Below are 55,410 nucleotides of genomic sequence, written 5' to 3' on the forward strand. Positions count from 1 at the left end.
CATAGAGCTCGGCCAGCACCTTGGACTCCGTGAACGCCGCGGCCCCGACGACGAGCGTGCCCTTCTTGCCGCCGCCCGCGTCACCGCCCGCGCCCCCGGAGCCCTTGTCCTGCTCCAGGCTCTCGCCGCCGCATGCGGCGAGCGAGCCGACGAGGCCCACGACGCCCAGTACCGCACCTGCGATACGCGAGGTCTTGCTCATGAGGTTCACCATCCAAGGGAGTGAGTCGTTCACACTGTTTTCCGCAGGGGACGCCGGGGGCGCAGCGGGCTGCACACGCGGTCCACCAGCACCAGCACGGCCTCCACAAGGAGGGCGAGCAAAGCCACGAGCAATGCGCCCGCGACCACTTGAGGGGTGTTGTAGGTGTTGAATCCGGCCGTGATGATCCGGCCGAGGCCGCCCTGTCCGACCATCGCCGCGATCGTCGCGGTCGCGACGACCTGGACGGCGGCCGACCGCAGCCCGGTCATCAGCATCGGGTACGCGAGGGGCAGCTCGACCCGGGCGAAGAGCTGCCGGCCGGACATACCCATCCCCCTCGCGGCCTCCACGACCGCCCGGTCCACCTCGCGCATCCCCACGTAGGCGTTGGTGAGCAGCGGCGGCACGGCGAACAGCACCAGCGCGACGACCGTCGGGACATAGCCGGCGCTGCGCAGCGGCGACACCATGAAGAGCGCGAGCACCGCGAAGACGGGCACGGCCCTGCCCACGTTGGAGACATTGACCGCGAGGGCGCCGCCGCGGCCGATGTGCCCCAGATACAGCGCGACCGGCAGCGCGATCAGGCAGGCGAGCGCGAGGGCGGCCCCGCTCACGTACAGATGCTCCGCGAGGCGGCTCCAGGCCCCGTTCTCCCCGGCCCAGTTGGACTCCGTGGTCAGCCAGGACCAGGCGCCGTCCAGTACCCCCATCAGCGGGCCCCTCGCGTACGTATGCGCGTCCAGGGCGTCAGCAGGCGCTGGACGCCCAGCAGCAGAAGATCGGCGACGACCGCCAGCAGCACACAGAGCACAGAGGCCGTCAGCACCTGGGCCTTGAAGAAGCTGGGCAGCGCGTCCTCGATGAGATTGCCGAGGCCACCACGGCCGACGATGGAACCGACGGTGGTGAGCGCGACGGTCGACACCGTGGCGATCCGCAGGCCCGCCATCATCGCCGGGAGCGCCAGCGGGAGCTCGACCTCCCACAGCAGCCTGCCCGGCCCGTACCCCATGCCCCGCGCGGCCTCACGCGCTTCCGCGGGGACCGATGCGAGGCCCGCCAGGATGTTGCGGACGAGGATCGTCAGCGAATACAGCACCAGGCCCGTGACCACCAGGGCTGCGGAAAGCCCGAAGAAGGGCAGCAGCAGCGAGAACATCGCCAGCGACGGGATCGTGTACAGCACGGTCGTCAGCCCGAGGACCGGGCCGGTGAGGCGGGGGCTGCGTCGGGCCAGCAGTGCCAGCGGAAAGGCGATGGCCAGACCGATCAGCACCGAGACCACGGTGATCCAGACATGCTGGACCGTCGCGTCGGTCAACTCCTGGCTGCGGGACCGGAGATATTCACCGCAGATCCAGTCGTTCGTCACCAGGCAGTTCTGCCCGCTCATATGCCGCACCCCCCGCCGTCCGTCGTCGTCCTCGCCCGTCGATCCGGCTTGCCCGCGGGTGCGCGGGTTTTCGCCGGTTCTTCGAAAGTCCGTCCGGAAACCGACCCTAACCCCCGCCACCGACAATCACCGAAGAGCTTCGCGTTCCAGCAACACGCCCTTCACACTTGTCCGGCTCCTGCCCGTCACAATGGGAGGCATGATCCGATTCGAGCACGTCACCAAGCGCTACCCGGACGGCACCATCGCCGTCGACGACCTCTCGTTCGAGGTTGCCGAGGGCGAACTGGTCACGCTCGTCGGACCTTCCGGCTGCGGCAAGACGACCACGATGAAAATGGTCAACAGGCTCATCGAGCCCACCAGCGGCCGGATATTCCTGGACGGTCACGACATATCCGCCACCGACCCCGTCCAACTGCGCCGCCACATCGGCTACGTCATCCAGCAGGTCGGGCTGTTCCCCCACAAGACCGTGCTGGAGAACACGGCCACGGTTCCCCACCTGCTGGGCTGGAAGCGCGGCAAGGCCCAGGAGCGCGCCGCCGAACTCCTCGATCTGGTCGGCCTGGACCCGAGGAAGTACGGCGACCGCTATCCGGACCAGCTCTCCGGCGGCCAGCGCCAGCGCGTCGGGGTGGCCAGGGCGCTGGCGGCCGACCCGCCCGTCCTGCTGATGGACGAGCCGTTCGGCGCGGTCGACCCGGTCGTACGCGACCACCTCCAGAGCGAGTTCCTCAGGCTCCAGGCGGCCGTCCGCAAGACGGTCCTCTTCGTCACCCACGACATCGAGGAAGCGGTCCGTCTCGGCGACCGTATCGCCGTCTACGGGCAGGGCACGATCGAGCAGTTCGACGCCCCCGCGACCGTGCTGGGCGCGCCCGCCACCCCCTATGTCGCGGACTTCGTCGGCGCGGACCGCGGACTGAAGCGGCTGTCCGTCACCCCCATCGAGGAGGGGGATCTCGAACAGCCCCCGGTCGTCCATCTCGACGACCCGCTGCCCCGGGAGCTCGGCGCGCCCTGGGCCGTCGTCCTGGACGGCGAGGACAATCTGCACGGCTGGATCTCCGCGGACCGGGCCGCGGGCGCCGGGGGATCCGTCCGCGACCACGCCCGCCGTATGGAGGCCTGGCTGCCCGTCGGCGCCTCGCTCAAGCAGGCGTTCGCGACGATGCTGCAGCACGACGCGGGCTGGATCGCCGTCATCGACCGGGAGGAGACGGGACGTTTCCTCGGTGTGCTGACCCCGGCACGTCTGCACGAGGCGCTGCGCCGCTCCATCGACGCGGACGCGCAGGACGTCCCGCGTACCTCGGTGGAGCTGGAGACCGTGGGTGCCGTGGGTGCCGTGGGAGCCGTGGGAACCGTGGAGAAGGTCACCCCGCGCTGAGCGGTTCCGCCTCCGGGCCCGGCCGGGCTTTCGGGGCGCCTCAGGCGCCGCTGAGCCGCCCGCTCATCCACACCAGAGCAGGTGGTATCTCGCGGCGCCAGGTGTTGAAGTTGTGCCCGCCGCTGTCGAGCGTGATGGAGGAGACCCGTGCGGGCGACTTCACCTTCTTGATGAACTCGTGCGTGGCGGTCAGGTTGCCCTCGCCCTGCTTCGAGGTCGTCACGAGGAACGAGGACGCGCCCTGCGGCCGGTGGTCCAGGCTCCACAGCAGGTTCGCCCGCTTCCGCTCGTGCTTGTCGCCGTTGAAGAGATCGCCGGTCGTCGCGTCCTCGGCCGCCCTGTAGTACGCGGACAGCCCCGCGCCCGCCGCGAACTGCTCCGGGTGGTGCAGCGCGATCTTCAGCGCGCAGTAGCCGCCGGTCGAGTTGCCCATGAATCCCCAGTTGCGCGGCTTGGTGCCCACGCGATACGCCTCGGACACCGCGGCGGGCAGGTCCTTGGCGAAGAACGTCTCGGTCCGGGGCCCACCGGGGACGTCGACGCACTCGGTGTCCCGCGGCGGCGCCACCGTCGGCCGCATCATGACGAGGATCATCGGCTGCATCTTCCCGTCCGCGGCCTGCTGGTACGCCGTTCTCGGGTACTTGAGGCCCTTGAGCAGGTTCTCGGCGGTGCCCGGGTAGCCCGTCAGGACGACCGTCGCCGGAAAGGTCTTCTTCGCGAAGGCCGGCTGGAAGTACTCGGGCGGCAGATAGACGTAGGCGGGGCTGTCGATCCCCGACTTCTCCCCCTCGATCACGACCTTGTGTATCTGGCCGCCCACCGCGGGCCGGGAGCCACCCGGGACGTCCGGCTTCTGCTTGCCGACCACCTTGAGGTGCTTGCTGCTCGCGGAGTGGTCCACCACGACGCCCATGTCCTGCTCCTGACCGAGGAGGTCGGCCCAGGAGCCGTAGAACAGGAAGGACTTGTTGGCGGCGAGCCCGACCGAGGCGAACAGCACGACCTGGGTCGCGAGGAGAAGCCCCACCCGGCCGAGGACGGCGCGCCAGCTCCGGCGGGACAACCGTGGCCACAGCCATATCGTCGCGGCGAAGAGAGCCACGCCGGCCAGTACGGCCAGCGCCAGAACCTTGTTACTGGTGAGACCCATGGGGCGATCGCGATTCTTCCGTGAGTGGTGGAGGTGAGAATTTCCTGAGGACGAATGAACCCGCTCCCCGGAAGTGCCGTCCTAGAGAGCGCAAATCGTCCGCAGCCGGCTGTTCCACGGCGAGGGACTTCACGAATTCTCTCGGAGTTACGGGAAAGCGATGTCTGTCACGATAGATGGGGATAAGTCGGGGTTGGTTCCGGTTCGAGTACGCCGGATCCTCAGCGGGCCGCGCGCCGAATCGGTGCCCGCGCTGGTCGGTACGGCCTGCACCTTCATCGGCCTGATCGACATCGCCGCGGGAGTGTTCCCCCGCTTCCGGCACAGCCGGATGCATGCCTTCGCCGAGGTGCTCCCGGGCGCCCTCGGCCCGTTCGCCGCAGCGCTCTCGCTGAGCGCCGGCGTCCTGCTGCTGCTTCTCGCACACGGCCTCAAGCGGAACAAGCGGCGTGCCTGGCGCGCCGCGGTCGTCCTGCTGCCGGCCGGGGCGGTGGCGCAGTTCCTGTACCGCAACTCCGTCATCGGCGTCGTGCTGTCGCTGGCGCTGTTCTCGCTCCTGCTGCGCCACCGCGGCCAGTTCGCGGCGCTGCCCGACCCGAGCAGCCGCTGGCGAGCACTCGCCAACTTCGTCCTGATGGGCGCCGGCTCGATCGGCCTCGGGCTGGTCATCGTCAGCGCCCACCCGAACAAGGTCGTCGGCAGCCCCAGCCTCATCGACCGCCTCGAGCACGTCCTGGTGGGCCTCTTCGGCATGGAGGGCCCGGTCGGCTACAGCGGCGGCGTCGACTGGACCGTCGGCTACTCGCTCGGCGCGCTCGGCCTGCTCACCGCCGTCACCACCGTCTATCTCGCCTTCCGCCCCGAGCAGCCGGCCGCCCGGCTCACCGAGGACGACGAGGCACAGCTGCGCGAACTGCTCGCCAAGCACGGCGGCCGCGACTCCCTCGGCCACTTCGCGCTCCGTCGCGACAAGGGCGTCGTCTTCTCCCCCAGCGGCAAGGCCGCCGTCTGCTACCGCGTCGTCTCCGGGGTGATGCTCGCCAGCGGCGACCCGATCGGTGACGTCGAGGCCTGGCCCGGCGCCATCGAACGCTTCATGGACGAGGCCAAGGCCCACTCCTGGACCCCCGCCGTGATGGGCTGCTCCGAGACCGGCGGTGAGGTGTGGACCCGGGAAACAGGCCTGGACGCCCTCGAACTCGGTGACGAGGCGGTGGTGGACGTCGCGGATTTCTCGCTGAGCGGGCGCGCCATGCGGAACGTGCGCCAGATGGTGAAGCGGATCGAGCGCAACGGCTACGAGACCCGCGTACGGCGCGTCCGTGACCTCCCCGAGGGCGAACTCGAGCGGATACGCGTCGCCGCCGGGGACTGGCGCGGCACCGAGACCGAGCGCGGCTTCTCCATGGCGCTCGGACGGATCGGAGACCCCTCGGACGGCGACAGCGTGATCGCCACCGCCCACAAGGAGGACCCCGACTCTCCGTACGGGGACCTGAAGGCCGTCCTCCACTTCGTTCCCTGGGGCACGGACGGCATGTCCCTGGATCTGATGCGACGCGACCGCTCCGCCGATCCCGGCATGAACGAACTGCTGATCGTCGCCGCTCTGCAGGCGTCCCCGCAGCTGGGCGTCGAGCGCGTCTCACTGAACTTCGCGATGTTCCGCTCGGCGCTCGCGCGCGGCGAGAAGCTGGGCGCGGGTCCTGTCCTGCGCATCTGGCGCGGGCTGCTGGTGTTCCTGTCCCGCTGGTTCCAGATCGAGTCGCTGTACAAGTTCAACGCCAAGTTCCGGCCACGCTGGGAGCCGCGTTTCGTGGTCTTCCGCAACACGCGTGATCTGCCGCGGATCGGCTTCGCCGCGATGCAGGCGGAGGGCTTCGTGACCTTCGCCCTCCCGCGCCCGTTCCGCCGCCGCAAGGCCCGCCCCGCCCGCCCCTGCGCGCACATCCGCCCGGCCTCCGCGACCGCGGACCGGGAAGTCCGCGCAGCTTAGGACAGGCCTGGGACCCGTGGGACCGGCGTGGGACGCCGTCGTACGGGCCTAGTCTGGACGCATGAGTACGTTGCGCGGACGGGGCACGGCCACAGGCCTGCCGGAGTGGGACCGCTGTGCGGTCATGGGAGTCATCAATGTGACGCCGGACTCCTTCTCCGACGGAGGCCGCTGGTTCGACACCACGGCCGCGGTCAAGCGCGGTCTCGACCTGGTTGCCGAGGGCGCCGACCTGGTCGACGTCGGTGGCGAGTCCACCCGGCCCGGCGCCACCCGGGTCGACGAGGAGGAAGAGCTGCGACGCGTTCTCCCCGTCGTACGCGGCCTGGCGGCCGAGGGCGTCACCGTCTCGGTCGACACCATGCGCGCCTCGGTGGCCGCCCGTTCGGTCGCGGCGGGCGCGGTCCTGGTCAACGACGTCTCCGGCGGCCTCGCCGACCCGGAGATGGTCCCGGCCGTCGCCGCGGCGGAGGTGCCCTTCGTGGTGATGCACTGGCGCGGATTCAGCGAGGACATGAACAGCCGGGCGGTGTACGGGGACGTCGTCGCCGAGGTGGTCGCGGAACTGCGCGAACGCATGGACGCGGTGGTCGCGGGCGGTGTGGACGCCGAACGGATCGTGATCGACCCGGGTCTCGGCTTCGCCAAGCGGGCCGAACACGATCTCGCGCTCGTCGCCCACCTCGCCGAGCTGCGCGCCCTGGGCCGCCCCCTGCTGGTCGCGGCGTCCCGTAAGCGGTTCCTCGGCCATGTGCTGGCTGACGGCGCCGCCACCCCGCCGCCCGCCCGCGAGCGCGACGCGGCAACCGCCGCGGTCTCCGCGATCGCCGCACACGAGGGCACCTGGGCAGTCCGGGTCCATGAGGTGAGGGCGACGGCGGACGCGGTGAGGGTCGCCAGGGCAGTAGAAGGAGCCAGGTGACTTCCCGTACGGACGTCGAAGGCGTCGAAGAGGCCAACACCGCCTTCTACGAGGCGATGGAGCGCGGCGACTTCGAGGAGGTCTCCGCACTCTGGCTGGACGGCGAGGGCAGCGACGACATCTCCTGTGTGCACCCGGGGTGGCCGGTACTGGCCGGCCGGGGCGAGGTGCTCCGCTCCTACGCGCTGATCATGGCGAACACGGAGTACATCCAGTTCTTCCTCACCGATGTACGGGTGAGCGTGGCCGGGGACACCGCCGTCGTCACCTGTACGGAGAACATCCTCAGCGGTGGTCCGGCGGAGGAGGCCGGTGAGCTGGGACCGCTCGTCGGGCAGCTGGTGGTGGCGACGAACGTGTTCCGTCGCACACCCGGCGGATGGAGGATCTGGTCACACCACGGTTCACCCGTTCTGGCCGAATCCGACGACGAGCAGGACGACGAGTCCCCCGCCTGAGCGGGGTATCGCCCTGCTGGATGGTTGCTTTCCGGGCAGGTGGGGTAGGCGCCGCTACCGGCCGCCCCGGCCCTGCCCGCAGCACCCGTGGGCGGGCCCTGTCGGTGCCCGCAGGTAGATTCGATTCAGTGCACTGCTGCCGCCCGCACGCGGCAGCGTGCTCGCAAGACCTACGACAGCAGGAGTGATTCGCGTGGATCGTGTCGCGCTGCGCGGCCTCAAGGCCCGCGGGCACCACGGCGTCTTCCCCCGGGAGCGCGAGGAAGGCCAGACCTTCATCGTGGACCTGGTGCTCGGCCTCGACACCCGCCCCGCGGCGGCGGACGACGACCTGGCGAAGACCGTGCACTACGGTGTGGTGGCCGAGGAGGTCGTCGACGTCGTCCAGGGCGAGCCGGTGGATCTGATCGAGACACTCGCGGAGCGCATCGCCCAGCAGTGCCTCAAGCACACGGGCGTCCAGGAGGTCGAAGTGGTCGTCCACAAGCCGGACGCCCCGATCACCGTCCCGTTCGACGACGTGACCGTCACGATCACCCGGAGCCGAGCATGAGCGACCCCACCGTACAGCCGGTACCCGCCGCCGTGGTCGAGCAGGTCGACGCGGCGGACATCACTCTGTCCAACCCGAAGCGGGCCGTCATCGCCCTCGGCTCCAACCTGGGCAACCGGCTGGAGACGCTCCAGGGCGCGATCGACGCGCTCGAGGACACTCCGGGCGTACGGGTGAAGGCTGTCTCACCGGTGTACGAGACGGAGCCGTGGGGCGTCGAGCCGGGCACCCAGCCGTCGTACTTCAACGCGGTCGTCGTGGTGAAGACCACCCTGCCGCCCGGCTCGCTGCTGGAGCGCGGCCACGCGATCGAGGAGGCGTACGACCGGGTGCGCGAGGAGCGCTGGGGCCCGCGGACGATCGACGTGGACATCGTGGCGTACGCGGACGTGATGTCCGACGACCCGGCCCTCACCCTGCCGCATCCCCGCGCCCATGAGCGGGCCTTCGTACTCGCCCCGTGGCACGACGTCGATCCGGCTGCCCAACTGCCCGGGCGCGGCCCGGTCGCGGAGCTGCTGGCCGGCGTGGGCCGGGAGGGTGTCGTGGCGCGCGGGGACCTGGAACTCCGTCTGCCCGAGTAGTCGTTAGGCTCGTCAGGGTCGCCGACACGAAGGACATGCGGGTGAAGCAACTACGGCTCCGGGTACTGGCCGGGCTCTTCGTGGTGGCCGGAGTGCTGTCATGGGGCGGTGCGCGTCTTTGGGACTCCTTCGGCACGCTGCCGAGCGTGCCGCTGGCCGCCCCGATCGTCCTCGCGGCGATCGCGGCCGTCCTCACGGCGACCGCGGTATCGCTGCGCACCCGTCTGCGCGCCCAGCGCGAGCGCCGCCCCGGGGCGAAAGGCGTCGAGCCCATGATGGCGGCACGTGCGGTCGTCTTCGGCCAGGCGAGCGCACTCGTCGCCGCGCTGGTCAGCGGCATGTACGGCGGCGTGGGCGTCTTCCTCCTCGGCTCCCTGGACATCCCGGCCCGCCGCGATCAGGCCATCTACGCGGCGTTCTCCGTGCTCGCGGGCATCGCGGTGATCGCGGCGGCGCTCTTCCTGGAGCGCGTCTGCAAGCTCCCCGAGGACGAGGACGAGGGAAAGGGCCACGTCCCGACGGCGTGAGGCGAGCGGTGCCCGCCCTCACGCGCGGCGGGGCGTCTTTGGCCACACCCGGCGGCGTACCCCCGGCCGCGTGAGCAGCCCGGCGCGGTACTCCCGCTCGGTACGTGCGCCTGCGCCTGCGGCAATGTCCCGCCCCGCACCTCTGTCTTCTCCAAGATCGTCGTCAGCCGTGTCCTGACGTCGTCCGGCAGGGAGACCCGGGCCGCCGAGAGACTCTCCTCGATATGCGCGGCGGTGCGGCTGCCCGGAACGGGGAGCCGCATACGGGCGGCCCCAGCAGGGACCAGGGGACGAGGCAGACGCCCAGTTCATGGGCCGCGGTCAGCAGGCCGGGTCGACGGGGCGCCACATGGACCACTCCGTCCGGACCGCGGCGACCGGATGGACCGCGTGCGCCGCGCGCAGCTGCTGCGCCGTCACATGCGGAACGCCGAAAGTCCCTCGCTCATGACTGCGACGCCGGCACTACCCGCCCGCCCTGCCGCGATGCCGGGATGCCCCGATGCCGGGATGTACGCGCCGGTCAGCGCGCCATGATCAGGCTCATCGCCTCGTTGCGCGTGGCGAGGTCCCGCAGTTGCCCGCGCACCGCCGAGGTGATCGTCTTGGCGCCCGGCTTGCGGATCCCGCGCATCGACATGCACATGTGCTCGCACTCGATGACGACGATCACACCGCGGGGCTCCAGGATCTCCATCAGCGAGTCCGCGACCTGGGTGGTCAACCGCTCCTGCACCTGGGGCCGGCGGGCGAAGACATCGACGAGGCGGGCGAGCTTGGACAGGCCGGTGATCTTGCCGGTGCTCGAGGGGATGTAGCCCACGTGGGCGACGCCCCTGAACGGCACCAGATGATGCTCACAGGTGCTGAAGACTTCGATGTCCTTCACCAGGACCATCTCGTCGTGACCGAGGTCGAACGTCGTCGTCAGGACGTCCTCCGGCTGCTGCCACAGCCCCGCGAATATCTCCCGGTACGCCCTGGCCACGCGCCCCGGCGTCTCCCGCAGCCCCTCACGGTCCGGGTCCTCGCCGACCGCGATGAGGAGTTCACGTACGGCGTTCTCGGCGCGCTTCTCGTCGAACTCGCCGATCGTCCCCTCGCCGTCGAGCGTCACCGGGTCGGTCATGTGTGTGCCTCGTTCCTGTGCTACGCAACGGCGGGAAAAACGCCGCACCTCCCAGGCTAGAACCTGGGAGGTGCGGCGTTCATTCCGGGCTTCGGGCCGGCGGGCCCGCGTAAGCCCTGGTCAGGCGTCCGGGCGGTCCTCGGCGACCGGCTCGGCCGACGTCTTGGTGACATCCGTCACCGTGCCGGTCGAAGAACCGGCACCGTTGGCCGTGCCGTTCGTCAGTGCCAGCTCCTTGGGGGAGAGCACCGGCGGGCGGGTCGACGGAGTGCGCCGTGAGGATCCGGTCCACGCCGGGCGGGCCGGGCGCTTCACGATCGGCGCGAAGATCTCCGCGATCTCCTCCTTGCCGAGGGTCTCCTTCTCGAGCAGCGCGAGGACCAGGTTGTCGAGAACGTCGCGGTTCTCGACAAGGATCTCCCAGGCCTCGTTGTGCGCGGTCTCGATGAGCTTCTTGACCTCTTCGTCGACCAGCGCCGCGACCTCTTCCGAGTAGTCGCGCTGGTGCGCCATCTCACGGCCGAGGAACGGCTCCGTGTTGTCGCCGCCGAACTTGATCGCGCCGAGCCGCTCGGTCATGCCGTACTGCGTGACCATCGCGCGGGCCGTGGTCGTGGCCTTCTCGATGTCGTTCGCCGCGCCCGTGGTGGGGTCGTGGAAGACGAGCTCCTCGGCCGCTCGGCCACCCAGCATGTACGCCAGCTGGTCGAGCATCTCGTTGCGCGTGGTCGAGTACTTGTCCTCGTCCGGGAGGACCATGGTGTAGCCCAGGGCCCGGCCGCGGGACAGGATCGTGATCTTGTGGACCGGGTCGGAGTTCGGGGAGGCCGCCGCGACCAGGGCGTGTCCGCCCTCGTGGTACGCGGTGATCTTCTTCTCCTTGTCGGACATGATCCGGGTCCGCTTCTGCGGGCCCGCCACGACGCGGTCGATCGCCTCGTCCAGCATGTGGTTGTCGATCAGCTTCAGGTCACTGCGGGCCGTCAGGAGGGCGGCCTCGTTCAGCACGTTCGACAGATCGGCACCGGTGAAGCCGGGGGTGCGACGGGCGACGGCCGAGAGGTCGACGTCCGGGGCGACCGGCTTGCCCTTCTGGTGGACCTTGAGGATCTCCAGACGGCCCTGCATGTCCGGGCGGTCGACGGCGATCTGGCGGTCGAAGCGGCCCGGGCGCAGCAGCGCCGGGTCGAGGATGTCCGGCCGGTTCGTGGCGGCGATCAGGATGACGCCGCCCTTCACGTCGAAGCCGTCCATCTCGACGAGCAGCTGGTTCAGGGTCTGCTCGCGCTCGTCGTGGCCGCCGCCGAGGCCCGCGCCGCGGTGCCGGCCGACGGCGTCGATCTCGTCGACGAAGACGATGGCCGGGGCGTTCGCCTTGGCCTGCTCGAAGAGGTCACGGACTCGCGAGGCACCGACACCGACGAACATCTCGACGAAGTCGGAACCCGAGATCGAGTAGAACGGGACGCCCGCCTCGCCCGCGACGGCGCGCGCGAGCAGCGTCTTGCCCGTGCCGGGCGGGCCGTACAGCAGCACGCCCTTGGGGATCTTGGCGCCGACTGCCTGGAACTTCGCCGGCTCCTGCAGGAACTCCTTGATCTCGTGGAGCTCCTCGACCGCCTCGTCGGACCCGGCCACATCGGAGAAGGTCGTCTTCGGGGTGTCCTTGGTGATGAGCTTGGCCTTGGACTTCCCGAAGTTCATGACCCGGGAGCCGCCGCCCTGCATCTGGTTCATCAGGAACAGGAAGACGACGACGATGAGCACGAACGGCAGCAGCGAGAGCAGCACCGAGAGGAACGGGCTCTGCCGCTCGGGCGAGACCGTGTAGCCCTTGTCGATCTGCCCGGCGTCGTACTTCTTCTGGAGGGTGTCGGCCAGCGCGACGCCCTGGTCGCCGATGTAGCTCGCCTGGACCTTGTCGCTGCCGTCGACCTTCTGGCCGTCCTTCAGCTCGATCTTGATGATCTGCTCATCGCCGGTGGTCAGCTTGGCCTGCTCGACCTGGTTCTTGTTGATCGCCTGGACAACCTTGCCGGTGTCCACCGTCTTGTAGCCGCCCGACGAGCCGACAACCTGCATCAGCACGACCACGGCGAGGACGGCCAGCACGATCCACATGACCGGCCCACGGAAGTATCGCTTCACGTCCATCCATACGGAGCGGTGTCGCTCCGTCCCTCCTGCCCGTAGGTAAATGCTGCTATGAGACTCAACTGAAAAGACTGTTCTTCGGACGGTACCCCAGCATTGTCACCCGTGACCGCCTTCCCATGCTCCAACGGCGGGAAGGCGGTACGGGTTCCCGTGCTTCCGCCGCCGTCGTCAACCGCCGTAGACGTGGGGCGCCAGAGTGCCCACGAACGGGAGATTGCGGTACTTCTCGGCGTAGTCCAGGCCGTAGCCGACGACGAACTCGTTCGGGATGTCGAAACCGATCCACTTCACGTCGATCGCGACCTTTGCGGCGTCCGGCTTACGGAGCAGCGTGCAGACCTCGAGCGAGGCCGGCTCACGGGAGCCCAGGTTCGACAGCAGCCAGGACAGGGTGAGCCCGGAGTCGATGATGTCCTCGACGATCAGGACGTGCTTGCCCTTGATGTCGGTGTCCAGGTCCTTGAGGATGCGGACGACTCCGGAGGACTGGGTGCCCGCGCCGTACGACGACACGGCCATCCAGTCCATCGTGACGGGGGAGGACAGCGCACGCGCCAGGTCCGCCATCACCATCACGGCGCCCTTGAGGACCCCGACGATGAGCAGGTCCTTGCCCGCGTACTCCGCATCGATCTTCGCGGCCAGCTCGGCCAGCTTCGCGTCGATCTCTTCCTTGGTGATGAGGACCGATTTGAGATCGGCGCCCATGTCCTTCTCGTTCACCCGAGTCGCTTTCTGTCTCTGCCCGTGCCGTGTCGGCGTATCGGCCCGCTTGCCCGCTACCGTCTCAGCCTTGCCGGATGACCAGTCTGCCACCCTGACGGCGGGCCTCGACGCGGCCGGGCAGGTTGATGGTCCCCTGGCCACGCCAGCCGGTGATCAGTCGCTCGACCTCCTCGACATGCCGTGCGAAGAGAGAACCCGCAGGTGAACCGGCGGCTACGAGCGCGCGGCGGAGCACCCGGCGACGCACCGCGGGAGGCAGTGCGTACAACTTCACGCAATCGAGCAGTCCTGCTTCGTCGCGTACCGAGGCGTCCACGTCGGCGGCCCAGGCGTCCAGAGCGTCGGCGTCGTCACGGGAGAGCTGGGCGGTACGGGCCAGGGCCTCGACGACACCTTTGCCGAGCGCCTTCTCGAGGGCGGGCAGCCCCTCGTGGCGCAGCCGCGAGCGGGTGTAGGCGGGGTCGGCGTTCATCGGGTCGTCCCAGACGGGCAGATGCTGCACGAGGCACGCCTTGCGGGCGGTCTGCCGGTCGAGCTGGAGGAACGGGCGGCGGTAGCGGCCGGAGGGCGACACGGCGGCCATGCCGGAGAGCGAGCGGATGCCGGAGCCGCGGGCGAGGCCGAGCAGGACCGTCTCCGCCTGGTCGTCGCGGGTGTGGCCGAGCAGCACGGCGGCGGCGCCGAGCCGCTCGGCGGCCTCGTCCAGTGCCGCGTAGCGCGCGTCGCGGGCGGCGGCCTCGGGCCCGCCGTGGCGGCCCACGGTGACGGCCACCGCCTCGACGGGGTCGAGGTTCATCGCGGTGAGGCGGGCGGCGACCTCGGCGGCACGGAGGCCGGAACCGGGCTGCAGGCCGTGGTCGACGGTGATCCCACCGGCGCGCACGGACAGTTTCGGGGCCTCGAAGGCGAGGGCGGAGGCGAGCGCCATCGAGTCGGCCCCGCCGGAGCAGGCGACGAGGACGAGGGGCCGCTCGGCCGTCGCGAGCTGACCGGGCCTGGACCGGTCGGCGGCGGCGCGCGGGAGTTCGCTCAGTTCGTTGAGTACGTCGTGGAGTACGCGGCGGACCGCCAGGCGTATCGCCGCGACCGCAGGATGGGGACCCATGTCCGGTGCCCTTCGTGAAGTTGGGGGGTGCCTCGATCGGAGAGTCGGAACGGGAGGTTCGGTCACTCAGAGTGCGTCGATGGTGACAGAACCGGGCCGTTCCCCGAGCATTGCACGCCTACCCATTGCCTACGGTCCCTCGGACGGGTGATTGAGGGGGCGTCCTTCTGCCGTCGGCCGCATGCCGCCCCTCAGTCTGTCCTACGGTGCACCCTCGCGACCCAGTCCGCCGGTTTGGCGATCTCCGCCTTGGTGGGCAGGGTGTTCGGCGAGGTCCAGACCCGGTTGAAGCCGTCCATGCCGACCTCCTCGACCACGGCCTGTACGAACCGTTCCCCGTCACGGTACTGGCGCAGCTTCGCGTCGAGTCCGAGCAGCTTGCGCAGCGCCACGTCGAGCCGTGAGGCGCCGCGGGCACGGCGCTGCTGGAACTTCTCCCGGATCTCGCCGACGGAAGGCACGACCTGCGGTCCCACTCCGTCCATCACGAAGTCGGCGTGCCCTTCGAGGAGGGACATCACCGCGGTCAGGCGGCCGAGGATCTCGCGCTGCGCCGGGGTCTGGACGATCTCCACGAGGGAACGGCCCTCGTCGTCCTCGCCCTCGGGGCGGCCGCCGGCGAGCGACTGGGCGGCCTCACGCAGCCGTTCCAGTACGGTCATCGGGTCGACATCGGTCTCGGCGAGGAACGACTGGATCTCGCCCTCCAGGTGGTCGCGCAGCCAGGGCACGGCGGTGAACTGAGTGCGGTGGGTTTCTTCGTGGAGGCAGACCCACAGCCGGAAGTCGTGCGGGGCGACGTCCAGTTCGCGCTCGACATGCACGATGTTCGGCGCGACCAGGAGAAGCCGCCCGCCGCTGCCCGGGGCGCCGGGCAGCTCGCGGGTGGCCGGGGCGAAGGTCTCGTACTGGCCGAGGACGCGGGATGCGAGGAACGACAGCAGCATCCCCAGCTCGACGCCGGTCACCTTGCCGCCGACGGCGCCGAGGACGGCTCCGCCAGGAGTCCCCGCGCGACGCTCCTGCATCTTGTCCAGCAGGGGCTTGAGCAGTTCCCGGAAGCCCGCGACGTTCGCCTTCACCCAGCCTGCCCGGTCGACCACGAGGACCGGGGTGTCCTCCGGCTCATGCCCGTCGGGGATCATCCGCGTGAAGTCCCTGACGTGCTCCTCGGAGGCCTTGGCGTGCCGTCGCAGCTCGGCGACCACGGCACGTGCCTCGTCCCGGCTGACGTCGGGGCCAGGCCGCACGAGTCGGGTCGCGGTCGCGACCGCGAGGTTCCAGTCGACCATCTCGGCACCACCGATGCTCGTCATGCGTCAACCGTACGTGGTCGTCGCCACTCTGCCATCGGGTTGCGCGCCACGGCCTCGGGCCCCACGGTCCGGGGACGACCCTGTGAGCTGAACGGCACCGATGCCGCTGTGCCGACGGGGGGCACGCCTCCGCCTCCGGCAGGGAGCCCAGGAGCAGCCCCCCGTGAGCTGCACGGGGCCGTTGCCGACGGCACCGGCACCGCTGCCGCCCGGCTCCCGTGCCGCCTCCGTGGGCCGGGTGAGCCGGCCGCCCCCGGCGCCGCCGAAGTCGGTTGTCGCGTCAGTGGCGTTGCAGGCCCGGACACGGTTCGGTGGTGTCCGGTCGACGGTGACGGGGCAGGGCGGTCCGGGGTACGGAACGTGCCGCTACGGCACGAGGGCCGCCGCCATCCGGTCCAGCGCCGGGCGGCCGGCTCCGTAGGCGGGGGTGTCCCCCGCCATGAACGCGAACGCAAGCATCCGCCCGTCGGGCGAGACGGCCGTGCCCGCGAGCGTGTCCACCCCGGTCAGACTGCCGGTCTTGGCGCGTACGAGACCTGCGGTCCTGGCCTCGGAGCGCTCGCTGAGGGTGCCGGTGAAGCCGGCGACGGGAAGCCCGGTGAGGACGGGACGCAGCTCGGGGTGTGCGGGGTCGGCGGCCTTGGAGAGCAGGGCCGTGAGGAGCCCGGCGGAGACCTTGTCCGCGCGGTTCAGCCCGCTGCCGTCCACGAACCGGGCCTTGCCCAGGGGGAGCTTCAGCCGTTTGAGCCGCTCGGTGACGGCGGTCCGGGCGCCGGCGAAGCTCGCCGGGCGGCCGCCCGCGAGCGCGGTGTGCCGGGCCAGGGACTCGGCGAGGTCGTTGTCGCTGTTGGTCAGCATCCGCTCGACGAGCGCGGACATGGGCGCCGAGAAGGTCCTGGCGAGGGCGACGGCCTTGGCGGGGGCCCTGCCGCGGTCCGGACCCGCCTCGGTGTTGATGCCGCGTTCGCCGAGGAGCCCGACGAAGGCGGCGGCGGTGTCGTGCGCCGGGTCCGTGCCGCGTGGCGCCGGACCGCTGGTGGAGTCGTCGAGACGGCCCTCGTTGAGCATGAGGGGAGTGACGGGGGCGATGTTGTCGTTGCGGCCGATGGGGTGCCGGGCGGGGCCCTTGTAGAGCGAGATGTCGTACGCCAGCCGGATCGTGCTGACGCCCCGTTCGCGCAGGGCGCGGGCGGTGCCGTCGGCCAGCGCGCGCAGCCGGGCCGTGTCGAGGGTCGGGTCACCACCGCCGACCAGAGTGATCCGCTTGAAGTCGGGGGCCGCGACGACCGTGGTGGGGATGCGGTGTGTGGGCCCCGTTGCCGAGAGGACCGCGACGGCCGTGGCGATCTTGACGGTGGACGCCGGGGTCATGGGGGCGCCGGCGTCCTTCCCGTACAGCTCCTTGCCGGTGGCGACATCGACGACCGAAGCGGTGAGGACCGGGCCGAGCCCGGGGTCGTGGAGGAAGGGCGCGAGCGCCTGGGCGACCGGAGCGGGCGGGGCGGCCGGGGCGCTGGGCGCGGACAGCACCCCGGGGGCGCTGGGCGCGGGCACGGGCCCGGGCGGTGCCGTCCTCGCCGGAGGCCGGTGATGTGCGCCACCTGTGCGGCTCAGCGCAGCGGCCCTGTCCCGCTCGGCCTTACGCTGACCGGAGTCCCAGGGACCGGCCGCGGTCACCGCCACGGCCGCGACGGCGAGGCCGACCACGGCCGCGCCTGCCGTGAGCTGCCAGGTCTGCAGGGCCGCACCTGCTGTGAGCTGCCATGTTCTGCGGTCGGGCACCCCTGACCAGCCCCTTTCGCGATCACCCACCTGCGTAGGGGACACTTAATCACTGCGTCTTGCCGCGAGCATGGCACCCCGTCCAGCACCTGGCCCGTCCGGCCGGAGCCCGGGGCGGTCCGCTTCCGGGGAGACGCAATCATCACCGACATATGTGTTGATCATGGAGGAGTGCCACCCGTGGAGTTCGACGTCACCATCGAGATCCCGAAGGGGTCCCGGAACAAGTACGAGGTGGACCACGAGACCGGCCGGATCCGCCTGGACCGTCGTCTCTTCACCTCGACCAGCTACCCCGCCGACTACGGCTTCGTCGAGAACACCCTCGGCGAGGACGGCGACCCGCTGGACGCCCTGGTCATCCTGGACGAGCCGACCTTCCCCGGCTGCCTGATCAAGTGCCGCGCCATCGGCATGTTCCGTATGACCGACGAGGCCGGCGGCGACGACAAGCTGCTCTGCGTCCCGGCCTCCGACCCGCGTGTGGAGCACCTGCGGGACATCCACCACGTCTCCGAGTTCGACCGCCTGGAGATCCAGCACTTCTTCGAGGTCTACAAGGACCTGGAGCCGGGCAAGAGCGTCGAAGGCGCGAACTGGGTCGGTCGCACCGAGGCGGAGGCCGAGATCGAGGCCTCCTACAAGCGCCTCGAGGCGCAGGGCGGCGCGCACTGACGCGCTCCCCGCTGCCGGACCGGGCGGTGCACCCCCACGCGGGGTGCACCGCCCGTCGCATACTGGCCGGACACGGGCCCGCACGAGCGGCCGCCGGCCGGGGGCGCAGCGACCCCTGAGGGTCCCTGTCGGGGCCCCTGGAGAGAGCCGGAGCCTGGGAAACGGGAGGAGTCGGGAGAGCGGTGGTGGCGGAGCCGGAAGGTCCTGCGGAGGACCGGAAGCCGCAGTCGGACGAGGCGCACAGCGCCTTCACCCCGCCGGAGGGTGTGGAGCAGCCCGGCCCCCCCGAGGAGGACCATCCGTCCTCCGAGTTCGCCGTTCCGGCGGGTCTGTCACCGGAACCGCCGCAGGAACCGGAGGGCTCCGCCTTCGCCCTGCCCTCGACCTACCGCTCGAAGGAGTCGCCGCCGGTCTTCACCCCGGCCTACGGCATCCCGGTGATCCAGCTGCCCAAGGACGCGCCGTGGCAGGACCGGATGCGCACGATGCTGCGGATTCCGGTGAGCGAGCGGCCGGTGCCGGAGCCGGTGCAGCGGCACGACGAGACCGGGCCCGCGGTGCCTCGTGTGCTCGACCTGACGCTGCGTATCGGCGAACTGCTGCTCGCGGGCGGTGAGGGCGCCGAGGATGTCGAAGCGGCGATGTTCGCCATCACGACCTCGTACGGCCTCGACCGCTGCGAGCCCACGGTCACCTTCACCCTGCTGTCGATCACGTACCAGCCGTCGCTGGTCGACGACCCGGTGACGGCGAACCGGACGGTACGCCGCCGGGTCCCCGACTACACCCGGCTGACCGCCGTCTACCAGCTCGTCGCCGACATCAGCGCAGAGGACCACGAAGTCAAGCTGGACGAGGCGTACCGGCGGCTGGCGGAGATCCGCCGCAACCGGCACCCGTACCCCGGCTGGGTGCTCACGGTCGCGGCCGGTGTGCTGGCCGGGGCGGCGTCCGTGCTGGTGGGCGGCGGTGTGCTGGTGTTCCTGGCGGCCGCGTTCGGCGCGATGCTCGGCGACCGGCTGGCGTGGCTGTGCGCGGGACGCGGGCTGCCGGAGTTCTACCAGTTCGTGGTGGCGGCGATGCCGCCCGCCGCGATCGGCGTGGCGCTCACGGCCCTCCACGCCGGCATCCGTCCGTCCGCCGTCATCACCGGTGGCCTGTTCGCGCTGATCCCGGGACGGGCGCTGGTGGCGGCGGTGCAGGACGGACTGACCGGTTTCTACATCACGGCCTCGGCCAGGCTGCTGGAGGTCGCCTACTTCTTCGTGGCGATCGTCATCGGTGTGCTCACGGTGCTGTACGTGGGCGTGCAGTTCGAGGCGAACCTCAGCCCGGAAGGGGGGCTGAGCACCCTCGAACGGCCCGTGCTGCAGATTCTGGCGTCGATGGTGCTGTGCCTGACCTTCGCCGTACTGCTCCAGCAGGACCGCTCCACCGTGCTGATCGCGGCGCTCAACGGCGGCGTGGCCTGGGTGATCTACGGGGCGATCGCCGTGACGGCGGACGGCTCTGCGGTGATGGCGACGGCCGTCGCGGCCGGTGTGGTGGGTCTGTTCGGGCAGCTGCTGGCCCGCTATCAGCACACGTCGTCGCTCCCGTACGTGACGGCGGCGATCGGGCCGCTGCTGCCCGGTAGCGCCACCTACTTCGGAGTGCTGCACATCGCCCAGGCCAACATGGACCTGGGCTTCGCCTCGCTGGCGCGGGCGGCGGCGCTCGCGCTCGCCATCGCGATCGGGGTGAACCTGGGTGGTGAGATCGCCCGGCTGTTCCTGCGCAGCCCGGCGGCGGCGGGCAGGCGCCGCGCGGCCAAGCGGACGCGCGGCTTCTGACGTCTTCGGGCTACGGAGGCGGGGTGCGATTCGCCTTGCGGGTGGGGGTGCGGGGGCGACGCCGACGGTTGCCCTGCGGGTGGGAGTGCGACGCCGGCGGTTGCCCTGCGGGTAGGGGCGCGACACCGGCACGCGGGTACGAGGCGAGGTCAGCGCGCATCGTCGCGGCACGCGGCCAGGTCAGCGCGCATCGTCGCGGCACGCGGCAAGGTCAGCGCGCATCGTCGCGGCACGCGGCCAGGTCAGCGCTTCGCGTGGCGGCCACGCGGGCCGGGCTGGCCCGGCTGCTGGCCCGGCAGGCCCGACTGCTGGGCGCTTTCCGCGCTCGCCAGGCCGTCGGCCGCGGCTGCCTTCTTGTTCTTGGAGCGGGCCCGCAGGAACTCGATCGCGATCGGGACGACCGAGATGAGAACGATGGCGATGAGGATCGCCTCGATGTTCTTGTGGACGAACTCGACCTTGCCGAGCGCGGCGCCGAGCAGCGTGACGCCCGCACCCCAGAGCACGCCACCGATGACGTTGAAGGTGATGAACGAGCGGTAGTTCATCCGGCTCACACCGGCGATGATCGGCGTGAACGTACGGACGATGGGCACGAAGCGGGCCAGGACCAGGGACTTCGGGCCGTACTTCTCGAAGAAGTCGTGCGCCTTCTCCACGTTCTCCTGCTTGAAGAGCCTGGAATCCGGGCGCTTGAACAGGGACGGACCCACCTTGCGGCCGAAGAGATAACCGACCTGGTCGCCGATGATCGCGGCCAGCACGACGAGGGTGCACACGAGCCACAGCGGCATGTCGATCTTGCCGGCGGTGACCAGCAGCCCCGTCGTGAACAGAAGCGAGTCGCCCGGCAGGAAGAAGCCGATCAGCAGTCCGGACTCCGCGAATACGATCACGAGCACGCCGATCAGACCGAACGTGGTGATCAGATAATCCGGGTCCAGCCAGCTCGGTCCGAGCGCAAGGGTGTTCACGAGGTCCGGGCTCCTGAGGTGTCGAAGGTCGGTCGGCGTTCGTGCGGCGTGTCGGCCGGCGTGTCGGTTGCCCAAAGTATCAACGCATCCGGAGGGCCACGGGTTCCACCGGCCCTCTCCGGATGCGAGGTGAACGCACGGCAACCAAGCTGTGCCCCATGGGCATCGATGAGTACGGCGGCGGGCAGGGTCCGCACGCCGATGTGCTGGTCGTCACAACGAACGACGTACCCGGTCATGAGGTACAGCAAGTGATCGGCGAGGTCTTCGGCCTGACGGTGCGCTCGCGGCATCTGGGCAGCCAGATCGGGGCGGGGCTCAAGTCGATGATCGGCGGTGAGCTCAAGGGCCTCACGAAGACGCTGGTGCAGACCCGCAATCAGGCGATGGAACGCCTGATCGAGCAGGCGCGGGCGCGGGGTGCGAACGGGGTGCTGATGTTCCGCTTCGACGTCACGGAAGCGGCGGACGTGGGCACGGAGGTGTGCGCGTACGGAACGGCGGTGATCTTGGCTCCACGACCGTGACGGCCGCGTGGCGCGGTGCCGGTGTGGTTGTCGTGGTGGGCGGTGCCGTGACTGCGGCCGGGGTGTCCGTCCTCAATCGCCGGACGGGCTCAGGTGTACGGGGTCGGCCGGTACCGGGTCGTGGGCGTTGGGGGCCGTTCCGGGGCTCGCATCCGGGACGGCGTGATTTACGGCGCGCTGACCAGCACCTCAATGGCGACGCCTGCGCCGCGCCACAAATCACGCTTTAGTGTCCCGGACACGACCCCTCCACGGCCCCCCTCGGGCCCAGGGGTGGTGGGCCGATCGCCGTGTGTCGGGTGAACCATCCACCGGGCGGCAGTCGGCAACGCTGCCGGGGCGGGGCCGTGCAGGGTCGGCCCCGCAGGGGACGGCGGGACTACTGGTTGCCTGCGAGGTGGGCGGTACGCCGCCGTCCCCGAGGAGTCGAGCCCGGAGGGGCCCCGCCCCACCACCCACCCACAGCCCCCGCCCAAGCCCGTCCGGCGATTGAGGACGGACACACCGGCCAACCGTCACGGCACAGGCCAACCCCGACACCACACCCGGCACCGCGCAGCGACCCGCACAGGCCAACCCCGACAACCACACCGGCACCGCGCAGCGACCGGCGCCGGGAAGCGGACCCCCCGAGCCGCCGGAGGCAGCGTCACCCCGTCGCGCGGGACGCGTTCGCGTGGATCGCCGTGCGGAGGTGGTCCGCGAAACCCGGACGCATGGAGTCGTAGAACTCCTTGAAGCGGGCGTCCGACACGTACATGTCGGCCAGACACCGGTGGATCTCGTACGTGCACTCGTAGAACCACGTGGTGATGTGCTGCCGGTGCTCCTCCGCGAGGTCCATCGCGCGTTCGCCCGTCGCCGGCTCGCCGTCCGACATGAGCGCAACGTAACGCGCGCCCCAGTCCGCGGCCTCGGACTGCATCCGCTGCCAGTCCGCCTTGGTGTAGCGGGCGGCGCGCCGCTGGGACTCGGCGTATGTCGCGGTGCCGCCCCAGCGCTGCTCGGCCTCCTCCGCGTACCGCTCCGGGTCCTTGTCGCCGAACACCTCGAACTTCTCCTCGGGCGTGAGGTTGATGCCCATCTTCCGTGCCTCCATTGCCTGTTCGACGGCCTCGGCCATCTTCTGGAGCTCGGCGATCCGGTCGGTCAGCAGTGCGTGCTGGCGCCGCAGGTGATCCCGCGGGTCGACATCCGGGTCGTCGAGCAGGATCGCGACCTGGTCGAGCGGAAAGCCGAGCTCCCGGTAGAACAGGATCCGCTGCAGCCGGTCGAGGTCGGCGTCGTCGTAACGCCGGTGACCTGCATGGCTGCGGCCGCTCGGTGAGAGCAGCCCGATCTCGTCGTAGTGGTGCAGCGTGCGCACCGTCACTCCGGCGAAGCCGGACACCTGTCCCACCGAATAGCTCATGGCTCCCTGCTCCGTCCTGGTCCGCACCTCAGCCTGGGTCCTCACGCCACGTGAGGTGCAAGCCCTTTGATCTAAGGCTTTATGCACTATTTGTGCCGTTATCGTGAGGCCCGTGACGACGACCGACCACGCCCCGCCGGCCACCCCGGTGCGCGCGCTGCTGCCGCTGATCGTTCCCGCGCTCGTCGTCGGCGTCGGCTCGAGCCTCCTCCTGCTGGCCGTGACCGCGATCTCGACCCGGTTCAAGAACGTCCTGTGGGAGGTCCTGCCCGACGCGCTCGGCATCGGCCGGTACTCGTCGCTCTGGGTGATCGTCATGCTGACGGCGACCGGGCTTGCGGTGGGGCTCGTGGTGTGGAAGGTGTACGGGCACGCGGGGCCCGATCCGGCCACGATGGGGCTCGTCGACCCGCCGCTGCCGGCCCCGGTAGTGCCCGGGCTGCTGCTCGCCGCCGTGCTCGGGCTGGCCGGCGGGGTCAGCCTCGGCCCCGAGAACCCCATCACGGCCGCGAACATCGCGCTCGCGGCCTGGCTGGGCCGCAGGGCGATGCGGGGTACGGAAGCGGACCTGTGGGCCGGCCTCGCCGCCGCGGGCACGATCGGGGCGCTCTTCGGTACGCCCGTGGCGGCCGCGCTGATCCTCACCGAGAGCATGGCGGCGCGCCCGGCCCCCGGGGCCCTGTGGGACAAGCTGTTCGCCCCGCTCATCGCGGGCGGGGCGGGAGCCCTGACCACCGTGCTGATCGCGCATCCGACGTTCGATCTCGCACTGCCCGAACTGTCGGGGTCGCGCTGGGGCGACATCCCGGCGGCAGCGGTGGTCGCCTCGCTGGGCGCGCTGGTCGGCATGGCGGCCGTGTACGCGTTCCCTTACGTCCACGCCGCCTTCCGGAAGCTGCGGCACCCCGTCGTGATGGTCACGGCGGGTGGGCTGCTGCTCGGTCTCCTCGGAACCCTGGGCGGGAGCCTGACGCTGTTCAAGGGCCTCGACGAGATGAAGGTGCTGGCCTCGGACCCCACGGGCTGGACGTTCCCTCAGTTCGCGCTGATGGCGGTGGTCAAGCTGACCGCGCTCACGGTCGCGGCGGCGTGCGGGTTCCGCGGCGGCCGGATCTTCCCCTCGGTGTTCATCGGGGTCGCGCTCGGGCTGGGCTTCAGCGCGCTCGTACCCGAGGTGCATCCGACGCTCGGGGTCGTCTGCGCCGTGCTCGGCGTGCTGCTGGCGGTCACCCGGCAGGGCTGGCTGAGCCTCTTCACCGCGGCGATCCTCGCCGCCGACCCGCATGTGTTCCCGCTGCTGTGCGTCGCCGTACTGCCGGCCTGGCTGCTGGTGACCGGACGGCCGCAGATGCAACTCCACGACGACGGCACCTCACTGCGTTGAAAGGCGACCGGACATGGCACCACTGCACAAGGGCGGCACGGACCGCGAGGAGAGCCCGGAGCGGCGCAGGCTGTCGCTCAACCCGTTCTACGGGGAGGCCGATCCGACCGCGTCGATGACCCTGGCTCCGCCGAAGCACCAGCTTCCGGACGGCCCTATGTCCCCCAAGACGGCCTATCAGCTGGTCCACGACGAGCTGATGCTGGACGGCAACTCCCGGCTGAACCTCGCCACGTTCGTGACGACCTGGATGGAGCCCGAGGCCGGGCTGCTGATGGCGGAGTGCCGCGACAAGAACATGATCGACAAGGACGAGTACCCGCGGACGGCCGAACTGGAGCGGCGCTGCGTGGCGATGCTCGCCGATCTCTGGCACGCGCCGGATCCGGCCTCCACGGTGGGCTGCTCGACGACGGGGTCGAGCGAGGCCTGCATGCTCGCCGGGATGGCTCTCAAGCGGCGGTGGGCGAAGCGGAACGCCGACCGCTACCCCGGTCCCGGCGCCCGGCCCAATCTCGTCATGGGCATCAACGTGCAGGTCTGCTGGGACAAGTTCTGCAACTTCTGGGAGGTGGAACCGCGGCTGGTCCCGATGGAGGGCGACCGCTTCCACATCGACCCGCAGGCGGCGGCCGATCTGTGCGACGAGAACACGATCGGCGTGGTCGCGATCCTGGGCTCGACCTTCGACGGGTCGTACGAGCCCGTCGGGGAGGTCTGCGCGGCGCTGGACGCGCTGAAGGAGCGTACGGGCCTGGACGTCCCGGTCCATGTCGACGGGGCGTCAGGCGCGATGGTGGCACCCTTCGTGGACCAGGACCTGGTCTGGGACTTCAGACTGCCGAGGGTGGCCTCGATCAACACGTCCGGGCACAAGTACGGGCTGGTGTACCCGGGCGTGGGGTGGGCGCTGTGGCGCTCGCCGGAGGACCTCCCCGAGGAACTGGTCTTCCGGGTCAACTATCTGGGCGGCGACATGCCGACGTTCGCGCTCAACTTCTCCCGGCCCGGGGCACAGGTGGTCGCGCAGTACTACACCTTCCTGCGGCTCGGCCGCGACGGCTTCCGGGCCGTGCAGCAGACGACCCGCGATGTGGCACAGACCCTGGCCAGGAAAGTCGAGGCGCTGGGCGACTTCCGGCTGCTCACCCGGGGGGACCAGCTGCCGGTCTTCGCCGCCACGACGGCACCGGGAATCACCAACTACGACGTGTTCGACGTCTCCCAGCGGCTGAGGGAACACGGCTGGCTGGTGCCCGCGTACACCTTCCCTCCCCACCGGGAGGACCTGTCGGTGCTTCGATTCGTCTGCCGCAACGGCTTCTCGGCGGACCTGGCGGCGCTGATGGTGGAGGACCTGGGTCGGATCCTGCCGGAGCTGCGGGCGCAGAGCGCTCCGCTGAGCAAGGACAAGGCGGCGGCGACAGGCTTCCACCACTGACGGTGGCGCGTACGGGGACGGGGCGTGGGTCCCGTCCCCCGGACTCCTGGGCCGTCCGTCTCGTCGGAGAACAGGCCCTCGGGTGCCACGTCAGGCCCCGTCCCCCTCATGGGGGATGCCCGTCGCGGGCGGGTTCTCCTCGCTCTCGGCGAGCACCCCGACGAAGGGCTCGCCCTCCCCCGCGAAGGTGTACGCCCCGCCCTCGATCCGCTCGATGAGTCCACGCGTCCAGGTCGCCCCGGCGTCCGCCGAATCGACCCACATGTTCATGATCTCGCCGATGTGACCGAGCTGCTCGGGCCCGTCCTCGGGGGTGTAGTACTCGGTCACCGCCGCGCGCCACTCCTCGAGGCCGCGCACCCGTTCCCTGAGCAGCTCCACGGCTTCGCGCCGCTCCAGGTCCACGATGAAGCCGACGCCGGCGGAGAGCACGTCCATCTTCTGGTCGTACGAGGTCAGGGCCTCACGCAGGAGCGCGAAGTACTCCACCGAGCCCTTCTCGGTGATCTCGTACTCGGTGCGCGGCGGACCGCCGGCCGTCGAGGCCGCGATCTCATGGGCATGCAGCAGTCCCTGCTTCGCCATCTGCTTGAGCGCGTGATAGATCGAGCCGGGCTTGGCGTTGGACCACTCGTGCGCTCCCCAGTACTCGAGATCGCTGCGGACCTGATAGCCGTGGGCCCGCCCGTGCTGTCGCACGGCCCCGAGGACCAGAAGCCGGATCGCTGACATCGCGCGCCCCTCCTACTCAATTTTGACTAGGGTACGCGCGCGGTTCCTGCCCGACAGCGGCGGGGAAACCCCTCCTCACGGCCCCGGCCCGCTCAGGGGACCCACTTGTACTTGCCTCCGCCGACCCATCTCACGTCCGCGGGATCGTCGAGGTCGACATGGGGCAGTCCCGCCTGGTGCGCCAGTCTGATCACATCCAGCATGTCGTAGGCGGTCCCGGCCACCTCCCCGTGGATCTCCACCAGCCGGAACGGCGGATCGTGCGGCACCACGGAGAGGACGACGACCGGGGTGGGGACGAACGCCTCATGAGCATCGTTGGTCATGCTTACAGCGTGTGGCAGAGGTCCGGCGCGCACATGTCGAGCGGACCGGCGGGGCGTACGCGGGACCGTCCCCAGGAGGGCTCGGCGGTCGGGGCCGACGCCACGGCTACCGGACCGTCCCGGGCGCGAGGCCGAGGCCGGTGAACGCGGCCGCGCCTGCGGCGGCATGCTCGCCCCCGGCGAGCAGCAGCGTGCGCGCCGACTGGTAGCGGCAGCCGGCCGCGCCGAACGCCTCCGCGGCGGCGAGCAGCCGCGGCAGATCGCCGTCGAGCAGCGCCTCCGCCCGGTGCACCTGGGCGGTGGCGACCGGGTTGCCGGCGACCATGACCCGGGCGGCATCGACCCGGTCCCGGGCGTCCGGGTGCCCGGCGAGCACCGCCGCCTCGGCCCTGAGCGCCGTGTACCAGTGCAGCCATATCCAGCTGACCCACTTCCACACCCGGTCCGGCTCCGGCGCGACCCGCTCCAGCGCCGCGCTCGTGTCCCCGTGATGGAGCAGAACCATGGCGTCGAAGACCGCACCATAGCCATGGCGGTGCTCCGGTGCGGTGCCCGCCCGGTCGACGACCGCGAGCCAGGTCGCCCGGGCGTCGTGGTCGCCGCGCAAGCCGTGGATCATCGCGACCGACGCGGCGGCCGGGCCCAGGGAGAACGACCGTTGCCGGCCGCTCTGCTCCCACGCATCGAGGAATCTCACGCTGCCTGTGAGTACCTCCTCGACGTTGCCCGCGAACGCATCCGCGACCAGGAGCCAGGACATGGCGTGGTGGCCGACCTCGGCCAGCAGCGGCTGGTCGGCGAGTTGCCTGCCCCACCGGCGGGCCGCCGGCAGCTCACCCACGCCGAGGGCGGTTCCGGCGGCCATGGCGAGGCCGTCCATCAGCTCGTGCGTACCGGCAGGGGTACGCGGTGCCGAAGCCAGTACGTCGATCCGGTGCCGGGCGGCAGCTGCGGCGGCGAAGGCCTCCCCGGCCCAGCTCCGGGCGCCGGAGAGCGCGTCGAGGGCGGCGGACTCCGCCACCGGGTCGCCCGCGCGCCGGGCGAGCTCGACTGCCTGTTCGGCTCGCGCGACCGTCTCCTGCACGGTGTTGTCCGTGGCTCCCTGGACCGCGCCGAAGGCGTCCGCGACCACCGCCGCCTCGGCCAGCGCGACGGCCGCCTCGGCAGCCGGGTCGTCAGCGCCGGACAACTCCCGCGCTGCCGCGAGCATGGCGGTCACCTCGTCCACCGGGGGAATCAGCGTGAACGCACTGGAGAAGCGGTACGCGATGGTGGCGGCGGCCGCCAGGTCGCGGCCGGCACCGGCAGTGTCCCCGGCCCGGCGTGCGGCCTCGGCGGCGGCACGGTGCAGACGGAACATGTCGTCACCGAGCCTGCGGCACCCGGCAACCCCGGCGGCCTGCCGCAGCGCCGCGGCACCGGCGGCGTCGCCGGCGAGCACGGCCGCCTGCTCGTACCGCTGTTGGGCCTCGCCGAGCAGGTTGCGGGTGAACGTCAACTCGGCCATGCACAAGGCGAGGCGGTAGGCGTCCACGCGCTGCTCCGGCCGGCCGGCGACCCAGCCGAGGGCGGACCGGAGATCGTCCGCCATCGCGTCGAACCGGGCGCGCCAGTCCGCGCCGCCGGCTCCCGCGAGGGCGGTCGCGCCGGCCGAGCACCAACCCACATGGCGGGATCGGACGTCCAGCAGCTCGCCGGCGCCGGCGAGCCGCTCCGTCCCGTACTGGCGGATGGTCTCCAGCGCCTGGTACCGGGTGCCGGCCGCGGACGACGTCACGGCGAGCAGGCTCTGCTCGGCAAGCCTGCCGAGCCCGTCGGCAACCGCGGCCGGGTCCAGTGGGGCGAACCCGGCCACCTCGGCGGCCGCCTCAGCCGTGAACGGCACGACGAAAACCGACACCCGCCGCAGCAGCGCCCGATCCTGCGGTTCCAGCAGGTCATGGCTCCAGTCCAGAACCGCCCGCACCGACCGGTGCCTGTCGTCGGCGCGGGGTCCACCGGCCAGGATCCGCAGTTGGTCGGAGAGGCCGGCCGTGAGGCCGTCCACCCCGAGCGTGGGGCACCGCGCCGCCGCCAGCTCGATCGCCAGCGCCATGCCGTCGAGCCGTTCGCAGATGGCCACGACCTGGTCGCGTACCGCCGGATCCGGCGGCCGGCCGGCCGCCGCCGCCCGATCCACGAAGAGGGTCACGGCCTCCGAATCGCCGCCGCCGACACGCGACAGCGGCGGGACCGGGAAGACCCGCTCGAACGGCACCATCATCCGGGCCCGGCTGGTCGTGAGCACCCGCAACCGCGGGCAGGCCGCCAGCAGCCGTTCCAGGAACGGCGCCACCCCGTCGCGTACCTGCTCGCAGTTGTCCAACACCAGCAGCGCCTGACGATCCGCCAGCGCGGCCAGCACCGACTCGTCGATGCCGCGCCCTGGTTGCTCGCCCACACCCACGGCCGCCGCGACCGCCGCCCCCACCCGCCCCGGATCGGTGATCGGGACCAGGTCGACGAACCACACCCCGTCGGCGAAGTCGCCGGCCAGCTCCGCTGCCACCGCCAGCGCGAGCCGCGTCTTTCCCACCCCACCCGGACCGACCGCGTTCACCTGCCGGTGCGCCTTCACCGCCTCTGCCAACTCCCCGCGCTCCCGCACCCGGCCGATGAACGCCGTCAGCGGTGCCGGGAGGCCGGGTGTCGAGGGCGACCGCTCGGCGCGAGCCGACTCGGCCGCGCGCCGGGAGAGCGCCCGCCGATCCGGCACCTCCAGCTTGCGCAGGAGCGAGGAGACGTGCGACTCGACCGTGCGTACGGAGATGAACAGCTGCGCGGCGATCTCCGCGTTGCTGAGGTGCTCCCCGAGCAGTGCGAGCACTTCGGCTTCCCGAGCCGAGACCACTGGACTGGACACCGACTCATTGTCCGTGGTGGTTTCCGTGGTCAGCACGGAGGTGGGCCGCCCCCTGGCCGGGAGAGGCTGTGACCACAGCGATCGAGCGTGACAAGACACAGCGGGTCGACCGTGACCCACGACCACAGGAGTGACCATGACCGGTTCTTCCACCCAGGGGATCAAGACCGTTCTGCATCCCGTGTCCGACCTGGCGAAGGCCAAGGCGGTGTACGCCGCCCTGCTCGGCGTCCCGCCCCGGACCGACGAGCCCTACTACGTCGGCTTCGAGGCCGAGGGCCAGCACATCGGACTGGTGCCGGGCGGTGGACCGCAGGGCCTGACCTCGTCGCTGGCCTACTGGCACGTGCCGGACATCGAGGCGAAGCTGGCCGAGGTGACCGCCGCGGGCGCCACCGTGAAGGAGCCCGCGCACGACGTCGGTGGCGGCCGCCTGGTGGCCACCGTCATCGACCCCGACGGCAACCTCCTCGGACTGCTTCAGGACCGATGAGTTCCGCACCCCGCTCCCGCGATCGGCGCCGTCGCGACACCGAGCACCGGCTCACCCGCGACATCGACATCTGGGTGGCGAGTGCCTCGGCGGACGGTGCGCCGTATCTGGTGCCGCTGTCCTTCGACTGGGACGGCGAGGCGCTGCTGGTGGCCACCCCGACGGACAGCCCGACCGGCAGGAACATGGCCGCCACCCGGGTCACCCGGCTGGGGCTGGGCCACACCCGCGACGTGTCCATGATCGAGGGCGAGGTCGAGGTCCTCGAGATCGACGCACTGCCGCAGGAGCGGGGTGACCGGTTCGCCGCGCGCACCGGCTTCGACCCGCGCGCCCTGGCCACGCCGTACCGCTGGTTCCGTATCACCCCGCGCCGCGTTCAGGCCTGGCGCGAGGTGAACGAGCTGCCCGACCGCGCGCTGATGCGCGACGGCCGCTGGCTGGTCTGACACCCCGGCCGGACGCACCGCCCGGCCGGGACCCGGCGGCTCCCCGGGCCGAAGCCACCCCACTGCTCACGCTCACGACCTGCTCACGCTCACGACGGTCCGCGCCGCCACCGAACTCGGCCTCACATCGAACGACAACCCTCTGACCGAGGCCGTGTGCGCCGGCGCCTCGGCCTCCGACAACCTGGTCGGCTCCCGGCCGCCATCCGATCCGGCCGGGTCCGAACGAAAGACCCGAGCCGCCTCATCCCTCACCGCTCTCCGCGGCCACCAGGTCGAAGGCGTTCTTTCCGTCCAGCGACTCGCGGACGATGTCCGCGTGCCCGGCGTGACGGGCGATCTCCTGAATCAGGTGCAGCATGAGCCACCGCATGGAGACCCGGCCCTCCTTCGGGAACCAGGGCGCGTCGGGCAGCGGGAAGGTGTCGTCCAGGCTGGGCACCGAGCGGATGAACTCCTCGGTCTCCCTGGCCACGCCGTCCCAGAAGGCCAGCAGGCCCGGGATCGTCTCGTCCCCGACGAGCCGGAAGGCCTCGCCCCAGTTCTCCTCGGTGCGCTGCCGCTCGTTCGGCTTCTGCTGCGCCAACCGCAGCCAGTTCAGTTCGACCTCGGCGACATGCTTCAGCAGACCGGACAGCGAGAGCTCGCTCGCGCTCGGGCGGCCGGCCGCCTGCTCCTCGGTGAGTCCGAGCACGGAACGGCGGATCGCCCCGCGCTGCGCCTCGACGAAGCCGATCAGGGCGCCGCGCTCGTCGCCGTGGTTCTCCGCGGGGACATGGGTGACCATGATGAGTGCCTCTCGTGAGATGCGGTGTGTCCTGACATCCCGCAAACTACGCACCCTTGCGGACAGGTTCTGTCCTCAAGTGGAGAGCGCGGGCCTCAGAGCGGAAAACGCGTCCGGCCGTGCTGCACGGAGATCCACTTCTGCGTGGTGAACGCCTCGACCGTCGCGTCGCCGCCCAGCCGGCCGAGCCCGGAGAGCTTCTCGCCGCCGAAGGCCACCAGCGGTTCGTCCTGGATGGTGGAGTCGTTGACGTGGAACATTCCGGTCTCGACCCGCCGCGCGAACCGCACACCCCGCTCCACATCGCGTGTGTGCACGGCGCCACTCAGACCGTACGGGCTGTCGTTGACCATCCGTACGGCCTCCTCCTCGCCGTCGAAGGGGGCCAGCAGCGCCACCGGGCCGAAGATCTCCTGCCGCAGCAGCGGAGAGTCCTCCGGCAGCCCGGCGAGGACGGTCGGCTCGACCAGATTGCCCCGGGTACGGCCCCGGAGCAGCGCCTCTGCCCCGTCCGCCACCGCCTGGTCCACCAGCCCGGACAGCGCCTCGGCCTGGAAGTTGTTGATGACGGGGCCGATCTGGGTCTCCGGGTCCCGTGGGTCTCCGCTACGCAGTTCCGCCACCTTGGCGACGAACTTCCCGGTGAACTCCGCCTCGACGGACCGGTCGACGAGTATCCGGTTCGCGGCCATGCAGACCTGCCCCTGATACACGAAGCGGCTGAAGACCGCGGCCTCGACGGCGTAGTCGACATCGGCGTCGTCGAGGACGACAAACGCGCCGTTGCCGCTGAGCTCCAGGATCGACCGCTTGAAGTTGCTGCCCGCGACCGCCCCGACATGGCGGCCCACGCGGTCCGAGCCGGCGAACGAGATCACCTTGGGGACCGGGTGCTCTATGAGCGCGTCCCCTATCTCGGCGATGTCCGTGACCAGGACGTTGAGCAGACCGGGCGGCAGGCCCGCGTCCTCGAAGATCTTGGCGATCAGTCCGCCGCCGACCACCGGGGTGTTCTGGTTGGGCTTGATGACCACGGCGTTGCCGAGCGCCAGCGCGGGCGCGACCGACTTCAGGGTCACCAGGAAAGGGAAGTTGTAGGGAGTGATCACACCTATGACGCCGACGGGAAGCCGGTAGACGCGGTTCTCCTTGCCGTCCACCGGGGAGGGCAGGATCCGGCCCTCGGGGCGCACCGCCAGCTGTACTGCTTCGCGCAGGAACTCCTTGGCGAGGTGGATCTCGTACGCCGCCTTGAGCCGGGTCCCGCCGAGCTCCTCGGCGATCGCCTCCGCTATCTCGTCCTCGCGCTCCTGGACGATGCGCAGGGCCCGCTCGAAGACGACCCGGCGGGTGTACGGGTTGGTCTCCGCCCAGGGCCGCTGCGCCCGCTCGGCCGCCCGGTACGCCTGGTCGACCTCGGCGACCGTGGCGACGGTGATGGCGGCCAGTTTCTCACCGTTGTACGGATTGAAGTCGATGATGTCCCACGAGCCGCTGCCGGTCCGCCACTCGCCGTCGATGTACTGATGGGCCAGGTCGGTGAAGAAGGACATTCGATCCCTTACTGCAGGCGCAGACGGTGCAGACTCCTGATGGCGTGTCATCGTACTGTCGTTTTATGTAAGTTGGAGGAGGCCGCGCAGCAGGTCGCGGCTCTCCTCGGGACCGGGCGAATCGCTCTGCAGCCGCTCCATCACCCGCTCGTACTGGGCGACCTCTTCACGCTTGTCGAGATACAGCGCACTGGTCAGCTGCTCCAGATAGACGATGTCGGAGAGGTCCGACTCCGGGAAGCGGAGCATCGTGAAGGCCCCGGACTCACCCGCGTGGCCGCCGAAGCTGAACGGCATCACCTGAAGGGTGATGTTCGGCTGCTCGGAGATCTCGATCAGATGCCTCAACTGGCCCTGCATCACCGACCGGTCGCCGTAGGGCCGGCGCAGCGCCGCCTCGTCCAGTACGGCGTGGAAGCGCGGGGCGCGCTCGGAGACGAGCGCCTTCTGCCGCTCCAGTCGCAGCGCGACCCGGCGGTCGATCTCGGCGCGCGGCGCACCCGGCATTCCCCGGGAGACCACCGCGTGCGCATACGCCTCGGTCTGCAGCAGGCCGTGAACGAACTGGACTTCGTAGATCCGGATGACCGAGGCGGCACCCTCCAGGCCGATGTACGTCTGGAACCAGCCGGGCAGCACATCGCCGAAGCTGTGCCACCAGCCCGCCACGTTGGCCTCCCGGGCCAGACCGAGCAGGGAACCGCGTTCCGCCTCGTCCGTGACGCCGTAGAGCGTGAGGAGGTCCTCGACGTCCCTGGCCTTGAAGCTCACCCTTCCCAACTCCATACGGCTGATCTTGGATTCGGATGCGCGGATCGAGTAGCCGGCCGCCTCACGGGTGATACCGCGCGACTCACGGAGCCGCCTCAGCTGCGAGCCCAGAAGGATGCGCCGCACCACGGAACCTCCGCCAGAGCCTTCCGCCTGGGGGTACCCCCATGACTCCCGTGCGCTCACGTCTCCGGCCCTCCCATCGCCTTCGGTGTCACGGAGCACCCCCGAACCCCGAGCCCCGGATTCTGCCACCAAAACGCTTCACCCCGTACTCAATCGATTACGGAAATGGGAAGCGTTCGGGAAGGGCGCGAAAGAAGCCGGGGGAAGAAAAGAGCGTGAAACGGCACGGGGGCGGACAGGACGGGCGCGTGCACGTGCATCTGCCCTTGCATCTGCCTACCGCATTCGGAACCATGGAGCCCGCGCACCTGCGTACTCGTTCGTGCTCGTTCGTGTTGTAGCGTCACAGCCGCGATTCCCGGGAGTGCCTCGCATGGGGACGAATGGATCGACCATGCTCGAGCCGTTACGGCAGGGGCTTCCGCCTATCGATCCCGCGGCCGTCTCCAGCTCCGCCTCCTGCGCCCTACCCGCCCGCTACGAAGCCGTGAGCGGCGCACGGAAGTTCACGAGCAGAACGCTGAACCACTGGGACCTGAGCGACCGCTTCGACGATGTCGCACTCGTCGTCTCCGAAATCGTCACCAACGCGCTGCGCCACGCCCTGCCGCCGGACACTCCGCGGGAACGCGAGCAGGAGCCGCCCGTGCGGCTCCACTTGATGCGGTGGACGGGACGGCTGGTGTGCGCGGTGCGCGACCCCAGCCAGGACAGCCCCGTGGCGGCCGAGGCCGAGGACTCGGCCGAATGCGGCCGCGGCCTGTTCCTCGTCGACTCCTTCAGCGACGGCTGGGGCTGGCACCCGCTGGCCGGGCCGCTGGCCGGAAAGGTGGTCTGGGCGCTGTTCCGGCTACCCTCGGGCGAGTCGCACGACTGACGCCGCACGACCGAGCCCCACGCCGCAGGAGTTGTCCCGTGCCGCGCGGAGATCTACGCGTGTCGACCTCGGCCACGACCCGGAGACGGCCCGGCTTCCGGGTGCCGGCGCGAGCGGGGCTCATGGGCCGCCACCTGGCCTGCCGCCGACCAGATGGTCGAACTCCCCGTCCTTCACACCGAGCAACAGCGCCTCTATCTCGGCCGGCGTATAGACGAGCGCCGGCCCGTCCGGGAAGCGCGAGTTGCGCATCGCGACATCCCCGCCGGGCAGTTTCGCGAACTCCACGCAGGAACCCTGCGAGTTGCTGTGGCGGCTCTTCTGCCAGACGACTCCGTGAAGCTCTGTGGCCGCCATGCCGTTGTACACGTGGTGCACAGGACGCTCCCCGAGTTACAAGGTGCAAGTGTCAACTGTCTCGGATCATAGCTGCGTTCATATGCGAATGCATGAGCAGATGCACGTGCACGAGGTGTGTCCCTTTGGTTACAGCACCGGTCAAGCCCCCGCTCACAAGCGTTCCGGCGTGACCTCCAGCGCCCTCATGACATGCGAGCGCCGACCGCCTCCCATGATCCTGTGCGCCATCCGCCGGGCCGGATCGTCCGGATCGAACCCCTCGTGCACGAGAAAGAGACGCGTTCCGCGCCCTTCCGGCTCCAGCATCCGGTAATTGTCCGGTCCGCGCTGGCCCCAGGGTCGCTGTCCGCCCAGCGGACACGGAGCATCCGCTCCCGTTCGAAAGCGAGCACCTCCGCCTTGACGGTCCCGGAGAACCCGGTGTCGGGGCAGGGCACGGAGGTCGTCGTGCAGCGACGGCCCACTGCGGGCCGGAGGGCGACACCGCCCGCTCCGCGAGAGGCGACGGGCATCAGCCACCGGGCGATGAGCTCGGGTTCCGTCAGCGTGCGCCGGACCTTGGCGGGCGGACGGGCCAGGAGCTGGCCGACCCGGATGGTGGTGAGGTAGTGGTGAGGTATTCGTCACGGCCTTCCGGACGATCGGAGTTCATGACTCGTCGTCAGGCATATGGTCCAGCAGTTCGCCGAGCCCTTGAGCCGGTCGCGCCAGAACCGCTCGTACGGATGGAGCCGGTCCTGTACGTCGGCGAGCGGAGCGGCTTCGAGGCTGTGGATACGCTGCCTGCCGGAGCGCTCCTCGGACACGGGTCCGGCCTCCCGCAGCACCTTGAGGTGCTCCGAGAGGCTCGGCCTGCGCATGTCGAAGTGATCGGCGTCGGCCTGGACGGGCCGCGGGCCGTCCTCGCGCAGCAGCCGGAGCACTTCGCGGCGGATGGTGTTCGCGAGCGCGGCGAAGAGCAGGTCCACGCTTTCACCGGTGGTGACCATGGGGCCTGCCGTCTTCCTGCTCCGTCCTCCGTCCTCTGCGTCTTCTGCGGCTTCTCGGGGGCGACCTTGGGCCGGCGGCCGGGCGGCATCCGCAGATCGGCGGTGACCGCGAAGCCAGCACCTCGCGGTAGAGGTCGAGCGCGCTCCTGGTCGGAGACGGGAAAGGTGACGAAGCAGGCGTGGGTGATGTTCCCGGGCTCACGATGGGCAGGAATTCCCCTACACGTGAAGCGTAGGGAAATTCCTACGCTTCATCGGGACGACGAGTAGGGCAGCAGCGCCATCTCGCGCGCGTTCCTGACCGCCCGCGCCAGCAGGCGCTGCTGCTGCGCCGAGACCCGGGTGACACGGCGGCTGCGGATCTTGCCGCGGTCGGAGATGAACTTCCGCAGCAGGTCGGTGTCCTTGTAGTCGATGTAGCTGATGTCCGCCGCGTCCAGGGGATTGGGGCGCGGCTTGAGGGGCTTGCGGTCGGATCGGCGCGGGGCCATGTCATACCTCCAGCAGGGAGTCGAAAGCGGGCGGCAGGCGCTTCCACGCCTCCGGTCCCGCCGCGTATTCGGCGTCGGTCAGCAGGCACGACTCCAGGAGCTCCGCCAGGCCGTCCCGGTCGAGGCCCGGTGACGTGAAGACCAGGTGCTGACAGCAGTCCCCGTGCTCGGGATGCCAGTCGAGAGCGGCCGCCGCGCGTCGCACGGGCGGGACCATCTCCCACGCCGCGTCGGGAAGCGAGGCCAGCCAGGGGCCGGCGCTCTCCACGCAGAGGGCGCCTCCCGCCGCGTCCCAGGCCAGCAGGGTGTCCGGCCGGTCCGCCAGCCAGAACCGGCCACGACTGCGGGCTGCGGCACAGGTCAGGTCCTCGAGCGCCGCATAGAGCCGCTCGGGGTGGAACGGCCTGCGACGGTGCCATACGTAGGTGGCGACCCCGCACTCGTCGGCCTCCTGCGGCAGCAGCGCGCACGCCGGGTGCTGCGCGGCCGCGGCCGCCTCGACATCGAAGCCGGCGAGAGCGGCTTCGGCCAGTTCCCCGCTCTCCAGGCGGACCTGCCTGGCCGTCGGGTGCAACTGGGCCAGTAGCGCCCGGTCCTCCCCGTCGGCCTCGTCGTTGTCGGCGAGGGCGAGAACGGGCGCGTACTCCAGCTGCCGCGCCCAGGTGTCGGCCACCGTGCGCCGGTCCGTCGCCGCGGCGGCGAGACCCGCGTCCATCAGGTCGTCGCCGTTGGCGAGATACGGCAGCAGCAGGGCCGGGTCGACGGCGGTGATCACTCCGGTGAGGCGCAGCCGCCCGTCGCCGTGCGCGGCCACGACCTCGGCCATCGCCTTGGGCTCTACGGAGTCCCACAGCTCGACCACCGCGAGGCGGGTCGTCCCGTCGTCGGCGAGCCGCTCCAGCTCGGGCAGGAGGTCCTCGCGCAGCGCGCAGCAGGCGCAGTCGTTGGCGAGCGGCGCCTCGCCGGTGGACAGGACACCGGTGGCGTCACGGACGGTGCGTACGACCGTGCCACGGGACGCGGTCGAAAGGTCGTGGTGGAGCGCGACGCTGCCGGGCACGGCGGCCAGCAGCTTCCCGACCGTGGCCGTGCGGGCGTCGGAGTGGAGCCCGCCCACGAGGGCGACGGACAGCATCAGCGGGCCTCGCGCTGTCCGTAACGCCGCTCGAAGCGTTCCACGCGTCCGGCCGTGTCGAGCACGCGCGCCGTCCCTGTGTAGAAGGGGTGGCTCTCGGAGGAGATCTCGACGTCGACGACGGGGTACGTGTTTCCGTCCTCCCACTCGATCGTCTTGTCGCTGGTCATGGTGGAGCGGGTGAGGAAGGCGAAGTCGGCGGCCCTGTCGCGGAAGACGACGGGCCCGTAGGCGGGGTGGATTCCTGGCTGCATCGGTAGCGGGCCTCCTTCTGGGCGGGTTTCTGGGCGGGTTCTGGGCGGGTCAGCGCTCTTCGCGGAAGTCGACGTGCCGGCCGACGACCGGGTCGTACTTGCGCAGGGTCATCCGGTCGGGGTCGTTACGACGGTTCTTGCGGGTGACGTAGGTGTAGCCGGTCCCCGCGGTGGAGCGGAGCTTGATGATCGGGCGTAGTTCGTTGCGGGCCATGTTGCTAGGATAAATGGAAATGGTTTCCATTTCCAATGAAGGAGAGTGTGACGTTGTCCGCACGCTGCCAGCTGACCGGGGCCGAGCCAGGCTTCGGCAACCGCATCTCCCACTCGCACCGGCGCACCTCGCGGCGCTTCGACCCGAACATCCAGCGCAAGCGCTACTGGCTGCCGAGTGAGGGCCGCCACGTACGGCTCACGCTCAGCACGAAGGCGATCAAGACGGTGGACAGCATCGGGATCGAGGCCGCGGTGGCCCGGATCCGCGCCCGGGGAGTGAAGATCTGATGGCGAAGAAGAGCAAGATCGCGCGCAACGAGCGGCGCAAGGCGGTCGTCGCGCGGTACGCCGCGCGACGCGCGGAACTGAAGGAGATCGTGCGCCGGCCCGATACGCCGGAAGACGCACGACGTGCGGCGCAGGCCGAGTTGCGACGTCAGCCGCGCGACGCGAGCGCGACCCGGGTCCGCAACCGGGACGCGGTCGACGGCCGGCCGCGCGGCCACATGCGGAAGTTCGGGCTGTCGCGGGTGCGGCTGCGGGAGCAGGCGCACGCCGGGTTCCTCCCGGGAGTGACCAAGTCCTCCTGGTAGCAGGGCTGGTAGCTTGGCGCGGTCCTGCAAGCCATCAGGGGGAAAGATCGTGCACAAGCTCGTACGAACCGGAGTTGCCGCGGCGGGTCTCGCCGCCGCCCTCGCGCTGACCGGCTGCGGCAGCGGCGACGACCCCGCGGACAAGGATCGCGGCGAATCGTCGGCCGTGCCGAGCGGGGCGACCGGCGGCGGGTCCGGCGGCAGCTCCGGCTCCGGCGGCGCCAAGGCCGCGGACCTCGAAGGCACATGGGCGGGCCTGGGCAAGAGCCAGGTCATCGCCCTGTCGGTCAAGGACGGCCACGCCACGCTCCTCGCCGGTCAGCATGTCTGCAACGGCGCGGCCAAGGACGGGGACAAGGTGACGCTGTCCCTGAAGTGCACGGACGGCGACACGGAACGCACGTCGGGCTCGGTCGAGTCCAACGACGGGAAGACCGTGGTCGTGTCCTGGTCCACGGGCGCGAAGGACACGCTCACGAAGACGGAGCCGGGCGACGGCTTCCCTTCGGGCCTGCCCACGGGCCTCCCGACGGAGCTGCCGACGCCGCTCCCGACGTCCTGACGCGCTTCGTTCCGACGCGCTTCGTCCGGCCCGGGCCTGCCGGGCGTCCGACAGCCCGGCCTTCCGCTCCGCGGGGGCCGGGCACCGGACGCGGCCCTGCGGCCTCGACGCCGACCAGGCGACTCACCGCCCGCCGCCGTGGACGAACTCCTGCCGGAACCGACAACCCCGCCTACCACTCCACGAGGTCCCGGCACCGGACGCGGCCCGCCGGACCCGGCCCGGCCAACGGCTGAACCCGCAGCCGTCACCGCGCCGGACGCATCCGCGACCTGGGACGCATCGACACCGGCCAGGCGACTCACCGCCCGCCGCCGTGGACGAACTCCTGCCGGAACCGACAACCCGGCCTACCACTCCACGAGGTCCCGGCACCGGACGCGGCCCGCCGGAGGCAGCCGCGACGTGGGACACCTCGACGCCGACCGTGGCCGCCTCGACGAACTCGCCGCCGTTCGCGTGTCCGGGTGCCCGGTTTCGGGGTCCTACCGGTGCTCCCCGCCGGGGAGCTCGTCACGGGTGCTGCCCGGTGGCATACGAGCCGTGTCGGCGGCTGTCGTGCCATGGTGCCAGCCCTCGGCGTCGGTGGCGCCGCGCACGCGGGTCCTGACCGTCTCGGGGAAGAGGCGGTCCGCATGGGCCGTGACCGCGACATCCCGTGCGGCGAGGACCGGAAGCAGATCGCCCGTCCCGGCCTCCTCCGTGACATGCGACGCGGACTCGGTGAGCCGGGTGCCGATGCGGTCGGCGTAGGCCAGGAAGAAGGACTGGCGGAAGGTCTTGGTGCGCTTGCGGCCCCCGGCGCGCTGGGAGGCCTCCGCGCGGGTCATCGCCGTCGTGCCCTGGACGAGCAGGGACGTGTACAGAAGCTCGACCGCGTCCAGATCGGAGGCGAAGCCGACCACCGTGGAGAAACCGAAAGCGCTGTTCCAGACCGCGCGGCAGCGGTTCGCCGAGGCGACGGCGCCGAGAAGGATCGCCTTGGCGGTCTCGTACGGCGGGTCGACGCCGATACGGCACGCGCCGGGCACGTCCGCACGATGGGTACGCGCCGCGAGCAGCGCCTCGTCGACGCTGTGGCGCGCCATCAGCTCCTGCGCCTTCGCGGTGAGCGCCTCGGCCTCCTCAGGGAAGCCGGTGGCCTCCGCCTTGGCGAGGAGCCCGCGGATCCTGACCAGCATGCGGGGCTCGTTCCCCGCCGCAGGTGGCAGATGCAGGGGCGAGCCTGGCACCGGGCCGACCGGTTCGATCGCGGGGAGCCGTACGAGCAGCCGGTACAGCTCCAGCACCGCCGTCGCCCAGGAGAACCGGTCCGCGGGCGCCTTCGGCGCTGCCGAGGGCAGCCCGGCCAGCTGCGCGGCCCAGCGCGGGGGCAGTTCCTTGCCGTAGCGCCGCGTCTCGCTCCTGATCAGCCAGGCGGCCAGCTGGGTGTGCGCCTCATCGAGGTCGCGCCGGACGATCCGTACGACATCCGCGGGCTGCCAGCCGCGCTCCCAGGCCCGGCGTACGAACTCCTCACCGCGCCGCGTCAGTTCCGCGTCCGAGGCCGGGTCGGCGGCCAGCAGCGAGGCGCCGGTGTCGAGCGCGTCGTCGTCATCGGCGTACAGCGCACCGCCGAGCGCCCGCTCCACCACATTCACGTCGAGGGAGCCTACGCGACGGCGGTCCCGGGCCGCCCGAGCCGTCCGGGCAGGCGAGGGGCCGGCCGCTCCTACCGGGGCCGCGGTGGGAGCAGACGGCGTCCGCCGCAGCCATCTTCATCCACAGCCTGTGGATATCGAACTGCCGCGCGACCCTCCGGCTGCGTGCCCGCCCGGAAAGGGACGCCGGGCAGCCGATGCCGAGCGAGCGGCCCCGCCTCCGGCCCGGATCGGTCCCGGCGGTCCCCTCGGTCCCGGCTTCGGTCCCGGCTTCGGTCCCGGCGCCCCGCAGGCCATGTCCCCGCTGCCGCCCCCGACTCCTCAACGCCCCCCGTACCGTGGCCTCATGGGTGAGAACAAGCAGCGCATGCTGGCCGGTGACTGGTACCTGCCCGACGACCCCGAGCTCGCCGCAGACACGGAGCGCCGCTTCGCGCTCTGCGCGGCCTACAACGCGAACGGCGGTGCGGCGCCCGCCGACCGGGCCGGGATTCTGGCCGAACTCCTCGGCTCGGTCGGCGCCGACGTCCGCGTCCGGCCGCCGTTCCAGTGCGATTTCGGCAGGTACATCACCATCGGCTCCGGTACGTTCGTCAACTTCGGAGCCGTCTTCCTCGACGTCGCGCCGATCACGATCGGCGCGGACGTCCAGATCGGACCGAACGTCCAGTTGCTCACCCCCACCCATGAACTGGACCCCGATCGGCGACGCGAGGGCTGGGAGAAGGGCGAACCGATCACCATCGGCGACAACGTGTGGCTGGGCGGCGGCGTCATCGTCTGCCCGGGGGTCACGATCGGCGAGAACACGGTGGTCGGGGCGGGGGCCGTGGTCACGAAGGACCTGCCGCCGGGCGTGCTCGCGGTGGGGAACCCGGCCCGGGTGGTGCGCCGGATCACGGCTTGATGATCAGCTTGCCCCGTACGTGCCCCGCCTCGCTGAGCTGCTGGGCCTTCGCGGCGTCCGCGAGCGTGAAGGTCCCCGCGACCGGAAGGCTCAGACGGCCGTCGGCGGCGAGACGCGCGTGCTCCGCAAGCCCCTCCCGGACCCGCTCCGGCGGTGTACCGCCCGCCGAGAACCGCACTCCGTGGTCGGCGGCGTTCATGTCGGCGATGGTGACGACGCGGTCGGTCGTGCCGCCGCGCAGCTCGATCGAAGCGGGCAGGGCGTCCTTGCCCGCTGCGTCGAAGACCGCGTCGACACCGTCGGGGGCGACGGCGCGCACCCGCTCGACCAGTCCCTCCCCGTACGCCACCGGTATCGCACCGAGCGCGCGCAGATCGTCGTGGTTGCCGGGGGACGCGGTACCGACGACCGTCGCGCCGAGCGCGACCGCCAGCTGAACCGCGACCGACCCGACCGCGCCGGCGGCGCCGTGCAGGAGCAGCGTCTCTCCGGCCTTGAGACCGAGCTCGTCGAGTACACGCTGGGCGGTCTCACCCGCGACGGGCAGGGACGCGGCCGATTCCCAGGAGAGCCCGGCGGGCTTGGGGGCGATGTCCCCGGCGATGGCGTACTGGGCGTACGCACCGGTCTTTGTCCAGCCGAACACCTCGTCACCGACGGCGGCGTCGGTGACGCCGTCGCCGAGCGCGTCCACGACGCCGGCGAACTCCAGGCCGGGCGTCGCGGGGAACGTCGTCGGGTAGTGCTGCTCGACCCAGCCGTAGCGGCGCTTGTGGTCGAGCGGGTTGACACCGACGGTGACCACCTTGACGCGTACTTCGCCCGGACCGGGCTCGGGCCTGCGCGTCTCGGTGTGGCGCAGCACCTCAGGGCCGCCGAACTCCTCGTAGACGATCGCTCGCATCGTTCCCGCCGATTCCGCCGATTCCGTTGCTTCCGTTGCTTCCGTTGTTGCTTCCGTTGCTTCGGTCAGTTCCATGCCGGGCTCCCAATGGCCGGGGTGCTGTTGACCTTTCCAGCCTCGGTCGGCGACGGGCCCGGCCCGGCCCTCCTTTGGGACAGTCCGTACTGGCCGAAAGACCGGCCGCCCGCCCGAACCTCACGATTACGCTGATCCGCATGGAGCTGACCGGAGCCGTGCCCGCCCTGACCGCCGCCTACGACGTCATCCGGCAGCCGCTCGGCGAGATCCTGCCCCGGCTGTCGTCCGTCCTGTCCGGGCTCGTCCCGCACCGGGCGGCGGCCGAGCTCTCCACCCACTGCGCCCACTCACCGCTCAAGGCGCACGGGGAGCCGGAGATCGTGGACCGCACGACCACGGCCGACCTGGCCCCGCTGCTCGCGTCGGGGATCGCCGGCCGGCCGTGGCAGGGGACCGTAGGTTTCGGTGGAGCCGAGCGGCCCGTCCTCGCCGTCACCAGCGACGCGACCCCGCGGGGTGCGGTCCTGGTGCTGGTCAGGGACGACCACACCCCGGTGGACGAGGCGGTCGTCGCCCTCGTCCAGGCCATGTGGGACCTGGTGACCAGTCATTTCGAACGGCTTTCCGCGGAGGCCGTGCCTGGGGCGCTGGCCCGCTCCAGGACAGCGGCCCAGACCCGCGCCCGGGTGATCGCGGAGCTCGGCGAGACGCATGCCGCGTCGCTCACCGGGCTGCTGGGCGTGCTGCGCAGCCGCAGTCTCGACGACGGCGCCGCCCGTGCCGCGGCGACCGATCTGGCCGTGTCGGCCCTGGTCGAGCTGCGGGCCGAGGCGGAGCGCGACCAGGAGATCGCGGAGGAGCCGGCCGGGCAGGCCTTCGCCCGGCTCGCCGCCTCGCTGAAGCCGCTGGTGCGCTACAGCTCCGTCCGCCTGGAGCTGGCGGAGCCGGAGAACTCCCGGACGCTGGCCGCCGACGTGGCGCACACCGCGCGGGCGGTCGTCCGGGCGGTACTGCTGGCCGTGCTGGAGCAGGAGTCGCTGACGCGTGTGCACGTCGGCTGGCAGCTCGACGACCGGGAGCTGCGGACGACGGTACGGGACGACGGTCCGGGGACTCTCGGCGCGGGCGCCCTCGCTCCTGGCCGGGTCGTCGAACGCCTCGACGTGCTGGGCGGGCGCCTGGAGCTGGACGCAGTGCCCGGCTGGGGCACGACCGTCATCGCGACCGTCCCGCTGGGGGCCTCGACGACGCCCGCCGCCGATCCGCTCACCACGCTCGGCAGCCGCGAGGTCGAGGTCCTGACCCACCTGGCGCTCGGCCACCGCAACCGCGTCATCGCCCAGGAGCTCCACATCAGCGAGTCGACGGTGAAGTTCCATGTGGCGAACATCCTGACCAAGCTGGGAGTGGGCTCGCGTGGGGAGGCGGCGGCACTGTTCCACGCGGCGGCGTAGCCCGGCGGCTGCGCGGCGCGGAACCTGCCGGCTCGGTGCGCCAGGACGGAACCTGCCGGCTCGGAGGCTCGGAGGCTCGGTGCGCCAGGACGGAACGTGGCGGCCGTACGCCGGGCGCCTCGGCCCTCCGTGCCCGCGTGGCAGAGCGCCGCGTACGGGCCGCTGTCAGTGTGCGGTGCCAGACTCGCACCCATGACCGAACGGTGGGCCCTGGCCCCGGCCGAAGGTGACGGGGCGCTGCTCGTCCCCCTCGGCCCCGACGGGCTGCCCGCCGGTCCCGTGCTGGCCGAGCCGGATCTCGTCGCGGCGGTCCGGGCGCGTCCTGACGTCGGGCGGGACGGGCGGTGGGTGTGGCGGTCCACCGCCGAGATCTATCCAAAGCTGCTCGCCGCCGGGCTCCGGGTCGAGCGGTGCTACGACATCGAGGACGCCGAACTGCTGCTCCTCGGGCACGAGGGGCGGCTCGGCGAGCCCCGGTCGGCGGCGGCGGCCTGGGCACGGCTGCGTCACGCGCCCGTACCGTCCGATCCCCCGCAGCGATCCGCCGAGCCGGGATCGCAGTCCTCGCTGTTCGAGCCCCAGCCGGTGCCCGTCCCGTTCGAGGGTCTGCTCGAGGTGTACGCCGATCAGCAGCGAAGACACGAGGCCGCCGAGCACCCCGGCCGGATGCGGCTGCTGACCGCCGCCGAGTCGGCGGGCATGCTGGTGGCCGCGGAGATGAACCGGTCGGGGATGCCGTGGCGCGCCGACGTCCACCGGGGGGTGCTGCACGAGCTGCTCGGTGAGCGGTACGCGGGAGGCGGCGAGCCCCGCCGGCTCGCCGCGCTCGCGGACGAGGTGTCGGCGGCCTTCGGACGGAGGGTACGGCCCGACCTGCCGGCCGATGTGGTGAAGGCCTTCGCGCAGGCGGGCATCAAGATCCGCTCGACGCGCCGCTGGGAGCTGGAGGAGATCGACCACCCGGCGGTCGAGCCGCTGATCTCGTACAAGAAGCTGTACCGGATCTGGACGGCCCACGGCTGGGGCTGGCTCCAGGACTGGGTCAGGGACGGCCGGTTCCGGCCCGAGTACCTGCCCGGCGGCACCGTCTCGGGCCGCTGGACGACCAACGGCGGAGGGGCGCTGCAGATCCCCAGGGTGATCCGGCGTGCGGTCGTCGCCGACGACGGCTGGCGGCTGGTCGTCGCGGACGCCGACCAGATGGAGCCGCGCGTGCTCGCCGCGATCTCCCGTGATCCGGGCCTGATGGAGGTCGCGGGCCACGAGGACGATCTGTACACGCGGCTGTCGGACCGCGCGTTCTCCGGCGACCGCGCCCACGCGAAACTCGCTCTGCTCGGCGCGATCTACGGCCAGACCAGCGGGGACGGACTGAAGAACCTGGCCGCGCTGCGCCGCCGTTTCCCCCTCGCCGTGGCGTACGTGGACGACGCGGCCCGTGCGGGCGAGGAGGGCAGGCTCGTCCGCACCTGGCTCGGGCGCACCAGCCCTCCGGCGGCAGGCGCGGGCGACGACGACGAGGCGGGCATTCCCCAGGAGGGCGGTGCAGAAGAGGATTCCGCACAGGGCGGCGAGTTCGTACCCGGATACGCATCGTCCAACGCCCGGGCCCGCGGCCGCTTCACCCGTAACTTCGTGGTCCAGGGCAGCGCCGCCGACTGGGCGCTGCTGATGCTCGCCGCGCTGCGCAGGGAGACGGCCGGGATGCGGGCCGAGCTGGTCTTCTTCCAGCACGACGAGGTGATCGTGCACTGTCCCGCGGAGGAGGCTCCGGCGGTCGCCGAAGCGATCCGCGCGGCCGGGGACCTGGCCGGGCGGATCGCGTTCGGGGACACACCGGTGCGGTTTCCGTTCACAACGGCCGTGGTGGAGCGCTACTCCGACGCCAAGTGACGCTCCTGGCCCGCTTGCTCGAGCGTGTTCCACTGCGCGCCGGTGGCGTCGGCCTGAGCCGGTGCATGGTCAGCGCGGGTTCGTCGCGGGTGGCGGCCTCGTGCCGGGCGGCGGAGTCGAACGCCGTGACCACGGCCCGTCGCCCGTCGGGCCGGACGGTGTCGGCGGCCCGGGCACGACTCCCTTCCCGCTCTTCTCACCTGGCAGCCCGGTGGGATGCCCGGTGCGGCCGACCGCGACTCCAGGAACTCCTCCCGCCGGCCGCTCCTCGTCCCCACCCTGCTCCCTCTTGGCTGTGCCGCTCCCTCATCTCTCTGACGCGATGGCCGGTGACGAATGTTCCAGACCGATTCGGCGAGGGCTCCGGGCGCTCGCAGCGCCGGGTGCCGCGGCGTTGTCCAGGGCCGTGACGCGGGCCTTCCGCCGGAGGGTCAGCCGAGCCGCCGTACGGGTGCACCCGCGAGGAACGCCTGGATGTCCTCGACCGCCTGGCCGTAGTAGGTCTCGTAGTTGCCGCGGGACACATAGCCGAGGTGCGGGGTCGCCAGCAGGCGCGGCGCGGTACGCATCGGATGGTCGGCCGGGAGCGGTTCGATGTCGAAGACGTCGATCGCCGCGCCGGCGATGGTGCCGTCACGCAGCGCGGCGAGGAGGGCGTCCTGATCGACGATCGCCGCCCGGGAGGTGTTCACCAGACAGCTCGTCGGCTGCATCAGACCGAGCTCCGCGGCCCCGAGCAGACCACGGGTGCGCTCGCTCAGCGCCAGGTGTACGGAGACGAAGTCACTGGTCGCCAGCAGTTCTTCCTTGGACGCGGCGAGGCCGGTGCCGACCTCGTCGGCACGCTCCTTGGTGAGGTTCTGGCTCCAGGCCACGACGTCCATGCCGAAGGCGAGCCCGATGCGGGCCACCCGGCTGCCGATCTTCCCGAGACCGAGCAGACCGAGTCGGCGTCCGTGCAGATCGGCACCCAGCGTGGACTGCCAAGGTCCGCCGCTGCGCAGTGCCGTGGACTCGGGCACGATCCCGCGGGCGAGGCCGAGCAGCAGCGCCCAGGTCAGCTCGACGGGCGGGGTGGAGGAGCTGGTCGTGCCGCACACGGTGACCCCGTGCCGCTCGGCAGCGGCGAAGTCGATCACGGAGTTGCGCATTCCGGAGGCGATCAGCAGCTTCAGCCTCGGCAGCCTGGCGAGCAGGTCCGCCGGGAAGGGCACGCGTTCGCGGAGTGTGACGACGATGTCGAAGCCGACCAGTGCGGCGGCGAGTTCGTCGTCCGTGGCGAAGTGCTCGGAGAAGGAGACGACATCGACGTCGTCGGCGACGGGAGACCAGTCGGCGACGGTGGTCGCAACGGACTGGAAGTCGTCGAGCACGGCGCAGCGAAGTCTCACGTCGGCCTTCTCCATCTTGTCCGTCCTCCGTCTTTCGTACAGGCGCCCAGCGGATCTTCAGACCGTAGCGTCTGCGGCAGAGTTGCGGACCGCCCCCGGACGTGGACTCGGAGCACATCCACTGCCACCGCCGGCGGGCGGCAGCGGCGCCTCCGCCCGTGCTGGATCACGGTTGCCCCGGAAGGCCGGAACGGACGCGAATACGCCCTCAGCGCGTGGAGGATGCGGTCGCACCCGGGTCACGCCGCGTCCCACTGGTGCGCGTGGCCTCCCCGCCACTCGACCCAGTTCGGGTCGTCGAGGAGGTCCCAGGCGTCAGGGAGTCCGGCGCGCCGCAGGAACTCGATCACGTCTCTGTCGTCGTGAGCGAGGCCCACGATCTCTCCGCGCACGGTGACCCGCCGCCCCCCGGACGGGGACGTCTGGTGCACAACGACGGGTGCGGCCATGCATCCAGGGTGCCCCCGCCGTGGGGTGATCGCAGCTGGGCGGGCGACGGGCGGCCGGCGTAACTCACGGCGGCCGGCGGCCCGCTGCCACGGCCGGACGGCTACGAGGTGTGGCTCAGCTCCTTGCTGCGGACTCTGCCCACCATTTCCGCGATCTGGGCGCGCGAGCAGAGTCCGAGTTTGCCGAAGATCCGCGTCATATGGGATTCGATGGTCTTGGGGCTGAGCGAGAGCGAGCGGGCGATCTGCTGGTTCGTGCGGCCGTTGCTCACCAGGACGGCGATCTGCCGTTCGCGTGCGGTGAGCACGGCGAGCGGTTCCGCGGGATCCTCCGGTCCTGGTTTCCCCGCAGGGCCGGTGCCGTGTGTGCTCGCGCAGGACGGACATCGATCCCGCGCTTGCACCTGCGAGGGCACCCGGACCCTGGTGGTGAACGGTACGTAGCAGACGTCGCAGGCGATGGAGCCGGGACCGTGACCGGGACCGGCACGGTTCAGGTCCTTCAGCGCGGCGATGAACCGGGGCGAGCTGCCGAGTTGCCGCTCTTTGCCGGCCATCACTCCCGCCGCATTCAATTTGGTCAGGAAAAGATCCAGCACTTCGTGCACCGGGCCCGGCCCGGCAGCGCGGGAGCGGAACCCGGAGAGCAGTGCCGGATCGAATCCGGGATCCTCCCAGCGGAGCCCCAGCGCATAGGACCAGGACAGCCGGTCCGAGACCGCAAGCGCGGCCTGTCGGTCCGTAAGGGCGTCCGCAACCTGGAACATGGAAACCAGGGCTAACGAACCCACGGTCCAGCGCGGCGATATCGGCGTACCGAACGCCAGGGCAAGCTCCTCGCCGGACAACAACACCTCGAGACGGTCACGGACGACCACAGGAAAGGGCCTTGGTTTTCCGGAGTACTTCACCCTCACCGCATGCACGACCTCGACCGGCGGACGCGGCCACAACCGCGATACCAGCAACATCCCATCGCCCCCGTATCTGCGGCCGGGATAGGATGTGCCGACCGCGACGGTAGCGATGCTGTCGGAAAGTTGACGAAGAAGCAACCGCCTTCTTCCCGCAACGTGGAATCGCTGCGAACCTTCACCATTTCCGCTGGTGGACGGCGGATGGCAGGTCATTGGCCCTCCGTTGCGGCATGGCCTTACAAGGCCGAAATGAATGAAGAGGCAACTACTTCACACGATCCCCCCAGCGCTGCCCGATGGCTGGAATCCGCCGGGGCGGGCCGGCTCCTGGCGTCGAACGCTCAAGGTCAACGGATGTCAATAGCCCGGGAGTAAGGGTTTTCCCGCCTCGCACCTCCTCACCGACGCGGGATAGCGTGCCACGCACGGCCGGCCGGCGTTCGCACGTATGCGGCGCCGGTCGGCCGCCAGGAGCCAATCTCCTTGGAGGGGAAATGAGCAAGGATTCCGTCGAGCTTCTCGAGAGTGTCGGCGCCGGGGAAATAAAGCATCCCGGCGGCACCCTGCTGGCCCATCTGCTGCGGGTCGAGGCCAAACTCGAGCAATGGGGCGCAAGGGAAGACGTCCGGGAGGCGGGACTGACTCACGCGCTCTTCGCACCGGACGGCTCCCCCGACCCGATGTATTCGATGCTCGATCTCTCAGAACGCCCCCGGGTCGCCAAAGTGATCGGCGATGCGGCTGAAAGCCTCGTATATCTCTACGGCGCCATGGACCGTAAGTACACCTACCCGCACCTGAACGACGAGTCGGACCACTGGCGCGACCGCTTCACCGGTGAGATTCGGACACTGTCGCAGCAACAAATCCGTGACCTGATGGAAATCAGCGTGGCGAACGAATGCGATATCGCGAGCCACAATCCGGTGTTCCACGCCAAGTACGGCCCTGAATTCCTCGAGCTCTTCACCCGGATGCGTCCGACCCTCAGCGACGACGCCTGGGACGAGGTCCAGAACGTTCTGGCCTGACCGCCGTCGCACTCCGCGGGAACCGCCCGCCTCCCGGCGCGCTCGACCGGCTGCGCCGTGGGGCGGGCGATCAGGATGCCCTGAGCCCGTGCGTCCGCATCCACGCGTCCGTCTCCAGCAGCGGGATCAGGAGATGAGCGGTTCCCGCGTGGGTCATCGTCCGCCCCTCGCTCCCCGCCAGCTCCAGGACTCTTTCCACGTCGAGGAGTTCGGCCAGGGGCGAGGTCCGGTCATCCAGCAGCGCCCGCACCGCCCTGCGCACCGCGGCCTCATGAGCGGGATCGTGCGCCGCCGGATAGGCCGACTTGGGGCGCATCAGCACCCGCTTCGGCAGCAGATCCGCGGCAGCCATCCGCAGCAGGGACTTCTCCCTCCCGTCCGCGGTCTTCATCGACCAGGGCACGTTCCACACGTACTCCACCAGCCGGTGATCGCAGAACGGCACCCTCACCTCCAGGCCCACGGCCATGCTCATCCGGTCCTTGCGGTCCAGCAGCATGGCGAGAGGGCCCTGCAGGCTGAAGAACAGCACCTCCCGCATCCGCGCCTCCAATCCGTCCTCGCCCGGCAGCCGGGGCACCTGGGCGCGGAGGGTCGCGTACCGGTCGGCCTCGAGTTCCGCGGGCCTCAGCTGCTTGCGGATCTCCGGGGCGAGACAGTCCGCGAGCCTGGGGGCGTCTCCCAGCCACGGGAAGGTGTCGCGCCACACCGTGGCCGGGTCGTGGAACCAGGGATAGCCTCCGAACACCTCGTCGGCAGCCTCCCCCGACAGCACGACCGTCGAGTGCTCACGCAGCGCCGCGAACATCAGGTACATCGACGTGTCGAACTGCCCGAGGCTCGGCAGATCGCGCGCCTTACGGGCGTACGGCAGCGCCCCGGCCAACTGCGCGGCGCCCAGCACGACTTCCGCGTGGTCGGTCCCGATGTGCTCGGCCGCGAGCGCGGCGTACGGCGCGTCACGCTCGGGCCGCAGGAGTGTCGGCCGGAAGTCCCGCTCCTCCCCCTCGAACCGTACGGAGTACGTGGCGAGGGACCCGTGGCCCGCACCGGCCATGCTGCGCGCCGCCAGCGCCGCCATCGCACTCGAGTCGAGTCCGCCGGAAAGCATGGCCGCCCGGGGGACGTCGGCGACCAACTGCCGCTCGACGATGTCCTCCAGGAGCTCTCGCACCTTTCCGACCGTCGTACCCAGGTCATCGGGATGTTCTCTGCTGACCAGCCGCCAGTACGGGTACTCGTGGCACCCGCGCCGGTCGACGCGCACGACATGACCGGGCTTGACCTCGCGCAGTCCACGGAGCGGAGTCTCACCGGGCAGGGCGAGCCTCGGATTGAACAGGACCGGCAGGGCATCCAGGGACAGGGACGGGACGAAGCAGGGGTGGGCCATGAGCCCCTTGGGCTCGGACGAGAACAGGACACCGTGCGGGAGGGGAGCGTAGTAGAGCGGCTTGACGCCCAGCCGGTCGCGGGCCAGCACCATTTCCTCGCGGACCGAGTCCCACACCGCGAAGGCGAACATCCCGTTCAGCCGCTCGACGCAGCCGGCGCCCCACTCCTGATAGGCCCGCAGCAGCACTTCGGTGTCCGAGCCGGTCGTGAACTCGTGCCCGGCGGCGCAGAGACGCGCGCGCAGTTCACGGAAGTTGTAGATCTCTCCCGCATACACCAGCACCACCGGAGACCGGTCGGGACCGACGTCGGCGGTCATCGGCTGCGCCCCGCCCGCCACGTCGATGACGGCCAGCCGGCGGTGCCCCAGGCCCGCGTACGGCCCCAGCCAGGTGCCCCGGCCGTCGGGTCCGCGACCGCTCATGGTGTCGGTCATGGCGTCGAGCACGCCCTGCCGCCCGTTGCCCGGGGCCCCGCACGGGTCTCCGGCGAAGTCGGCCCAGCCGACGAATCCGCACATCAGGCACTTCCCTTCTCTTCAGCGATGCCTTCGAGGTCCGGCTCCTCGGGACCCGCGGCGCCTGCGGGAGCTGCGGCGTCTGCGGGAGCTGTGCGGCCTGCGGTTCCTGCGAGGACTCCGGGCTCCGCGCCGCCCCCGGCCCCCCGTACGTGCAGTACGGCCCGCTCGAAAGCCCGCCGGTCACCCGCGAAGACGCCCTCGGCACGCGGCAGGGCCAGAACCACATCGGTGAAGCCGAGTTCGGCGCACCGCCCCAGCAGATCGGCAAGCCTCTCGGGGGAGGCACACGCATCGGCGACCACCCTGCTGAGGTGAACCATCCTCCGCAGCGGCGCACGTCCCCCGCCGGCCTCCTCGAACGCCTCGGTGCAGCGGTCCGACTGACGACGCAAGGTGGCGAACGCCTCCGCCTCCGGCTCTCCCCCGGGTGTCCGGGGGTCGCCGATGGTCACCCAGATCTCGGCGTGGCGGGCCGCCAGCCGCATCCCGCGCGGGCCCGCCGCCGCGACCGCGACGGGCAGCCGCGGCCGCCGCACGCAGCCCGGCACCATCCGCACGTCCTCGGCCCGGTAGAACCGCCCGGCGAATGTGGTCGTCCGCCCGCGGAGCAGCAGGTCGACGAGCGTGACGAACTCCTCGAAGCGGGCGCTGCGTTCACCGGCCCCCGGTGCCGGGCCGCCCAGCGCGACGCTGTCGGGTCCGGTCGCCCCCGCCCCCATGCCGAGCACGAACCGCCCCTCGCTCAGCCGGTCGAGGGCCATGGCCTGCTTGGCCGTCAGCACCGGGTGGCGGAAGTTCGGGGAGGTGACGAGAGTGCCGAGGGTCATGGTGCGTGTGTGGCAGGCAGCGGCGGCCAGGGTCGTCATGGCGTCGAACCACGGCTGGTCCCTCAGCGAGCGCCAGGACAGATGGTCCAGCGTCCACGCGTGGTCGAACCCGAGTCCTTCGGCGTCTCTCCACACACGAGCGGCCTCCCGGCCCGTGTGCTCCGGCAGGATCAGAATCCCCAGTGCCGTCATTCCGGGCCCACCCGGGCGACCACGTCGCTGCGCTCCCGACTGCTCAGGGCCCACCGGCTCGCGGCGACCGTGCCCACCCCGGCGACGAGATAGACCACCGCGAGAACGAGCCAGCCGGTCTGCGCCCATTCGACGAGCAGCACCGTCATGACTCCGGGCGCGAACATCATGGCGGCCGCCTGACCGGTGGCGAACATGCCCTGGTACTCACCGTGTGCCTCGTCCGGCGTGAGTCCGACGGACAGCCCGAAACCGCTCCCGACGAAGAACAGTTCACCGACCACGTGCACGGTGGCCGCGAGGAACAGCACGGCCAGCACGTACCGTCCGGAGCCGTGGTAGCTCGCGGCGAAGACCGCGCAGGACCCTGCGAGGAGAAGCCCGGACCACAGACCGAGCCGTCCCGCCCCGCGAACGGTCGCGCCGGCCCGGCTCACCCGGTTCTGGAAGACCACGATCACCACGGCGTTGAACCCCATGAGCACGCCCATCACCCACGGCTGTGCCCCGGTGTGCGCGGTGATCCACAGCGGCACACCGGAGTCGAGCATGCCCCAGTTCAGGGCGAGCAGACCGTTGAGCAGGGTGATCACCAGGAACGGCCGGTCGCGCAGCACCAGTACCCGCCGCCTGACCTTGCGATCGGCCAGCGACCGCACGTGCGGGACCCGCAGCAGCAGCGCCGAGGAGAGCAGGTTGACCGTGCCGTAGAGGATGATCAGCGCGAGATAGCCCGCCGTGCTGTCGGCGGACAGCACGATCCCGCCGAAGAGCGCGCCCACCACGATGCCGCCCTGGGTCATCACCCGCGCCGTCGAGATGCTGTGGAGACGGTCCTCGCCCGAGGTGAGCCCCGAGATGACCGCGATACGGATGCCGGGTGTGCTCCGTTCCGCCGCGATCATGACGCAGGTCACCGCGACGATCGCCCAGAAGTCACGTACGTACGCGTAGGAGAGGATCGCGACGCCTTGCACGACCCCGAGAGCGATGAGCATCTCGCGGGTCCCCACCCGGTCGGCGAGATAGCCGAGCGGAGCACCGAGCGCCATTCCGGCGGCTCCGGCCAGGGTGATGCCGATGCCGAACTGCGCGGTGCTCAGGCCCACCGACTTCAGGAAGAACATGGCCCAGCAGGTGAACCAGGCGCCTCGTCCCAGGGACAGCACCAGCGCGGCGAAGTAGACCGGGCCCACCGGGCGGCGCCACCACGCCAGGGTCGTCCAGCCGGGCCTGGTCGGTGTGCGGCGCATTCAGCGGGCCTCGTGCATCGAGGCGGTCGCGGGCCCGGGTGTCACGGGAGCCGCGTGACGGGCGGACGTCCCGCGTACCGGGGACGGGCGGCCGAGAAACGCGTCCAGATCGACGATGTGCGAGCCGTGCACCCCGGGGCAGTCCGCCCGGATGTTCAGCCGGGCGGGGCGCCCGGCGTCCTGGAAGTAGGTGGCACCGATCCTTCCGGCCTCGTCGACGGTCAGCATCGGAGTGGCGACCAGGAAGTCACGCACCGCGCAGGTGTCCCGGACGACACGGACGTACACGCGGCGGTCGCGGTAGTGGTCCTCGGGGTGCGCGATCGTCGGGCGGAAGCGGCGCTTGAACTGGAAGACGCCCCTGCCGGGGAAGGGGTCGGCGCCGGCGAAGTCGATGCGCCGAACCCCGTGACCCGCGGCCCACTCCATGGTCAGGTAGTAGACCGCTTTCGCCGCACCGCTGGCGTAGTGCGCCTCGTCACCGTCGAGGACGCCCAGCAGCCGCATCCGCAGCGTCCTGCCCCCGTCCTCGGTCCGGCAGAGCACTCCGGCCACGCGTTTGCCCGCTTCGTTGACGAAGAGCAGCACGCCCTGCCGGAAGAGGGCGCGCAGGGCGAGGGACCAGTCGGTGCTGCGGGTCTCCTCGCCGTGCCTGCTCGCCATGGTCGGCCGGTGCATCCGCTCGTAGAAGAACCGGAGATCCTCGACGCTCGTCGACCTCTCGTACGTCCACCGATGCTTGCGACGCAGGTTCGCGAACTGCCGCCGCTCGTTGGGCGACACGGATCTGTGCATCGCCTCCGCGTCGCCCACGACGTCGAGCAGCGCATGTACGCGGAAGGGCAGCACCAGCGAGCGGGTGCGGGGCAGCGCGAAGGCGCGGCGCCGGGAGCATCCGATCACCAGGATGTCGGCGTCCGGTGAGAGGGCACCACGGCGTATCCGGCGCCAGCCGAGCGGGGCCTCTTCCGTCGTGAGCGCGCCGCCCCGTGCGCCCGGTGCGCGTTCCTCCGGTCTTCCGGATGCGCCCTGTGCGCCCGTCTGCTGGCTGCGCAGATAGGGCAGCACATAGGTGAGCCCTTCGGGGAATCCCTGGTAGGCGAGGGTCGGCCCACGGCCGGCCGGCGTAGTGACGACGTGCGGGTACCGGCGTCCCGGAGCACTGGACCAGTGGTGCCGCAGACCCGCCCAGGCACCGGTGCCGGCGGCCCACCCGTAGCGCACCATGGCCAGGGAGTCCACGGCCTGCATCACTCCGCGCTTCCCGTGCCGACGGCGGCGGCCTCGAGCAGGGCGCGGCCGAGGCCGGCGGAACCCTCGACCTCGCACACCGACCGGGCGGAGAGCGGTACGAAGT

The 55,410-nt window shown here is 71.0% G+C and carries 55 protein-coding genes and 2 pseudogenes (2 of these 57 only partly in view); 22 read left to right on the forward strand and 35 right to left on the reverse strand.

What is annotated here, in order from left to right:
• The 3 genes in view from ACFU5O_RS21810 to ACFU5O_RS21820 are tightly spaced (at most 29 nt apart) and all read right to left on the reverse strand, a layout consistent with a single transcriptional unit that may run on beyond the window.
• Positions 1 to 202: the 5' portion of an ABC transporter substrate-binding protein gene (locus tag ACFU5O_RS21810; RefSeq protein ID WP_384242934.1), read on the reverse strand. 782 nt of this gene lie to the left of the window's left edge; only the first 202 of its 984 coding nucleotides appear in the window; the start codon lies at positions 200 to 202; the stop codon falls past the left edge of the window.
• A 29-nt stretch (positions 203 to 231) separates the two neighbouring features.
• Complete coding sequence (locus tag ACFU5O_RS21815; protein ID WP_384242937.1) at positions 232 to 918, reverse strand: ABC transporter permease; 687 nt, start codon at positions 916 to 918, stop codon at positions 232 to 234.
• Positions 918 to 1,601, reverse strand: a complete 684-nt coding sequence (locus ACFU5O_RS21820; RefSeq protein ID WP_384242939.1) for an ABC transporter permease — start codon at positions 1,599 to 1,601, stop codon at positions 918 to 920. Before ACFU5O_RS21820 ends, ACFU5O_RS21815 begins: the two co-directional genes overlap by 1 nt.
• Before the next feature lie 199 nt (positions 1,602 to 1,800).
• Between ACFU5O_RS21820 and ACFU5O_RS21825 the strand changes: the two genes are divergently transcribed.
• Positions 1,801 to 2,994 (forward strand): ABC transporter ATP-binding protein, encoded by a 1,194-nt coding sequence (locus tag ACFU5O_RS21825; protein ID WP_384242942.1) that lies wholly within the window; start codon positions 1,801 to 1,803, stop codon positions 2,992 to 2,994.
• Between the two features lie 40 nt (positions 2,995 to 3,034).
• Here ACFU5O_RS21825 and ACFU5O_RS21830 read toward each other — a convergent pair whose 3' ends face one another.
• The gene (locus tag ACFU5O_RS21830) at positions 3,035 to 4,147 is read right to left on the reverse strand and encodes an alpha/beta hydrolase (protein WP_384242944.1); all 1,113 of its coding nucleotides are present in this window, start codon (positions 4,145 to 4,147) and stop codon (positions 3,035 to 3,037) included.
• 160 nt (positions 4,148 to 4,307) lie between these two features.
• On the opposite strand from ACFU5O_RS21830, the gene ACFU5O_RS21835 reads away from it, so the two are divergent.
• From ACFU5O_RS21835 to ACFU5O_RS21860, 6 genes are all read left to right on the forward strand, one after another.
• Positions 4,308 to 6,143: a phosphatidylglycerol lysyltransferase domain-containing protein gene (locus ACFU5O_RS21835; RefSeq protein WP_384242945.1), complete on the forward strand. Its 1,836-nt coding sequence runs from the start codon at positions 4,308 to 4,310 to the stop codon at positions 6,141 to 6,143.
• Between the two features lie 61 nt (positions 6,144 to 6,204).
• A complete protein-coding gene (folP, locus tag ACFU5O_RS21840; RefSeq protein ID WP_384242947.1) occupies positions 6,205 to 7,065 on the forward strand; it encodes a dihydropteroate synthase in 861 nt (286 codons plus the stop codon).
• Positions 7,062 to 7,523, forward strand: coding sequence for a nuclear transport factor 2 family protein (locus ACFU5O_RS21845; RefSeq protein ID WP_384242949.1), 462 nt, complete (start codon positions 7,062 to 7,064; stop codon positions 7,521 to 7,523). Before folP ends, ACFU5O_RS21845 begins: the two co-directional genes overlap by 4 nt.
• 193 nt (positions 7,524 to 7,716) lie before the next feature.
• Positions 7,717 to 8,076: a dihydroneopterin aldolase gene (gene folB / locus ACFU5O_RS21850; RefSeq protein WP_384242952.1), complete on the forward strand. Its 360-nt coding sequence runs from the start codon at positions 7,717 to 7,719 to the stop codon at positions 8,074 to 8,076.
• Positions 8,073 to 8,660, forward strand: a complete 588-nt coding sequence (folK, locus tag ACFU5O_RS21855) for a 2-amino-4-hydroxy-6-hydroxymethyldihydropteridine diphosphokinase (RefSeq protein ID WP_384242954.1) — start codon at positions 8,073 to 8,075, stop codon at positions 8,658 to 8,660. The genes folB and folK overlap by 4 nt, the downstream gene beginning before the upstream one ends.
• Before the next feature lie 41 nt (positions 8,661 to 8,701).
• Entirely contained in the window at positions 8,702 to 9,187 is a 486-nt protein-coding gene (locus ACFU5O_RS21860; protein ID WP_384242956.1) for a DUF3180 domain-containing protein, read from the forward strand.
• 523 nt (positions 9,188 to 9,710) lie between these two features.
• On the opposite strand, the gene folE is transcribed toward ACFU5O_RS21860, so the two are convergent.
• The 6 genes from folE to dacB all read right to left on the reverse strand — a co-directional run bounded on the left by folE (position 9,711) and on the right by dacB (position 17,327).
• Positions 9,711 to 10,316, reverse strand: a complete 606-nt coding sequence (gene folE, locus ACFU5O_RS21865) for a GTP cyclohydrolase I FolE (RefSeq protein ID WP_384242958.1) — start codon at positions 10,314 to 10,316, stop codon at positions 9,711 to 9,713.
• A 120-nt stretch (positions 10,317 to 10,436) separates the two neighbouring features.
• Positions 10,437 to 12,470: an ATP-dependent zinc metalloprotease FtsH gene (ftsH, locus tag ACFU5O_RS21870; RefSeq protein ID WP_384242960.1), complete on the reverse strand. Its 2,034-nt coding sequence runs from the start codon at positions 12,468 to 12,470 to the stop codon at positions 10,437 to 10,439.
• Positions 12,471 to 12,641: 171 nt separating this feature from the next.
• Positions 12,642 to 13,181 carry a hypoxanthine phosphoribosyltransferase gene (hpt, locus tag ACFU5O_RS21875; RefSeq protein ID WP_384243243.1) on the reverse strand — a complete coding sequence of 180 codons (540 nt, stop codon included), beginning with the start codon at positions 13,179 to 13,181 and terminating at the stop codon, positions 12,642 to 12,644.
• Between the two features lie 79 nt (positions 13,182 to 13,260).
• On the reverse strand, positions 13,261 to 14,304 hold the full coding sequence (tilS, locus tag ACFU5O_RS21880; protein ID WP_384242962.1) for a tRNA lysidine(34) synthetase TilS: 1,044 nt from the start codon (positions 14,302 to 14,304) through the stop codon (positions 13,261 to 13,263).
• 191 nt (positions 14,305 to 14,495) lie between these two features.
• Positions 14,496 to 15,620, reverse strand: coding sequence for a zinc-dependent metalloprotease (locus ACFU5O_RS21885; RefSeq protein ID WP_384242963.1), 1,125 nt, complete (start codon positions 15,618 to 15,620; stop codon positions 14,496 to 14,498).
• Positions 15,621 to 15,986: 366 nt separating this feature from the next.
• Complete coding sequence (gene dacB, locus ACFU5O_RS21890; RefSeq protein ID WP_384243245.1) at positions 15,987 to 17,327, reverse strand: D-alanyl-D-alanine carboxypeptidase/D-alanyl-D-alanine-endopeptidase; 1,341 nt, start codon at positions 17,325 to 17,327, stop codon at positions 15,987 to 15,989.
• Between the two features lie 255 nt (positions 17,328 to 17,582).
• Between dacB and ACFU5O_RS21895 the strand changes: the two genes are divergently transcribed.
• Complete coding sequence (locus ACFU5O_RS21895; protein WP_108151010.1) at positions 17,583 to 18,077, forward strand: inorganic diphosphatase; 495 nt, start codon at positions 17,583 to 17,585, stop codon at positions 18,075 to 18,077.
• Positions 18,078 to 18,259: 182 nt separating this feature from the next.
• Positions 18,260 to 19,909 carry a threonine/serine exporter family protein gene (locus ACFU5O_RS21900; protein WP_384242966.1) on the forward strand — a complete coding sequence of 550 codons (1,650 nt, stop codon included), beginning with the start codon at positions 18,260 to 18,262 and terminating at the stop codon, positions 19,907 to 19,909.
• Positions 19,910 to 20,151: 242 nt separating this feature from the next.
• On the opposite strand, the gene ACFU5O_RS21905 is transcribed toward ACFU5O_RS21900, so the two are convergent.
• A complete protein-coding gene (locus ACFU5O_RS21905) occupies positions 20,152 to 20,883 on the reverse strand; it encodes a DedA family protein (RefSeq protein ID WP_384242967.1) in 732 nt (243 codons plus the stop codon).
• Positions 20,884 to 21,041: 158 nt separating this feature from the next.
• On the opposite strand from ACFU5O_RS21905, the gene ACFU5O_RS21910 reads away from it, so the two are divergent.
• A complete protein-coding gene (locus ACFU5O_RS21910; RefSeq protein ID WP_384242969.1) occupies positions 21,042 to 21,410 on the forward strand; it encodes a YbjQ family protein in 369 nt (122 codons plus the stop codon).
• Between the two features lie 649 nt (positions 21,411 to 22,059).
• Here the strand turns inward: ACFU5O_RS21910 and ACFU5O_RS21915 are convergent.
• Positions 22,060 to 22,821: a MerR family transcriptional regulator gene (locus tag ACFU5O_RS21915; RefSeq protein WP_384242972.1), complete on the reverse strand. Its 762-nt coding sequence runs from the start codon at positions 22,819 to 22,821 to the stop codon at positions 22,060 to 22,062.
• Positions 22,822 to 22,924: 103 nt separating this feature from the next.
• On the opposite strand from ACFU5O_RS21915, the gene ACFU5O_RS21920 reads away from it, so the two are divergent.
• Together ACFU5O_RS21920 and ACFU5O_RS21925 are read left to right on the forward strand one after the other, a co-directional pair.
• Entirely contained in the window at positions 22,925 to 24,205 is a 1,281-nt protein-coding gene (locus ACFU5O_RS21920) for an ion channel protein (protein WP_384242974.1), read from the forward strand.
• Positions 24,206 to 24,218: 13 nt separating this feature from the next.
• Positions 24,219 to 25,646 (forward strand): glutamate decarboxylase, encoded by a 1,428-nt coding sequence (locus tag ACFU5O_RS21925; protein WP_384242976.1) that lies wholly within the window; start codon positions 24,219 to 24,221, stop codon positions 25,644 to 25,646.
• A gap of 90 nt (positions 25,647 to 25,736) precedes the next feature.
• Here ACFU5O_RS21925 and ACFU5O_RS21930 read toward each other — a convergent pair whose 3' ends face one another.
• The 3 genes from ACFU5O_RS21930 to ACFU5O_RS21940 all read right to left on the reverse strand — a co-directional run bounded on the left by ACFU5O_RS21930 (position 25,737) and on the right by ACFU5O_RS21940 (position 29,606).
• Positions 25,737 to 26,378 (reverse strand): PadR family transcriptional regulator, encoded by a 642-nt coding sequence (locus tag ACFU5O_RS21930; RefSeq protein WP_384242979.1) that lies wholly within the window; start codon positions 26,376 to 26,378, stop codon positions 25,737 to 25,739.
• A gap of 92 nt (positions 26,379 to 26,470) precedes the next feature.
• Complete coding sequence (locus ACFU5O_RS21935; RefSeq protein WP_384242982.1) at positions 26,471 to 26,704, reverse strand: hypothetical protein; 234 nt, start codon at positions 26,702 to 26,704, stop codon at positions 26,471 to 26,473.
• 106 nt (positions 26,705 to 26,810) lie between these two features.
• Positions 26,811 to 29,606, reverse strand: a complete 2,796-nt coding sequence (locus tag ACFU5O_RS21940) for an ATP-binding protein (protein WP_384242985.1) — start codon at positions 29,604 to 29,606, stop codon at positions 26,811 to 26,813.
• Positions 29,607 to 29,742: 136 nt separating this feature from the next.
• Between ACFU5O_RS21940 and ACFU5O_RS21945 the strand changes: the two genes are divergently transcribed.
• Complete coding sequence (locus tag ACFU5O_RS21945) at positions 29,743 to 30,099, forward strand: VOC family protein (protein ID WP_384242987.1); 357 nt, start codon at positions 29,743 to 29,745, stop codon at positions 30,097 to 30,099.
• Entirely contained in the window at positions 30,096 to 30,548 is a 453-nt protein-coding gene (locus ACFU5O_RS21950; protein WP_384242989.1) for a pyridoxamine 5'-phosphate oxidase family protein, read from the forward strand. Before ACFU5O_RS21945 ends, ACFU5O_RS21950 begins: the two co-directional genes overlap by 4 nt.
• Before the next feature lie 244 nt (positions 30,549 to 30,792).
• Here ACFU5O_RS21950 and ACFU5O_RS21955 read toward each other — a convergent pair whose 3' ends face one another.
• From ACFU5O_RS21955 to ACFU5O_RS21965, 3 genes are all read right to left on the reverse strand, one after another.
• A complete protein-coding gene (locus ACFU5O_RS21955; RefSeq protein WP_384242992.1) occupies positions 30,793 to 31,335 on the reverse strand; it encodes a DinB family protein in 543 nt (180 codons plus the stop codon).
• A gap of 95 nt (positions 31,336 to 31,430) precedes the next feature.
• Entirely contained in the window at positions 31,431 to 32,888 is a 1,458-nt protein-coding gene (locus ACFU5O_RS21960) for an aldehyde dehydrogenase family protein (protein WP_384242994.1), read from the reverse strand.
• A 63-nt stretch (positions 32,889 to 32,951) separates the two neighbouring features.
• A complete protein-coding gene (locus tag ACFU5O_RS21965) occupies positions 32,952 to 33,785 on the reverse strand; it encodes a helix-turn-helix domain-containing protein (protein WP_384243248.1) in 834 nt (277 codons plus the stop codon).
• A gap of 373 nt (positions 33,786 to 34,158) precedes the next feature.
• Here ACFU5O_RS21965 and ACFU5O_RS21970 point away from each other — a divergent pair, with 373 nt between their 5' ends.
• Positions 34,159 to 34,662 (forward strand): ATP-binding protein, encoded by a 504-nt coding sequence (locus ACFU5O_RS21970; RefSeq protein ID WP_384242995.1) that lies wholly within the window; start codon positions 34,159 to 34,161, stop codon positions 34,660 to 34,662.
• 120 nt (positions 34,663 to 34,782) lie between these two features.
• Here ACFU5O_RS21970 and ACFU5O_RS21975 read toward each other — a convergent pair whose 3' ends face one another.
• The 7 genes and pseudogenes from ACFU5O_RS21975 to rpmG form a co-directional block, all read right to left on the reverse strand.
• Positions 34,783 to 35,040, reverse strand: a complete 258-nt coding sequence (locus ACFU5O_RS21975) for a DUF397 domain-containing protein (protein ID WP_384242998.1) — start codon at positions 35,038 to 35,040, stop codon at positions 34,783 to 34,785.
• A gap of 132 nt (positions 35,041 to 35,172) precedes the next feature.
• Positions 35,173 to 35,642, reverse strand: a pseudogene (locus tag ACFU5O_RS21980) (SRPBCC domain-containing protein).
• A 28-nt stretch (positions 35,643 to 35,670) separates the two neighbouring features.
• A pseudogene (locus ACFU5O_RS21985) lies at positions 35,671 to 36,011 on the reverse strand (ArsR/SmtB family transcription factor).
• Positions 36,012 to 36,262: 251 nt separating this feature from the next.
• A complete protein-coding gene (gene rpsR, locus ACFU5O_RS21990) occupies positions 36,263 to 36,502 on the reverse strand; it encodes a 30S ribosomal protein S18 (protein WP_384243000.1) in 240 nt (79 codons plus the stop codon).
• A gap of 1 nt (position 36,503) precedes the next feature.
• On the reverse strand, positions 36,504 to 37,637 hold the full coding sequence (locus tag ACFU5O_RS21995; protein ID WP_384243002.1) for a CobW family GTP-binding protein: 1,134 nt from the start codon (positions 37,635 to 37,637) through the stop codon (positions 36,504 to 36,506).
• Positions 37,637 to 37,891 carry a type B 50S ribosomal protein L31 gene (locus tag ACFU5O_RS22000; protein ID WP_384243005.1) on the reverse strand — a complete coding sequence of 85 codons (255 nt, stop codon included), beginning with the start codon at positions 37,889 to 37,891 and terminating at the stop codon, positions 37,637 to 37,639. The genes ACFU5O_RS21995 and ACFU5O_RS22000 overlap by 1 nt, the downstream gene beginning before the upstream one ends.
• Positions 37,892 to 37,940: 49 nt before the next feature.
• The gene (rpmG, locus tag ACFU5O_RS22005) at positions 37,941 to 38,105 is read right to left on the reverse strand and encodes a 50S ribosomal protein L33 (protein WP_009719228.1); all 165 of its coding nucleotides are present in this window, start codon (positions 38,103 to 38,105) and stop codon (positions 37,941 to 37,943) included.
• 53 nt (positions 38,106 to 38,158) lie between these two features.
• Between rpmG and rpmB the strand changes: the two genes are divergently transcribed.
• The 3 genes from rpmB to ACFU5O_RS22020 are packed head-to-tail and all read left to right on the forward strand — an operon-like array spanning position 38,159 to position 39,262.
• Complete coding sequence (gene rpmB, locus ACFU5O_RS22010; RefSeq protein WP_384243250.1) at positions 38,159 to 38,395, forward strand: 50S ribosomal protein L28; 237 nt, start codon at positions 38,159 to 38,161, stop codon at positions 38,393 to 38,395.
• The gene (gene rpsN, locus ACFU5O_RS22015; RefSeq protein ID WP_384243007.1) at positions 38,395 to 38,700 is read left to right on the forward strand and encodes a 30S ribosomal protein S14; all 306 of its coding nucleotides are present in this window, start codon (positions 38,395 to 38,397) and stop codon (positions 38,698 to 38,700) included. Before rpmB ends, rpsN begins: the two co-directional genes overlap by 1 nt.
• 49 nt (positions 38,701 to 38,749) lie before the next feature.
• On the forward strand, positions 38,750 to 39,262 hold the full coding sequence (locus tag ACFU5O_RS22020; RefSeq protein WP_384243010.1) for a hypothetical protein: 513 nt from the start codon (positions 38,750 to 38,752) through the stop codon (positions 39,260 to 39,262).
• Positions 39,263 to 39,747: 485 nt separating this feature from the next.
• On the opposite strand, the gene ACFU5O_RS22025 is transcribed toward ACFU5O_RS22020, so the two are convergent.
• Positions 39,748 to 40,893 (reverse strand): DUF2786 domain-containing protein, encoded by a 1,146-nt coding sequence (locus ACFU5O_RS22025; RefSeq protein WP_384243252.1) that lies wholly within the window; start codon positions 40,891 to 40,893, stop codon positions 39,748 to 39,750.
• A 355-nt stretch (positions 40,894 to 41,248) separates the two neighbouring features.
• On the opposite strand from ACFU5O_RS22025, the gene ACFU5O_RS22030 reads away from it, so the two are divergent.
• Positions 41,249 to 41,809 (forward strand): sugar O-acetyltransferase, encoded by a 561-nt coding sequence (locus tag ACFU5O_RS22030; protein ID WP_384243011.1) that lies wholly within the window; start codon positions 41,249 to 41,251, stop codon positions 41,807 to 41,809.
• Here the strand turns inward: ACFU5O_RS22030 and ACFU5O_RS22035 are convergent.
• Entirely contained in the window at positions 41,799 to 42,713 is a 915-nt protein-coding gene (locus ACFU5O_RS22035; protein WP_384243254.1) for an NADP-dependent oxidoreductase, read from the reverse strand. The genes ACFU5O_RS22030 and ACFU5O_RS22035 overlap by 11 nt on opposite strands.
• A 215-nt stretch (positions 42,714 to 42,928) precedes the next feature.
• Between ACFU5O_RS22035 and ACFU5O_RS22040 the strand changes: the two genes are divergently transcribed.
• Entirely contained in the window at positions 42,929 to 44,185 is a 1,257-nt protein-coding gene (locus tag ACFU5O_RS22040) for a LuxR C-terminal-related transcriptional regulator (protein WP_384243013.1), read from the forward strand.
• A gap of 192 nt (positions 44,186 to 44,377) precedes the next feature.
• Positions 44,378 to 46,078 (forward strand): bifunctional 3'-5' exonuclease/DNA polymerase, encoded by a 1,701-nt coding sequence (locus ACFU5O_RS22045; RefSeq protein ID WP_384243016.1) that lies wholly within the window; start codon positions 44,378 to 44,380, stop codon positions 46,076 to 46,078.
• A gap of 431 nt (positions 46,079 to 46,509) precedes the next feature.
• Here ACFU5O_RS22045 and ACFU5O_RS22050 read toward each other — a convergent pair whose 3' ends face one another.
• The 3 genes from ACFU5O_RS22050 to ACFU5O_RS22060 form a co-directional block, all read right to left on the reverse strand.
• Entirely contained in the window at positions 46,510 to 47,469 is a 960-nt protein-coding gene (locus ACFU5O_RS22050; protein ID WP_384243257.1) for a D-2-hydroxyacid dehydrogenase family protein, read from the reverse strand.
• Positions 47,470 to 47,708: 239 nt separating this feature from the next.
• Positions 47,709 to 47,918 (reverse strand): hypothetical protein, encoded by a 210-nt coding sequence (locus ACFU5O_RS22055; RefSeq protein ID WP_384243018.1) that lies wholly within the window; start codon positions 47,916 to 47,918, stop codon positions 47,709 to 47,711.
• 101 nt (positions 47,919 to 48,019) lie between these two features.
• A complete protein-coding gene (locus ACFU5O_RS22060) occupies positions 48,020 to 49,048 on the reverse strand; it encodes a LuxR C-terminal-related transcriptional regulator (RefSeq protein ID WP_384243021.1) in 1,029 nt (342 codons plus the stop codon).
• A 281-nt stretch (positions 49,049 to 49,329) separates the two neighbouring features.
• On the opposite strand from ACFU5O_RS22060, the gene ACFU5O_RS22065 reads away from it, so the two are divergent.
• Positions 49,330 to 49,866, forward strand: coding sequence for a DUF6817 domain-containing protein (locus ACFU5O_RS22065; RefSeq protein WP_384243024.1), 537 nt, complete (start codon positions 49,330 to 49,332; stop codon positions 49,864 to 49,866).
• Positions 49,867 to 49,936: 70 nt separating this feature from the next.
• Here ACFU5O_RS22065 and asnB read toward each other — a convergent pair whose 3' ends face one another.
• The 5 genes in view from asnB to ACFU5O_RS22090 are tightly spaced (each overlapping or abutting the next) and all read right to left on the reverse strand, a layout consistent with a single transcriptional unit that may run on beyond the window.
• Positions 49,937 to 51,781, reverse strand: coding sequence for an asparagine synthase (glutamine-hydrolyzing) (gene asnB / locus ACFU5O_RS22070; protein ID WP_384243025.1), 1,845 nt, complete (start codon positions 51,779 to 51,781; stop codon positions 49,937 to 49,939).
• Positions 51,781 to 52,800, reverse strand: a complete 1,020-nt coding sequence (locus ACFU5O_RS22075; protein WP_384243026.1) for an LLM class flavin-dependent oxidoreductase — start codon at positions 52,798 to 52,800, stop codon at positions 51,781 to 51,783. The genes asnB and ACFU5O_RS22075 overlap by 1 nt, the downstream gene beginning before the upstream one ends.
• Positions 52,797 to 54,053 (reverse strand): MFS transporter, encoded by a 1,257-nt coding sequence (locus ACFU5O_RS22080; RefSeq protein WP_384243028.1) that lies wholly within the window; start codon positions 54,051 to 54,053, stop codon positions 52,797 to 52,799. Before ACFU5O_RS22080 ends, ACFU5O_RS22075 begins: the two co-directional genes overlap by 4 nt.
• Positions 54,054 to 55,304 (reverse strand): GNAT family N-acetyltransferase, encoded by a 1,251-nt coding sequence (locus ACFU5O_RS22085; protein ID WP_384243259.1) that lies wholly within the window; start codon positions 55,302 to 55,304, stop codon positions 54,054 to 54,056.
• Positions 55,304 to 55,410, reverse strand: partial view of a DUF6002 family protein gene (locus ACFU5O_RS22090; protein WP_384243031.1) — the 3' portion only. 1,258 nt of this gene lie beyond the right edge of the window; the window shows 107 of its 1,365 coding nt (coding positions 1,259-1,365); its start codon lies off the right edge, out of view; the stop codon is at positions 55,304 to 55,306. Before ACFU5O_RS22090 ends, ACFU5O_RS22085 begins: the two co-directional genes overlap by 1 nt.

Source organism: Streptomyces sp. NPDC057445 (assembly GCF_042802855.1).
Taxonomy (GTDB): domain Bacteria; phylum Actinomycetota; class Actinomycetes; order Streptomycetales; family Streptomycetaceae; genus Streptomyces.

Coding starts and splice junctions, on each gene's coding strand:
- ACFU5O_RS21815 (WP_384242937.1), bottom strand. CDS start 918: ATGGGGGTACTGGACGGCGCCTGGTCCTGGCTGACCACGGAGTCCAAC.
- ACFU5O_RS21820 (WP_384242939.1), bottom strand. CDS start 1,601: ATGAGCGGGCAGAACTGCCTGGTGACGAACGACTGGATCTGCGGTGAA.
- ACFU5O_RS21825 (WP_384242942.1), top strand. CDS start 1,801: ATGATCCGATTCGAGCACGTCACCAAGCGCTACCCGGACGGCACCATC.
- ACFU5O_RS21830 (WP_384242944.1), bottom strand. CDS start 4,147: ATGGGTCTCACCAGTAACAAGGTTCTGGCGCTGGCCGTACTGGCCGGC.
- ACFU5O_RS21835 (WP_384242945.1), top strand. CDS start 4,308: ATGTCTGTCACGATAGATGGGGATAAGTCGGGGTTGGTTCCGGTTCGA.
- folP (WP_384242947.1), top strand. CDS start 6,205: ATGAGTACGTTGCGCGGACGGGGCACGGCCACAGGCCTGCCGGAGTGG.
- folK (WP_384242954.1), top strand. CDS start 8,073: ATGAGCGACCCCACCGTACAGCCGGTACCCGCCGCCGTGGTCGAGCAG.
- folE (WP_384242958.1), bottom strand. CDS start 10,316: ATGACCGACCCGGTGACGCTCGACGGCGAGGGGACGATCGGCGAGTTC.
- ftsH (WP_384242960.1), bottom strand. CDS start 12,470: ATGGACGTGAAGCGATACTTCCGTGGGCCGGTCATGTGGATCGTGCTG.
- hpt (WP_384243243.1), bottom strand. CDS start 13,181: ATGGGCGCCGATCTCAAATCGGTCCTCATCACCAAGGAAGAGATCGAC.
- tilS (WP_384242962.1), bottom strand. CDS start 14,304: ATGGGTCCCCATCCTGCGGTCGCGGCGATACGCCTGGCGGTCCGCCGC.
- ACFU5O_RS21885 (WP_384242963.1), bottom strand. CDS start 15,620: ATGACGAGCATCGGTGGTGCCGAGATGGTCGACTGGAACCTCGCGGTC.
- ACFU5O_RS21910 (WP_384242969.1), top strand. CDS start 21,042: ATGGGCATCGATGAGTACGGCGGCGGGCAGGGTCCGCACGCCGATGTG.
- ACFU5O_RS21915 (WP_384242972.1), bottom strand. CDS start 22,821: ATGAGCTATTCGGTGGGACAGGTGTCCGGCTTCGCCGGAGTGACGGTG.
- ACFU5O_RS21925 (WP_384242976.1), top strand. CDS start 24,219: ATGGCACCACTGCACAAGGGCGGCACGGACCGCGAGGAGAGCCCGGAG.
- ACFU5O_RS21930 (WP_384242979.1), bottom strand. CDS start 26,378: ATGTCAGCGATCCGGCTTCTGGTCCTCGGGGCCGTGCGACAGCACGGG.
- ACFU5O_RS21935 (WP_384242982.1), bottom strand. CDS start 26,704: ATGACCAACGATGCTCATGAGGCGTTCGTCCCCACCCCGGTCGTCGTC.
- ACFU5O_RS21945 (WP_384242987.1), top strand. CDS start 29,743: ATGACCGGTTCTTCCACCCAGGGGATCAAGACCGTTCTGCATCCCGTG.
- ACFU5O_RS21950 (WP_384242989.1), top strand. CDS start 30,096: ATGAGTTCCGCACCCCGCTCCCGCGATCGGCGCCGTCGCGACACCGAG.
- ACFU5O_RS21955 (WP_384242992.1), bottom strand. CDS start 31,335: ATGGTCACCCATGTCCCCGCGGAGAACCACGGCGACGAGCGCGGCGCC.
- ACFU5O_RS21960 (WP_384242994.1), bottom strand. CDS start 32,888: ATGTCCTTCTTCACCGACCTGGCCCATCAGTACATCGACGGCGAGTGG.
- ACFU5O_RS21970 (WP_384242995.1), top strand. CDS start 34,159: ATGGGGACGAATGGATCGACCATGCTCGAGCCGTTACGGCAGGGGCTT.
- rpsR (WP_384243000.1), bottom strand. CDS start 36,502: ATGGCCCCGCGCCGATCCGACCGCAAGCCCCTCAAGCCGCGCCCCAAT.
- ACFU5O_RS21995 (WP_384243002.1), bottom strand. CDS start 37,637: ATGCTGTCCGTCGCCCTCGTGGGCGGGCTCCACTCCGACGCCCGCACG.
- ACFU5O_RS22000 (WP_384243005.1), bottom strand. CDS start 37,891: ATGCAGCCAGGAATCCACCCCGCCTACGGGCCCGTCGTCTTCCGCGAC.
- rpmG (WP_009719228.1), bottom strand. CDS start 38,105: ATGGCCCGCAACGAACTACGCCCGATCATCAAGCTCCGCTCCACCGCG.
- rpsN (WP_384243007.1), top strand. CDS start 38,395: ATGGCGAAGAAGAGCAAGATCGCGCGCAACGAGCGGCGCAAGGCGGTC.
- ACFU5O_RS22030 (WP_384243011.1), top strand. CDS start 41,249: ATGGGTGAGAACAAGCAGCGCATGCTGGCCGGTGACTGGTACCTGCCC.
- ACFU5O_RS22035 (WP_384243254.1), bottom strand. CDS start 42,713: ATGCGAGCGATCGTCTACGAGGAGTTCGGCGGCCCTGAGGTGCTGCGC.
- ACFU5O_RS22040 (WP_384243013.1), top strand. CDS start 42,929: ATGGAGCTGACCGGAGCCGTGCCCGCCCTGACCGCCGCCTACGACGTC.
- ACFU5O_RS22045 (WP_384243016.1), top strand. CDS start 44,378: ATGACCGAACGGTGGGCCCTGGCCCCGGCCGAAGGTGACGGGGCGCTG.
- ACFU5O_RS22055 (WP_384243018.1), bottom strand. CDS start 47,918: ATGGCCGCACCCGTCGTTGTGCACCAGACGTCCCCGTCCGGGGGGCGG.
- ACFU5O_RS22060 (WP_384243021.1), bottom strand. CDS start 49,048: ATGACCTGCCATCCGCCGTCCACCAGCGGAAATGGTGAAGGTTCGCAG.
- ACFU5O_RS22065 (WP_384243024.1), top strand. CDS start 49,330: ATGAGCAAGGATTCCGTCGAGCTTCTCGAGAGTGTCGGCGCCGGGGAA.
- asnB (WP_384243025.1), bottom strand. CDS start 51,781: ATGTGCGGATTCGTCGGCTGGGCCGACTTCGCCGGAGACCCGTGCGGG.
- ACFU5O_RS22075 (WP_384243026.1), bottom strand. CDS start 52,800: ATGACGGCACTGGGGATTCTGATCCTGCCGGAGCACACGGGCCGGGAG.
- ACFU5O_RS22080 (WP_384243028.1), bottom strand. CDS start 54,053: ATGCGCCGCACACCGACCAGGCCCGGCTGGACGACCCTGGCGTGGTGG.
- ACFU5O_RS22085 (WP_384243259.1), bottom strand. CDS start 55,304: ATGCAGGCCGTGGACTCCCTGGCCATGGTGCGCTACGGGTGGGCCGCC.